This window comes from Sphingomonas sp. (assembly GCF_029239295.1).
In the GTDB taxonomy this organism is placed as follows: Bacteria; Pseudomonadota; Alphaproteobacteria; order Sphingomonadales; family Sphingomonadaceae; genus Sphingomonas.
Genome location: NZ_JAQZBC010000010.1, coordinates 1 through 56,024, shown reverse-complemented (window position 1 = coordinate 56,024; position 56,024 = coordinate 1). Strand labels below are relative to the sequence as shown.

General features: G+C 65.1%; 57 protein-coding genes (1 of these 57 running past the window's edge). 38 read left to right on the top strand and 19 right to left on the bottom strand.

Annotated elements, in window-relative coordinates; genetic code table 11:
• Positions 1–856, top strand: the 3' portion of a protein-coding gene (locus K0S66_RS11125; RefSeq protein ID WP_301075462.1) for a replicative DNA helicase. Its footprint begins 635 nt before the window's first position; 856 of the gene's 1,491 nt are visible here — the last part of the coding sequence; its start codon lies beyond the left edge, outside the window; the stop codon is at positions 854–856.
• 46 nt (positions 857–902) lie between these two features.
• Here the strand turns inward: K0S66_RS11125 and K0S66_RS11120 are convergent, their stop codons facing one another.
• From K0S66_RS11120 to K0S66_RS11085, 8 genes are all read right to left on the bottom strand, one after another.
• Complete coding sequence (locus tag K0S66_RS11120; protein ID WP_301075461.1) at positions 903–1,661, bottom strand: phosphoadenylyl-sulfate reductase; 759 nt, start codon at positions 1,659–1,661, stop codon at positions 903–905.
• Positions 1,654–2,082, bottom strand: a complete 429-nt coding sequence (locus tag K0S66_RS11115; RefSeq protein ID WP_301075460.1) for a DUF934 domain-containing protein — start codon at positions 2,080–2,082, stop codon at positions 1,654–1,656. Before K0S66_RS11115 ends, K0S66_RS11120 begins: the two co-directional genes overlap by 8 nt.
• Entirely contained in the window at positions 2,075–3,706 is a 1,632-nt protein-coding gene (locus K0S66_RS11110; RefSeq protein ID WP_301075459.1) for a nitrite/sulfite reductase, read from the bottom strand. The genes K0S66_RS11115 and K0S66_RS11110 overlap by 8 nt, the downstream gene beginning before the upstream one ends.
• Before the next feature lie 42 nt (positions 3,707–3,748).
• The gene (locus tag K0S66_RS11105) at positions 3,749–4,045 is read right to left on the bottom strand and encodes a DUF2849 domain-containing protein (protein ID WP_046411012.1); all 297 of its coding nucleotides are present in this window, start codon (positions 4,043–4,045) and stop codon (positions 3,749–3,751) included.
• Complete coding sequence (gene cobA, locus K0S66_RS11100) at positions 4,042–4,833, bottom strand: uroporphyrinogen-III C-methyltransferase (RefSeq protein ID WP_301075458.1); 792 nt, start codon at positions 4,831–4,833, stop codon at positions 4,042–4,044. Before cobA ends, K0S66_RS11105 begins: the two co-directional genes overlap by 4 nt.
• 93 nt (positions 4,834–4,926) lie before the next feature.
• A complete protein-coding gene (locus tag K0S66_RS11095) occupies positions 4,927–5,583 on the bottom strand; it encodes a hypothetical protein (protein WP_301075457.1) in 657 nt (218 codons plus the stop codon).
• A 39-nt stretch (positions 5,584–5,622) separates the two neighbouring features.
• Complete coding sequence (astD, locus tag K0S66_RS11090; protein ID WP_301075456.1) at positions 5,623–7,032, bottom strand: succinylglutamate-semialdehyde dehydrogenase; 1,410 nt, start codon at positions 7,030–7,032, stop codon at positions 5,623–5,625.
• Positions 7,033–7,091: 59 nt separating this feature from the next.
• Positions 7,092–8,450: a protein adenylyltransferase SelO family protein gene (locus K0S66_RS11085; RefSeq protein WP_301075455.1), complete on the bottom strand. Its 1,359-nt coding sequence runs from the start codon at positions 8,448–8,450 to the stop codon at positions 7,092–7,094.
• Between the two features lie 37 nt (positions 8,451–8,487).
• Between K0S66_RS11085 and K0S66_RS11080 the strand changes: the two genes are divergently transcribed.
• From K0S66_RS11080 to K0S66_RS11070, 3 genes are read left to right on the top strand one after another with little or no spacing between them, the layout of a single operon-like run.
• A complete protein-coding gene (locus tag K0S66_RS11080; protein WP_301075454.1) occupies positions 8,488–9,363 on the top strand; it encodes an alpha/beta hydrolase in 876 nt (291 codons plus the stop codon).
• 34 nt (positions 9,364–9,397) lie between these two features.
• Complete coding sequence (locus tag K0S66_RS11075) at positions 9,398–10,171, top strand: SDR family oxidoreductase (protein WP_301075452.1); 774 nt, start codon at positions 9,398–9,400, stop codon at positions 10,169–10,171.
• On the top strand, positions 10,168–11,289 hold the full coding sequence (locus K0S66_RS11070) for a glycosidase (RefSeq protein ID WP_301075451.1): 1,122 nt from the start codon (positions 10,168–10,170) through the stop codon (positions 11,287–11,289). The genes K0S66_RS11075 and K0S66_RS11070 overlap by 4 nt, the downstream gene beginning before the upstream one ends.
• An 18-nt stretch (positions 11,290–11,307) precedes the next feature.
• Here the strand turns inward: K0S66_RS11070 and glsA are convergent, their stop codons facing one another.
• Positions 11,308–12,249, bottom strand: a complete 942-nt coding sequence (gene glsA / locus K0S66_RS11065; RefSeq protein WP_301075450.1) for a glutaminase A — start codon at positions 12,247–12,249, stop codon at positions 11,308–11,310.
• A gap of 119 nt (positions 12,250–12,368) precedes the next feature.
• Here glsA and K0S66_RS11060 point away from each other — a divergent pair, with 119 nt between their 5' ends.
• Positions 12,369–13,511 (top strand): glycosyltransferase, encoded by a 1,143-nt coding sequence (locus K0S66_RS11060; protein ID WP_301075449.1) that lies wholly within the window; start codon positions 12,369–12,371, stop codon positions 13,509–13,511.
• A gap of 80 nt (positions 13,512–13,591) precedes the next feature.
• Positions 13,592–14,995 (top strand): nitronate monooxygenase, encoded by a 1,404-nt coding sequence (locus K0S66_RS11055; RefSeq protein WP_301075447.1) that lies wholly within the window; start codon positions 13,592–13,594, stop codon positions 14,993–14,995.
• 110 nt (positions 14,996–15,105) lie between these two features.
• Here the strand turns inward: K0S66_RS11055 and K0S66_RS11050 are convergent, their stop codons facing one another.
• A complete protein-coding gene (locus K0S66_RS11050; RefSeq protein WP_301075446.1) occupies positions 15,106–15,297 on the bottom strand; it encodes a hypothetical protein in 192 nt (63 codons plus the stop codon).
• Positions 15,298–15,386: 89 nt separating this feature from the next.
• Positions 15,387–16,385, bottom strand: coding sequence for a D-glycerate dehydrogenase (locus K0S66_RS11045; RefSeq protein WP_301075445.1), 999 nt, complete (start codon positions 16,383–16,385; stop codon positions 15,387–15,389).
• Between the two features lie 150 nt (positions 16,386–16,535).
• On the opposite strand from K0S66_RS11045, the gene K0S66_RS11040 reads away from it, so the two are divergent.
• The 4 genes from K0S66_RS11040 to K0S66_RS11025 are packed head-to-tail and all read left to right on the top strand — an operon-like array spanning position 16,536 to position 18,972.
• On the top strand, positions 16,536–16,979 hold the full coding sequence (locus K0S66_RS11040) for an SH3 domain-containing protein (RefSeq protein ID WP_301075525.1): 444 nt from the start codon (positions 16,536–16,538) through the stop codon (positions 16,977–16,979).
• Complete coding sequence (nadC, locus tag K0S66_RS11035) at positions 16,946–17,812, top strand: carboxylating nicotinate-nucleotide diphosphorylase (protein WP_301075444.1); 867 nt, start codon at positions 16,946–16,948, stop codon at positions 17,810–17,812. The genes K0S66_RS11040 and nadC overlap by 34 nt, the downstream gene beginning before the upstream one ends.
• A 12-nt stretch (positions 17,813–17,824) precedes the next feature.
• Positions 17,825–18,265 carry a hypothetical protein gene (locus K0S66_RS11030; protein ID WP_301075443.1) on the top strand — a complete coding sequence of 147 codons (441 nt, stop codon included), beginning with the start codon at positions 17,825–17,827 and terminating at the stop codon, positions 18,263–18,265.
• Positions 18,262–18,972, top strand: coding sequence for a ribonuclease T2 (locus K0S66_RS11025; protein ID WP_301075442.1), 711 nt, complete (start codon positions 18,262–18,264; stop codon positions 18,970–18,972). Before K0S66_RS11030 ends, K0S66_RS11025 begins: the two co-directional genes overlap by 4 nt.
• A gap of 44 nt (positions 18,973–19,016) precedes the next feature.
• Here K0S66_RS11025 and K0S66_RS11020 read toward each other — a convergent pair whose 3' ends face one another.
• Entirely contained in the window at positions 19,017–20,195 is a 1,179-nt protein-coding gene (locus tag K0S66_RS11020; RefSeq protein ID WP_301075441.1) for a VWA domain-containing protein, read from the bottom strand.
• A 113-nt stretch (positions 20,196–20,308) separates the two neighbouring features.
• On the opposite strand from K0S66_RS11020, the gene otsB reads away from it, so the two are divergent.
• Genes otsB through K0S66_RS11000 form a run of 4 tightly spaced genes read left to right on the top strand, consistent with a single transcriptional unit; the run spans position 20,309 to position 26,341 of the window.
• The gene (otsB, locus tag K0S66_RS11015; protein WP_301075440.1) at positions 20,309–21,052 is read left to right on the top strand and encodes a trehalose-phosphatase; all 744 of its coding nucleotides are present in this window, start codon (positions 20,309–20,311) and stop codon (positions 21,050–21,052) included.
• On the top strand, positions 21,049–22,845 hold the full coding sequence (locus tag K0S66_RS11010) for a glycoside hydrolase family 15 protein (protein ID WP_301075439.1): 1,797 nt from the start codon (positions 21,049–21,051) through the stop codon (positions 22,843–22,845). Before otsB ends, K0S66_RS11010 begins: the two co-directional genes overlap by 4 nt.
• Complete coding sequence (locus tag K0S66_RS11005; RefSeq protein ID WP_301075438.1) at positions 22,842–24,239, top strand: trehalose-6-phosphate synthase; 1,398 nt, start codon at positions 22,842–22,844, stop codon at positions 24,237–24,239. The genes K0S66_RS11010 and K0S66_RS11005 overlap by 4 nt, the downstream gene beginning before the upstream one ends.
• Positions 24,240–24,292: 53 nt before the next feature.
• Positions 24,293–26,341 (top strand): TonB-dependent receptor, encoded by a 2,049-nt coding sequence (locus tag K0S66_RS11000; RefSeq protein ID WP_301075437.1) that lies wholly within the window; start codon positions 24,293–24,295, stop codon positions 26,339–26,341.
• Positions 26,342–26,354: 13 nt separating this feature from the next.
• Here K0S66_RS11000 and K0S66_RS10995 read toward each other — a convergent pair whose 3' ends face one another.
• Positions 26,355–26,954 (bottom strand): TetR/AcrR family transcriptional regulator, encoded by a 600-nt coding sequence (locus tag K0S66_RS10995; protein ID WP_301075436.1) that lies wholly within the window; start codon positions 26,952–26,954, stop codon positions 26,355–26,357.
• Positions 26,955–27,108: 154 nt separating this feature from the next.
• Here K0S66_RS10995 and K0S66_RS10990 point away from each other — a divergent pair, with 154 nt between their 5' ends.
• The 5 genes from K0S66_RS10990 (at position 27,109) to K0S66_RS10970 (ending at position 34,354) form a co-directional block, all read left to right on the top strand.
• On the top strand, positions 27,109–28,392 hold the full coding sequence (locus K0S66_RS10990) for an efflux RND transporter periplasmic adaptor subunit (RefSeq protein ID WP_301075435.1): 1,284 nt from the start codon (positions 27,109–27,111) through the stop codon (positions 28,390–28,392).
• A gap of 6 nt (positions 28,393–28,398) precedes the next feature.
• Positions 28,399–31,614, top strand: coding sequence for an efflux RND transporter permease subunit (locus tag K0S66_RS10985; protein WP_301075433.1), 3,216 nt, complete (start codon positions 28,399–28,401; stop codon positions 31,612–31,614).
• Positions 31,615–31,619: 5 nt separating this feature from the next.
• On the top strand, positions 31,620–33,197 hold the full coding sequence (locus K0S66_RS10980; protein WP_301075432.1) for an efflux transporter outer membrane subunit: 1,578 nt from the start codon (positions 31,620–31,622) through the stop codon (positions 33,195–33,197).
• A gap of 60 nt (positions 33,198–33,257) precedes the next feature.
• A complete protein-coding gene (locus K0S66_RS10975) occupies positions 33,258–33,512 on the top strand; it encodes a hypothetical protein (RefSeq protein ID WP_301075431.1) in 255 nt (84 codons plus the stop codon).
• A gap of 62 nt (positions 33,513–33,574) precedes the next feature.
• Positions 33,575–34,354, top strand: coding sequence for a metallophosphoesterase (locus tag K0S66_RS10970; protein WP_301075430.1), 780 nt, complete (start codon positions 33,575–33,577; stop codon positions 34,352–34,354).
• A gap of 106 nt (positions 34,355–34,460) precedes the next feature.
• Here the strand turns inward: K0S66_RS10970 and K0S66_RS10965 are convergent, their stop codons facing one another.
• On the bottom strand, positions 34,461–34,739 hold the full coding sequence (locus K0S66_RS10965) for a hypothetical protein (RefSeq protein ID WP_301075429.1): 279 nt from the start codon (positions 34,737–34,739) through the stop codon (positions 34,461–34,463).
• A 177-nt stretch (positions 34,740–34,916) separates the two neighbouring features.
• Between K0S66_RS10965 and argS the strand changes: the two genes are divergently transcribed.
• The 8 genes from argS to tatC all read left to right on the top strand — a co-directional run bounded on the left by argS (position 34,917) and on the right by tatC (position 41,242).
• A complete protein-coding gene (gene argS, locus K0S66_RS10960; protein ID WP_301075428.1) occupies positions 34,917–36,641 on the top strand; it encodes an arginine--tRNA ligase in 1,725 nt (574 codons plus the stop codon).
• Positions 36,642–36,644: 3 nt separating this feature from the next.
• Complete coding sequence (locus K0S66_RS10955; RefSeq protein ID WP_301075427.1) at positions 36,645–37,367, top strand: SPOR domain-containing protein; 723 nt, start codon at positions 36,645–36,647, stop codon at positions 37,365–37,367.
• Between the two features lie 76 nt (positions 37,368–37,443).
• Positions 37,444–38,448 (top strand): beta-N-acetylhexosaminidase, encoded by a 1,005-nt coding sequence (gene nagZ, locus K0S66_RS10950; RefSeq protein WP_301075426.1) that lies wholly within the window; start codon positions 37,444–37,446, stop codon positions 38,446–38,448.
• A complete protein-coding gene (locus K0S66_RS10945) occupies positions 38,445–39,170 on the top strand; it encodes a ScpA family protein (RefSeq protein WP_301075425.1) in 726 nt (241 codons plus the stop codon). Before nagZ ends, K0S66_RS10945 begins: the two co-directional genes overlap by 4 nt.
• Entirely contained in the window at positions 39,167–39,742 is a 576-nt protein-coding gene (gene scpB / locus K0S66_RS10940; protein ID WP_301075424.1) for an SMC-Scp complex subunit ScpB, read from the top strand. Before K0S66_RS10945 ends, scpB begins: the two co-directional genes overlap by 4 nt.
• A 26-nt stretch (positions 39,743–39,768) precedes the next feature.
• Positions 39,769–40,008 (top strand): twin-arginine translocase TatA/TatE family subunit, encoded by a 240-nt coding sequence (locus K0S66_RS10935; protein ID WP_301075423.1) that lies wholly within the window; start codon positions 39,769–39,771, stop codon positions 40,006–40,008.
• Positions 40,009–40,034: 26 nt separating this feature from the next.
• Positions 40,035–40,469 (top strand): Sec-independent protein translocase protein TatB, encoded by a 435-nt coding sequence (gene tatB, locus K0S66_RS10930; RefSeq protein WP_301075422.1) that lies wholly within the window; start codon positions 40,035–40,037, stop codon positions 40,467–40,469.
• Positions 40,466–41,242, top strand: a complete 777-nt coding sequence (tatC, locus tag K0S66_RS10925; RefSeq protein WP_301075421.1) for a twin-arginine translocase subunit TatC — start codon at positions 40,466–40,468, stop codon at positions 41,240–41,242. Before tatB ends, tatC begins: the two co-directional genes overlap by 4 nt.
• Before the next feature lie 55 nt (positions 41,243–41,297).
• Here tatC and K0S66_RS10920 read toward each other — a convergent pair whose 3' ends face one another.
• From K0S66_RS10920 to K0S66_RS10910, 3 genes are all read right to left on the bottom strand, one after another.
• Complete coding sequence (locus tag K0S66_RS10920; protein WP_301075420.1) at positions 41,298–41,432, bottom strand: entericidin A/B family lipoprotein; 135 nt, start codon at positions 41,430–41,432, stop codon at positions 41,298–41,300.
• Between the two features lie 291 nt (positions 41,433–41,723).
• On the bottom strand, positions 41,724–43,310 hold the full coding sequence (locus tag K0S66_RS10915; protein WP_301075419.1) for a sensor histidine kinase: 1,587 nt from the start codon (positions 43,308–43,310) through the stop codon (positions 41,724–41,726).
• Between the two features lie 8 nt (positions 43,311–43,318).
• The gene (locus tag K0S66_RS10910) at positions 43,319–43,486 is read right to left on the bottom strand and encodes a NepR family anti-sigma factor (protein ID WP_301075418.1); all 168 of its coding nucleotides are present in this window, start codon (positions 43,484–43,486) and stop codon (positions 43,319–43,321) included.
• Between the two features lie 245 nt (positions 43,487–43,731).
• Here K0S66_RS10910 and K0S66_RS10905 point away from each other — a divergent pair, with 245 nt between their 5' ends.
• The 10 genes from K0S66_RS10905 (at position 43,732) to K0S66_RS10860 (ending at position 52,630) form a co-directional block, all read left to right on the top strand.
• On the top strand, positions 43,732–44,532 hold the full coding sequence (locus tag K0S66_RS10905; RefSeq protein ID WP_301075417.1) for a response regulator: 801 nt from the start codon (positions 43,732–43,734) through the stop codon (positions 44,530–44,532).
• 43 nt (positions 44,533–44,575) lie between these two features.
• Positions 44,576–44,719: a hypothetical protein gene (locus K0S66_RS10900; protein WP_301075416.1), complete on the top strand. Its 144-nt coding sequence runs from the start codon at positions 44,576–44,578 to the stop codon at positions 44,717–44,719.
• 104 nt (positions 44,720–44,823) lie between these two features.
• Complete coding sequence (locus K0S66_RS10895) at positions 44,824–45,465, top strand: sigma-70 family RNA polymerase sigma factor (protein WP_301075414.1); 642 nt, start codon at positions 44,824–44,826, stop codon at positions 45,463–45,465.
• A gap of 265 nt (positions 45,466–45,730) precedes the next feature.
• Positions 45,731–48,439 carry a bifunctional [glutamine synthetase] adenylyltransferase/[glutamine synthetase]-adenylyl-L-tyrosine phosphorylase gene (locus K0S66_RS10890; RefSeq protein ID WP_301075413.1) on the top strand — a complete coding sequence of 903 codons (2,709 nt, stop codon included), beginning with the start codon at positions 45,731–45,733 and terminating at the stop codon, positions 48,437–48,439.
• Positions 48,402–48,848, top strand: a complete 447-nt coding sequence (locus K0S66_RS10885; protein WP_301075412.1) for a peroxiredoxin — start codon at positions 48,402–48,404, stop codon at positions 48,846–48,848. The genes K0S66_RS10890 and K0S66_RS10885 overlap by 38 nt, the downstream gene beginning before the upstream one ends.
• Positions 48,845–49,636, top strand: coding sequence for a ferritin-like domain-containing protein (locus tag K0S66_RS10880; protein ID WP_301075411.1), 792 nt, complete (start codon positions 48,845–48,847; stop codon positions 49,634–49,636). Before K0S66_RS10885 ends, K0S66_RS10880 begins: the two co-directional genes overlap by 4 nt.
• Before the next feature lie 128 nt (positions 49,637–49,764).
• Positions 49,765–50,955, top strand: coding sequence for a peptidoglycan DD-metalloendopeptidase family protein (locus K0S66_RS10875; RefSeq protein ID WP_301075409.1), 1,191 nt, complete (start codon positions 49,765–49,767; stop codon positions 50,953–50,955).
• Between the two features lie 40 nt (positions 50,956–50,995).
• On the top strand, positions 50,996–51,334 hold the full coding sequence (locus tag K0S66_RS10870) for an iron-sulfur cluster assembly accessory protein (protein ID WP_301075408.1): 339 nt from the start codon (positions 50,996–50,998) through the stop codon (positions 51,332–51,334).
• A gap of 9 nt (positions 51,335–51,343) precedes the next feature.
• Positions 51,344–52,117, top strand: coding sequence for an exodeoxyribonuclease III (gene xth, locus K0S66_RS10865; protein ID WP_301075407.1), 774 nt, complete (start codon positions 51,344–51,346; stop codon positions 52,115–52,117).
• 264 nt (positions 52,118–52,381) lie between these two features.
• A complete protein-coding gene (locus K0S66_RS10860) occupies positions 52,382–52,630 on the top strand; it encodes a hypothetical protein (protein ID WP_301075406.1) in 249 nt (82 codons plus the stop codon).
• A gap of 158 nt (positions 52,631–52,788) precedes the next feature.
• On the opposite strand, the gene K0S66_RS10855 is transcribed toward K0S66_RS10860, so the two are convergent.
• Positions 52,789–53,943 carry an N-acetyltransferase gene (locus K0S66_RS10855; protein ID WP_301075405.1) on the bottom strand — a complete coding sequence of 385 codons (1,155 nt, stop codon included), beginning with the start codon at positions 53,941–53,943 and terminating at the stop codon, positions 52,789–52,791.
• Positions 53,944–54,045: 102 nt separating this feature from the next.
• Here K0S66_RS10855 and K0S66_RS10850 point away from each other — a divergent pair, with 102 nt between their 5' ends.
• Positions 54,046–55,128, top strand: coding sequence for a fatty acid desaturase (locus tag K0S66_RS10850; protein WP_301075524.1), 1,083 nt, complete (start codon positions 54,046–54,048; stop codon positions 55,126–55,128).
• A 101-nt stretch (positions 55,129–55,229) separates the two neighbouring features.
• On the opposite strand, the gene K0S66_RS10845 is transcribed toward K0S66_RS10850, so the two are convergent.
• On the bottom strand, positions 55,230–56,024 hold a 795-nt coding region (locus tag K0S66_RS10845; protein WP_301075404.1), incomplete at its 5' end, for an LptF/LptG family permease.

Here is a 56,024-nt window from a genome sequence, read left to right as displayed (position 1 = left end):
GTCCGACTTGATGATCCTCGCCGGCCGTCCGGGCATGGGCAAGACGTCGCTGGCGACCAACATCGCCTTCAACGCCGCCCAGCGTTGGATGATGGACATGAAAGCCGGCATCGCGCCTAGCGAGTCGATCGGCGCAAAGGTCGCGTTCTTCAGCCTGGAAATGTCCGCCGACCAGCTGGCCACGCGTATCCTGGCCGAACAAGCGCGCATCACTTCTGAAAAGCTGCGCCGCGGCGACATCAGCCGCGCCGAGTTCCACCAGCTTGCCGCCGCCGCCGCCGATCTCGAAACGCTGCCGCTGTTCATCGACGACACTGGCGGCCTGTCGATCAGCGCGCTTCACACGCGCGTCCGCCGGCTGCAGCGCCGCCACAACAACGAGATCGGCCTTGTCATCGTCGATTACCTTCAGCTCCTTTCGGGCAGCGGCAAGGCGAGCGACGGCAACCGCGTGCAGGAAATCTCGGAAATCAGCCGCGGCCTGAAGACGCTGGCGAAGGATCTCCACGTCCCCGTGCTCGCATTGTCGCAGCTCAGCCGTGCGGTCGAACAGCGCGAGGACAAGCGCCCGCAGCTTTCCGACCTTCGCGAATCCGGCTCGATCGAGCAGGACGCCGACATGGTGTGGTTCGTGTTCCGTGAGGATTATTACGTCGCGGCGAAGGAGCCCAAGCGCCCTAGCGAGGGCGACGCGACGAAGATCTTCGAGGATCACGCGCAATGGGCAAGCGACATGGAGCGCGTGTACGGCCTTGCCGAACTGATCATCGCCAAGCAGCGTCACGGCGCAACCGGCAAGGTGACGATGAAGTTTGACCCCAGCGTCACCCGCTTCAGCGACTACGCCGGCTATTGATCGCGCGGAGGGGGAGGGCGGCGACGTTTGTCCGCCCTGTCGCCGATCAGAAGGCTGGTTCTTCGCCCGGCGTTTCGGGCACGTGGATGCCGCATTCCACCTTGTCCCAGCCGCGCCAGCGGCCGGCGCGCGGATCCTCGCCCGGCTGCACCTTGGACGTGCACGGCTTGCACCCGATCGAGGGATAGCCGTTCGCCTCCAGCGGATGGCGCGGCAATTCATGCTCGTCGAAATACGCCTCCAGCCGGGTGCGATCCCAGTCGGCCAGTGGGTTCAGCTTCAGCCGCCCATCGTCCACCTCGAACCGCGGCAGCGCGGTACGCGTCGCCGACTGGAAGCCCTTGCGCCCCGATATCCAGGCGTCGAACGGCAGCAGCGCACGGCGCAGCGGCTCCACCTTGCGCAGGTCGCAGCAGCCGTCGGGGTCGTAGGACCAGCGCAGCCCGTTTGCATCCTTAGCGGCGAGCAGCCACGGATCGGGGCGGAAAACGCGCAGATCGGTCAGCCCCAGCCGCTCCGATAGCTCGTCACGATATTCCAGCGTCTCGCCGAACATCTTCTGGGTATTGGTGAACACGACCGGTACGTCGCGATCAACCTGCGCCACCATGTGGAGCAGCACCGCAGATTCGGTTCCGAACGACGAAACCGCCGCGATGCGGCCCTTCAGCTCGCCGCCGAGCAGATCGCGCAGCATGTCCTGGGTGGACACGCCGACAAAGCGCGCCTCCATCGCCGCCGCGTCCTCGGCGGTGAAGGCGGGCGCGACATCGATCATGTCGAGGCAACGAGCAGCACTAGCCATGGCGTAACTTCCAAACGGGCACCGCCTGGTCGGCGGCGCGCTGATAAGGGTGGTCGTAGCGAGCGAGGCTGCGCTTCAGCGTCTCGGCATCGACGGGGGCCTCAGGCGCGAAGCTGTCGAAGCCGCAGCGGCGCATGTGCGGGATCTGGTCGACCAGCACGTCGCCGGCGGCGCGCAATTCCCCGGTATAGCCCGCCTCGCGAAGGATCCGCGCCGCTGAATAGCCGCGCCCGTCGCGGAACGTGGGGAAGCTCACCTCGACCAGCGCAAGCTGGCCCAGCGAGGGCAGCAGCGCGCGCGCATCGTCGCCCGCCTCCAGCCGGACCGCACCGGCATTGGTTTGGCCATCAAGGAACGAATCCAGCGTGATCGCCGGCTCGTCATGTGCCTCGTCGTCGCGGAAGCGGAGCAGATTATCCATAGATCGCCTCCTTGAACGTCTCGAAGCCGACGCGGCGATAGGTGTCGAGGAAACGTTCGCCCGGCTCACGCACCTGCACGAAGCGGTCCGTCACGCGCTCGATCGCGTCGACCACGCCGTCCTCGTCGAATCCTGGCCCGGTGATCTTGGCGAGGCTGACGTCCTCCGCGCCCGATCCGCCAAGCGAGAGCTGGTAGTTTTCCTTGCCCTTCTTATCGACGCCCAGAATGCCGATGTGGCCGGCATGGTGGTGGCCGCAGGCGTTGATGCAGCCGGAGATCTTCAGCTTCAGCTCGCCCAGGTCGCGCTGCCGGTCGAGATCGCTGAAGCGCTGCGCGATCTTCTGCGCCAGCGGGATCGACCGCGCATTGGCGAGGCTGCAATAATCAAGGCCGGGGCAGGCGATGATGTCGCTGATGAGGTCCAGGTTCGCCTCGGCCAGCCCGGCCTCGGTCAACTTCTGCCACACCGCATACAGGTCAGCCTTGCGCACATGCGGCAGGACGATGTTCTGCGCATGGGTCACGCGCAGCTCGTCGAACGAATAACGCTCGCCCAGATCCGCCATCACGTCGATCTGGTCGGCGGAGGCATCGCCGGGGATCCCCCCGACAGGCTTCAGCGACACGTTCACGATCGCATAGCCCGGCTGCTTGTGCGCCTTCACATTCTGGTCGAGCCAGACGGCGAAATCGGGATCGCTGCGATCCACGTCCTCCGACAGGCCGCTCTCGAACGCCGGCGGTGCGAAGAAGGCGCTGATCCGCTCCAGCTCCGCCACTGGCGGATCGATGCCCAGCGTCTTCACATGCGCGAATTCTTCCTCAACCTGGCGACGATATTCGTTGGGGCCCAGTTCGTGGAGCAGGATCTTGATCCGCGCCTTGTAGATATTGTCGCGCCGGCCGTAGCGATTGTAGACCCGCAGGCACGCCTCGAGGTAGCTCAGCAGCTCGTCGGCGGTCACGAAGTCGCGGATCTCGTGCGCGATCATCGGGGTGCGGCCCATGCCGCCACCGACGAAGATCTTGGCGCCGAGCACGCCGTCCTTCTTCAGCAGCTCGATCCCGATATCGTGCAGCCGCATCGCCGCGCGATCCTCCGCCGCGGCGATCACCGCGATCTTGAACTTGCGCGGCAGGTAAGTGAATTCGGGGTGGAACGTCGACCACTGACGCAGCAGCTCGGCCCAGGGACGAGGGTCGGTCACTTCGTCCGCGGCGGCGCCGGCAAACTGATCCGAACTGATGTTGCGGATGCAATTGCCGCTAGTCTGGATGGCGTGCATCTCGACGGTCGCCAGCTCGGCGAGGATGTCGGGTGCGTCCTCCAGCTTGATCCAGTTGAACTGGATGTTCTGCCGCGTCGTGAAATGGCCATAGCCGCGGTCGTATTTGCGCGCGACATGCCCCAGCATCCGCATCTGCCGGCTGCTCAGCGTGCCATAGGGTACCGCGACGCGCAGCATATAGGCGTGCAATTGCAGGTAGAGGCCGTTCATCAGCCGCAGCGGCTTGAACTGGTCCTCCGTCATCTGACCCGCGAGGCGCCGCTTCACCTGATCGCGGAATTCCTCCACCCGGGCGTCGACGATCGACTGGTCATACTGGTCATATTGATACATCGTGTCTTCCTGGTCCCCGCCCCAATCGGGCGGGATCGCGGGTCAAATTACCCAGCTGCCCGCATCGGGATCAGCCGGCTTCAGCGTCAGGTCGGGCCGAACGGTCGGGCCGAGCGCGCGGATACGATCCTTGATGTGCGCGGGTCGCGGCCCCTCCGGCGTCGCCACTGCATCGATCACATAGGGCACGTTGACCCGGCGGGCGCCTTCCTCCGCCTTGGCGATCGCTTCGCCGCGATCGCCAACGTCGACGGCATCCTCTACATGGCGCGACCAGCCTTCGCCGGTCCACCATGTGACGTCGCCGGTCACCAGATCATTTCCCGTCAGCAATTTCATCCGTTCATGCTCTCCGCAGCACGTGCCCAGGATACCAATTTGTCCTCCGCATCCGACAATTCGACCACTTCGCCGACGACGATGATCGCCGGGCTGGCCACCTTCTCGCGGGTCACCATCGCGCCCAGATCCGCCAGCAGTGTCTTCAGCGCGCGGTGGCCGGGGCAGGTGCCCTTTTCCAGCACCGCGACAGGCATGTCGGGCGCCACGCCATCGGCGATCAATTTGTCCGCGATCGCATCCGCGGTCGCCACACCCATGTAGATCACCAGCGTGCGTCCCTGGCCGGCGAGACCCGACCAGTCCTGCTCGGTCAGCCCCTTGCACTGGCCCGCAACGAAGCTGACCGCGCTGGAATGGTCGCGATGCGTCAGCGGCAGCATCGCCTCGGCGGCGCAGCCCAGCGCTGCCGACACGCCCGGGATCACTTCGACCGGGAGGCCGGCGGCGCGCACCGCCTCCACTTCCTCGCCGCCCCGGCCAAAGATGAAGGGGTCGCCGCCCTTCAGCCGGACGACCTGGCTGCCCGCGCGCACATGCGCCACGATCAGCGCATTGATCGCCTCCTGTGGCAGGGTGTGGCGCGCGCGCCGCTTCGCCACCGAGATGCGGTGGGCGGTCGCCGGCGCGATGTCGAGCACGCGCGGGTCGATCAACCCGTCGTGCACCACCACGTCCGCGGCTTTCAGCGCCTCCACGGCGCGTACGGTCAACAGGCCCGGATCGCCCGGGCCGGCACCGACAAGGATCACGCGTCCGCGTGCATCAGGATCAAGAAGGCTCGCCATCGTAACGTGAACATGGCGCTGCGGCGGCAGGGCAGCAACCGAGCGATCCTTGGCGATGCCGTAGGTCAGCTATTCCCGACCCGATCGGTAGTGTCAGGCGCATCCTTCGACATAGCCGAGCACCGGCATGGTGCCGACATGGATCAGGCTGACCTTGCCGTCCTGACCGATTTCGAAACGAAGCGCCGGTCCGCCGCTCGCCGCATTGGGCGCGGTCAGATATTTGGCCGGACGGTCCTCATATTTATGCGGTTCTGCGCGGAAGCCGCCGAACCACTCGCGCACCGCACGTTCGGGCGATCCGACGCCGACGCCTTCGACCAGCTTCACGTCCGACCGCTGGCCCACGGTGATGCGACGCACCTTGCCATCGGTAACGATCGCATAGACGCCGGGATAGGCGGGCGAGCTGACGGTACGGCAGCCCTCGTCGATCTGAGCGCCGCGTTCCGCCCAGCCGCTGCCGCGCGGGACAGCCTGGCCGATGCGCAGTGCGCCAAGCCCCTCCAGTGCCAGCGTCTTGCCCGGCGGCGGCGCTTGGGTGGGGGGCGTATCGGGCGATGCTGCGGCGGTGGGACTGGCCAGCGGAGTCGGGCTGCTCGCGGGAGACGGGGGGGCGACCGGCGTCGCGGCGGTGTTCGTCGTGGCGGGCGGCACGTCGATCGTGGCGGTCGCATTGGGGCTGTCGGGTTCGGACGAGCAGGCGGCGAGCGCGACGGCAAGGATCAACGCCGGGGAAAGGTTTCGCATCCGTGCTGAACGGCCGATCAGCCGTCCGGTTGCGCGTCGCTATCCGTCGCGCAGCCCGATGCCGATCGATGCGCGCGCTGCATCCGCCTCGTTCGAGACGACCGGATAGGCACAATAATCGGCGGCATAATAAGCGCTGGGGCGGTGGTTGCCCGACCATCCGATGCCGCCGAAGGGCGCCGATGATGAGGCACCGTTGGTGGGCCGGTTCCAGTTGACGATGCCAGCGCGCGCGCCCGACCAGAAACGATCGTACAGGCTGGGCGTCTGGCTGATCAGCGACGCCGACAGGCCGTAACGGGTGTTGTTCGCCTCCGCGATCGCCTGGTCGAAGGTCTCGGTGCGTACGACCTGAAGGATTGGTCCGAACAATTCCATGTCCGGCCGCTCGCCCGCCTCGGTCATGTCGATGATGCCGGGTAGCAGGAACGGGCGATCGGGCTCCGACCTCTGCAGGTGGCGGATCGGCCGACCGCCGCGCATCAGCAGCGCCAGGAAGCTTTCCGTCAGCTGGTCGGCCGCCTCATTGTCGATCACCGGGCCCATGTACGGCGCCGGATCATCATGCGGCGCGCCCACGATCAGCCGCGCGATCAGCCGCTCCAGCTGTTCCATCAGCGGATCGAACAGCTTCTGGTCGACGATCAGCCGGCGCGCCGCGGTGCACCGCTGCCCCGCCGTGGTGAACGCGGACTGGATGATGATGATTGACGCGGCATACAGGTCCGGCGTGTCCCACACGACGATGGGGTTGTTGCCGCCCATTTCCAGCGCCAGGATCTTTTCCGGCTTCTCGGCAAAGGCGCGGTTCAGCGCCAGGCCGGTGCGCGCCGATCCGGTGAACAGCAGGCCATCGATCCCCTCGTGCCCGGCCAGCGTGCGGCCCTCGTCAGGGCCGCCGATCACCAGCCGGATGCAATCCTCCGGCACGCCTGCCGCGCGATAGCAGTCGACCAGGAACGCGCCCGATGCGGGCGCCTTTTCCGATGGCTTGAACACCACCGCATTGCCGGCGATCAGCGCCGGGACGATGTGGCCGTTGGGCAGATGCGCCGGGAAATTATACGGCCCCAGTACCGCCAGCACGCCATGCGGCTTGTGGCGCACCGCCATGCGCGATCCCATCGGCGCGTCCAGCCGGCGCTGCGCGGTGCGATCGGCATAAGCGGACACCGAAATGTCCACCTTGGCCATGACGGTGTCGACTTCGCTACGCGCCTCCCACAGCGGCTTGCCGGTTTCGCGCGCGATCACATCGGCAAACGCCTCATGCCGCGATCGCACCACATTGGCGAAGCGGCGCAGCGTCTCGATCCGGAACGTCAGCGGGCGCGCGGCCCAGGTTGCCCAGCCCGATCGCGCCGCCGCGACTTCTGCGTCGACGTCTCCCACCTGGCCGCGCCACAATTCGGCGCCGGTCGCTGGTTCGAAGGAGATGATCTCGTTCACGGATGGCCCTTTTACGTCACGTAACTTGCTTTAGGATAGGAACGGTCGGTGTCACAAGGTCAGCGAAGCGCCTCGCCCATGGTGCGGATCGCGTCGACCTTGGCATGGAACGTCGCCCAGTCGTCGCGCTCGGCAATCGGCTGCCAGATCGCTTCCACTTCCTCGATCAGCATCGAACACGGTTGGCCCTGCCAATAAGGATGCGTGCGCTCGGCGCGCAACGGCGCTGCGTCCAGCAGCGCGCGAACCTCATCCCATGGCGCGCCATAGCCGGGCGGCAGCGGCTGGGCGAAGGCATCGAAGAAGAACTGGTCGATCCCGGTGGCGGTTTCGCGCAGCGCTCGCTCCGTCGCCTGTACCAGCGCGCGATCGGCCTCGTCGCCGGAGGCGCGGCGGCCCATCCGCCAGAGGAAGGCGTCGACCACCGCATGCTGGTAGGCCGGGGCGAACCGGTCCAGCGCGGCAATCAGCGGCTCCGCTTCGCTCAGCAGCCGCAGCGACGCGGCCAATTGCATCACGTCCCAGTGGATTGCCTCGGGCTGCCGGCCAAATGCGTACAGGCCCGCGTGGTCGAAATAGGCCGCGGTGAAGCCCGGCTCCCACGTCGGCGCGAACCGCCACGGACCATAGTCAAAGCTTTCGGCGGTGACGTTAATATTGTCCGAATTCAGCACGCCATGGACGAAGCCTGCCGCCATATAGCTCGCGGCCAGTCGCGCCGTGCCGTCCACTACCAGGTTCAGCAGACGGACCGGATCGTCGCTGTCCTCGCCATACAAATTGGTCAGGACATAGCGCACGAGCCGGCGCATCGATTCCTCGTCGCGCTCATAGGCGAGCCGCTGGAACGATCCGATGCGGGCATGGCCATGGCTCAGCCGCACCAGCACCGCGGCGCGGGTGGGGGAGGGTTCGTCGTTGCGTTCCAGCGCCTCGCCCGTCTCGATCAGCGAAAAGGTTCGCGACGTGCGCACGCCCAGCGCCTCCAGCATCTCGGTCGCCAGCACTTCGCGCATCCCGCCCTTCAGCGTCAGCCGCCCGTCGCCCGCGCGGCTCCATGGCGTCTGGCCCGATCCCTTGGTGCCCAGGTCCATCAGCCGGCCATTCTGGTCGCGAAGCTGGGCAAAGGTGAAGCCGCGCCCGTCGCCCAGATCGGGATTGTACACGCGAAACTGATGGCCATGATACCGCAGCGCGAGTGGCTGTGGCAGTGAGGCCGAAAGCGGCTGGAAACGGCCAAAATGCGCCAGCCATTCCCCGTCGTCGAGCGTGTCGAGGCCGACCTCGGCTGCCGCGCGATCGTTGCGGAAACGCAGGATGGTCTGCGGGAAATCGGCGGCCTCCACCGGATCGTAGAAGGCGTCGCCGAGTGACAGGAGCAGGGTCTCTGGCTGATAAGCTTGCGGGTGCGAAGGCATGCGTGGATATGGGGCCCGCGCGACGAAAGGTGCAAGGATGGCCGCCTGGCAGGACATATTTTGGTGGTCGAACGATGGATTGCGGCTCCACGCTCGCGACTATCCGGGCGACGAGGATGCACTGCCGGTCGTCTGCCTGCCGGGGCTGACGCGCAACGCGCGCGATTATGATGCGCTCGCACGGCGGATAGCGGGCGAGCGGCGAGTCTTCGCGCTGGATCTGCGCGGCCGGGGCGAGAGCGCCCATGCCAAGGATCCGATGAGCTACGTGCCGATGACCTACGCCCATGATGTCGCGGCGTTTCTGTCGGAGCACCGGATCGATCGCTTCATTGCCGTCGGCACGGCGCTCGGCGGGATCGTGACCATGCTGCTCGCCGGGCTGGTGCCCGGTCGTATCGCCGGCGCCCTGCTCAATGATGTAGGGCCGGAGATTGAGCCGGCCGGGCTGGCGCGCATTCGCGGCTATGTCGGCCGGTCCAGCACATGGCCCACCTGGATGCATGCCGCCCGTGCGACCCGCGAGGCCAATGCCGATGCCTACCCCGATTTCGGGATCGAGGATTGGCTGGCGATGGCCAAGCGCTTGTACCGGCTGACCAGCAATGGCCGTATCGTGCTCGATTACGATCTGCGCATTGCCGAGCCATTTCGCGTGCCGGGCAACGAGGCAGGTCCAGACATGTGGGGCGCGCTCCACGCGCTCGCGTCGGTACCGGTGCTGATCGTGCGCGGCGGCCGATCGGACGTGCTCAGCGCAAGCGTCGCTGAGCGGATGGTCGCCAGCCTGCCATATGCCGAACTGGTGACGGTGCCCGGCGTCGGCCATGCGCCGCTGCTTATCGAACCGGCCGTGCAGGGGGCGATTGACCGGTGGCTTGCGCGGGCGGCCGTGGAACCCGCAAGCGCCTGAAACGTCGAGATTGCTCCCGCGAACAGGAGCTTTCATGGTCGATACGTTTGATGCCCATACCGCCAGCACGCCCATCGCCGGACGCCGCGTTCTGGTCACTGGCGGCACCACCGGGATCGGCCGCGCGATCGCCGTCCTGCTGGCCAGCGAGGGCGCCAAGGTATTCGTCTGCGGCCGCGACGAAACCCATCTCAGCGATGCGCTGAAGCGAATCCGCGAAGTGGGCGAGGGCGACGGAATGAGCATCGACCTCGCCGAAGAGGACAATGTCGCTCGCCTGTTCAAGGCCGCGTCAGACTATCTCGGCGGGATCGACGTGGCGGTGATCAATGCCGCGCGCGGCGCCGAGGGGCTGACCGACATGAGCGAGGCGGAGCTTCGCTATACGATCGGCAGCAATTTCACCGCTTATCTGCTGTCGGCGCAGGCCGCCGCCAAGGCGATGGGCGCGCATGGCGAGGATGCGAAAGGCAGGGGCGATATCGTCCTGATCGGCTCGATGAGCGCGTACGTGCTCGGCAAAGGTTCGACCGTCTATGCGGGGATCAAATACGGCATCCAGGGCTTTGCCATCGCGCTACGCCGCGAACTTGGGCGGAAGGGCGTGCGCGTGTCGCTGGTCGAGCCGGGGCTGACAGGCAGCGACATGGTGGCCGGTACGCCCGAGGAGCAGGCGGAGCGGATCGCCAAAGAGGAAATGCTGCGGGCCGAGGATATCGCGGTAGGCGTGCATTATCTGCTCACCCAGCCGCGCCGCGCCGTTGTTCAGCAAGTCACCATTTCCCCGCGCATGCAGGACGAAGAATGACCTTCCCGCTCGATCACCTGGTCTTCACCCCGCACGATGTCGATCTGTCGCGCTCGCCGCTGGCCGGGCATATCGACGAGGAAACCTATGTGCTGGGGGCCTTTAACCCCGGCATGACCCGGCTGCCCAACGGCAACCTGCTGATGATGGTGCGCGTGGCGGAAGCGCTGCGCACCCCCATCCGTGACGGCCATGTCCGCGCAATCCGCTGGGACGACGGGCGCTATCACCTCGACAACTGGCCATTGCAGCTTGTCGACACCGCCGATCCACGCAAGTTCATGATGCGCGGCGGCGGGTGGAAGGTGATGGCGCTGACGTCGCTGTCCTGGCTGCTGCCGGTCGAGTTGGATGCCGCCGGCCGCCGCGTCGAGGCGGTTCACTATGATCAGGCGATCGCGCCGCGCGCGAGCTACCAGAATTACGGCGTGGAGGACGCGCGGATCAGCCGCGTCGACGGCCGTTATCTGATGACGACCTGCTCGGTCAGTCCCGAGCGGCATTCCACCACGCTCTACACCAGCGACGATGCGCGCCACTGGCAGCTCGAGGGGATCGTCCTTGATCACCAGAACAAGGACATGCTGATTTTCGAAGGCCGCATCGGCGACAAATTCTGGGCGCAGACGCGGCCCCTCGGCGACCTCTATTTCGCCTATCCCCCCGACAGCGAATGGCGCGCGGGGCCGTCGATCAACCTCGCGTCCTCGCCGGATGCGCTGCATTGGAAGCCGAGCGACCACCCCGGCATCCGTCCCCATGCTGCCACCGTCGCCACGGCGCGAATGGGCGGCGGGGCGCAGCCGGTGCCGACCGACGATGGCTGGCTGACCTTGTGGCACGGCGTGGAGCCATCGGGCGTGGTCGGGATCTATCGCACCTATTGGACCCTGCTCGATCGTGACGAGCCCTGGCGAACGATCGCGACCGACCATCAGCCGCTGCTGGAGCCGAACCCGGCGCTGACCGAGCCGCTGAAGGATCTGATGTATCTGGACGATGTCGTGTTCACCACCGGGCTCGTCGACGCAGGCGATCACTGGATCGTGGCCAGTGGTGAGGCGGATCTGGCGTGCCGCATCACGCATGTGCCGAAGACGGCGATCGCGCGCAGCTAGCGCGATCGCCATCTTCGCTTACCCGTGAAGCGGCGGGCCGAAGACCGACCAGCCGGTCCGGTCGGCGAACATCTCCAGCGCACGAACCCCCAGCATCGAATTGCCATTCTGGTCGAGGTTGGGTGACCACACCGCGATCGCGCCCTGTTCCGGCGCCACCGCTAGGATGCCGCCGCCGACGCCGCTCTTGGCTGGCAGGCCGACGCGCATCGCGAAATCGCCCGATCCGTCATAATGGCCGCAGGTCATCATCAGCGCGAGCAGCTTGCGCATCCGCACCGCCACCGCATCGGCATCCTCATCGTCCGGTTTGCGCCGGGTATGCGCCAGGAACAGCCCGGTACGCGCCAGGCCGCGGCAATCGAGCATGATCGCGCATTGCTTGACATAGGCTTCCATCACCTCGTCCGGATCGCTGTGCAGATTGCCGTGATGCCGCATGAAGCTCATCATCGCGCGGTTCAGATCGCCGCCCTTATGCTCTGAATCCAGCACGTCCTGATTGAGCTCGACCGCGTCGATACAGGCATGGTGACGCACGAAATCCACAACGGCGCTGGCCTGCTTGTCGTCGCCCAACTCCTCAACCAGCATATCGACGATGGCGAGCGCGCCGGCATTGATGAAGGGATTGCGCGGGATCCCGCACGTCCGCTCCAGATCGATGATCGAATTGAATGGGTCGCCCGACGGCTCGCGCCCGACGCGCTTGAACACATCGTCGCCCAGCGCGCACAGCGCCAGTTCCAGGGCGAAAACCTTGGCGATGCTCTGCAGGGGGAAGGGGGTGGTTGCTGTCCCGCCGGTGACCAGTTTTTCGTCCATCGTCACCACGGCCATGCCGAAATCGCCCGGTGCCTTGCCCTCTTCCTTGGCATCCGCCGCCGCTTCGATCTTCACCGCCTTTGCCGTGATCTCCTCGGCGATGTCCTGGACGATCCGCTCCAGTGAATGATCCACATTGTTCTCCGCTTGATGTGACGCTTCAAACTGGCGGCGGCTGCCAAGTGTCCCGCCGACACGACCGAACGCGCAGCATGGCTCAACATTCGCGTCGTTCGGGGTTAAAGGCGCATTCGATGCCCCAGCCGATCAACATCCTGCACCTGCACTCCACCTTCGATCTCGGTGGCAAGGAGGCGCGTGCCGTGCGGCTGATGAACGCCTTTGGCGATCGCGCGCGCCACACGATCGTGTCCGGGATGGACGGCCGCTATGGCGCTCGTGAACGGATCGCAAAGGGCATCCGCTACGAAATCGCGCAGAATCCGCCGCCGTTGCAGGGCAAGCCGTCGGTCGGTCGCTACGATGCGATCGCGCGTTACATGCGCCGGTTCGATCTGGTGCTCACCTACAATTGGGGCGCGATCGACGGCGTCATGGCGCGGCGCGTGTTCGGGCGCGGCGTGCCGCCGGTCGTCCACCATGAGGACGGCTTCAACGAGGATGAGGCCGGCGGACTGAAGCGGGAGCGGAACCTCTATCGGCGGCTAGCGCTGTCGGCCGCGCATGGCCTGGCGGTGCCATCGACCACGCTGGAGCGGATCGCGCTGGAAACGTGGAAGCAGCCGCGGACGAAGGTCCACCGGATCGTCAACGGTATCGCGACCGAGCTGTATTCGCAGCGCCCCGGGCCGAAGGCGATCCCCGGCTTCGTGCGCAAGCCCAAGGAAGTCGTGATCGGCACCGTTGCGGGGTTGCGCGCGGTGAAGGATCTGCCGGCGCTCGTCCGCGCCGCGGGCGGCCTGTCCAACCGCTTCCGCCTGGTGATCGTGGGCGAGGGGCCAGAGCGCGCGGCGATCGAACAGGCGGCATTGGCAATGGGGATTGAGGATCAGCTGGTGATGCCCGGCTTCCTCGACCGGCCATATCGCTTCTTGGGGCATTTCGACCTGCTCGCGCTGTCGTCACGCTCCGAGCAATTCCCCATTTCTGTCGTGGAGGCGATGGCGGCCGGCCTGCCGATCGTCGCGCCGCCGGTCGGTGATGTGCCGACGATGGTCGCGGCGGAGAACGCACCCTTCATCACCGACTATCCCGGTGAAGTCAGGCTGCGCGACGCGATGCAGGCGTTGATCGCCGATCCGGACCTGCGCCGGACGGTGGGCGAAGCGAACCGGCGAAAGGCGCAGGCGGAATATGACGAACGTCACATGATCGCGCGCTATGCCGCATTGTACGAATCTGCGCTGGGGAGGGCGGGGGCACTGACACGGGCGTAAATTGCTCGCGCGGTGCAACCTTTCTCGCTAGGGCGCCTTATTGATTTCTCGAGAGGTGATTTGAGGCCGTGGCGACTGCCGTGTTTAAGGGGCTTAAGCCCATCGTCTACAATGGCCGTGAGGTTTGGCCGCTGGTTGAGGGCGGCAAGGGTGTTGCGGCGACGAATCATGCGTCGGCCGGCGCGTGGGCCGCTGCTGGCGGGATCGGGACGGTGAGCGCCGTCAACGCCGACAGCTATGATCCCGAGGGGAAGATCGTCCCCCAGGTCTATCGTGCGCTGACGCGGCGTGATCGCCACGAGGAACTGATCGAATACGCCATCGAAGGCGCCGTGCAGCAGGTGGAACGCGCCTGGGAGATCGCCGGCGGCAAGGGCGCGATCAACATCAACGTGCTGTGGGAAATGGGCGGCGCGCAACGCGTGCTGCAAGGCGTCCTGGAGCGGACCCGCGGTATGGTCGCCGGTGTCACCTGCGGCGCGGGCATGCCGTACAAGCTGAGCGAGATCGCCGCTTCGTACAACGTCAATTACCTGCCGATCGTCTCCTCGGGCCGCGCGTTCCGCGCGCTGTGGAAGCGTGCGTATTCCAAGGTGTCCGAGCTGCTGGCGGCGGTAGTCTATGAGGATCCGTGGCTCGCCGGCGGCCACAATGGCCTGTCCAATGCCGAAGATCCGCTGAAGCCGGAGGATCCCTATCCCCGTGTGAAGGCGCTGCGCGAAACGATGCGCGAAGGCGGCATTCCCGATACGACGCCGATCATCATGGCCGGTGGCGTCTGGTATCTGCGCGACTGGAACGACTGGATTGACAATCCCGAACTGGGGACCATCGCTTTCCAGTACGGCACCCGTCCGCTGCTGACGCAGGAAAGCCCCATCCCGCAGGCGTGGAAAGAACGGCTGATGACGATCGACGAGGGCGATGTCCTTCTGCATCGTTTCTCGCCGACCGGCTTCTATTCGTCCGCGGTGCGCAATCCGTTCCTGCGCAGCCTTGAGGCGCGCTCGGAGCGCCAGATCGCCTTCTCTACGCAGGAGGCCGGCGATCACGTCTTCCAGCTCGACGTCGGGGTGAAGGGCAAGAATTTCTGGGTCACGAAGGGTGATCTGCTGCGCGCGCGCGAGTGGTTCGGCCACGGCTTCACCGATGCGCTGAAGACGCCGGACAATACGCTGGTGTTCGTCACGCCGCAGGAGAAGGCGGAAATCCGCAAGGATCAGGCTGATTGCATGGGCTGCCTCAGCCAGTGCCTGTTCTCCAGCTGGGCCGATACCGAAACCAACTCCACTGGTCGGCTCGCCGATCCGCGCAGCTTCTGCATCCAGAAGACGCTGCAGGACATTGCGCACGGCGGCGATACGGAGGCGAACCTGATGTTCGCCGGCCATTCGGCCTATAATTTCAAGCGTGACCCGTTCTATTCCAACGGCTTCGTGCCGACTGTGAAGCAGCTGGTCGATCGCATCCTGACCGGCGACTGATCCGCTTCAGGAATGGTCTGCCCGCACGGGCGCCCGCCATCCATCCTCGTCGCGCCGCCGAACGCGGCCCGACGGGGATGGTGGCAGGTTCGCTGATCAGCCGCAGCGGATCAATTATCGATCGTGCCGACCACGGCACCGGCCGCGCCGCCGACGGCCGCACCCTTCTCCACGCTGCCGCCCGTCGCTGCCGCGACACCTGCGCCGCCAGCGCCGCCGATCGCTGCACCGCGCAGCGTCGAACAGGCCGACGTGCTGATCGCGGTGGCGCCAAGCATCAGCAGAAGAAACGTCTTCTTCATCACATTCTCTCCGATCGTTTGAACGACCGGATAATGCGGCTAACATAGGTTGCGTTCCGGAAAGACACGCAACCTTACATTGCGGGATTTTAGACCCAGCCTTCCAGCACCTGGTCTGGCGGTCGATGACCATCGGCCCACATGCGGATGTTCGCCATCACCTTTTCGCCGGTGGCGAGCCGACCTTCGAAGGTCGCCGATCCCATGTGCGGGGTCATCACGACATTGGGGAGGGCAAGCAGCCGGGGGTCGATCGTCGGTTCATGCTTCCACACGTCCAGCCCCGCGCCGGCCAGTCGCCCCGCCTCCAGCGCATCGATCATCGCATCCTCATCGACGATCCCGCCGCGGCTGGCGTTGATCAGATAGACGTGCGGGCGGAGCAGCGCGATCCGGTCAGCACTGATCAGATTCTCGCTATCGGCGTTGCGCGGCGTGTGGATCGTCAGAATGTCGATGTTGGACAGCATCTCGTCCAGGTTCGGGTGCCATTGCGCCTGCAACTCGGCCTCGACCACCTTCGGTAACCGGTGACGGTTGTGGTAATGGATCGACAGGCCGAACGCGCGCGCACGGCGCGCGACCGCCTGGCCAATCCGCCCCATGCCGACGATGCCCAGCGCCTTGCCGCCGATGCGATGGCCCAGCATTCCGCCCGGGCTCCAGCCCTTCCACTCGCCCGACCGCACAAGTTTCTCGCCCTCCGCGAGCCGCCGGGGCACGGAGACGATCAGCGCCATCGTCATGTCGGCGGTGTCTTCGGTGAGAACGCCGGGCGTGTTGGTGACGATGATGCCGCGGCGGCGGGCGGCCTTCAGATCGATATGGTTCACGCCAGCGCCGAAGTTCGCGATCAGCTTCAGCCGCTCTCCCGCGCCTTCGATCAGCGCCGCGTCGATCGTGTCCACCACTGTCGGCACCAGCACGTCACAATCGGCCATAGCGGCGGCCAGCTGTTCGCGCGTCATCGCCTGATCACCGCGATTGTTGACGGTGTCGAACAGGGCTTCCAGCCGGTCCATGGTGATGTCGGGCAATTCGCGGGTAACGATCACCCGGGGATTGGCGCAGCGGCGAGTATCGACCATGGCAATGGATTGGCGAAGCGCACGGCGGGCGTCAACGATCGGTTGATGCGGCAGGCGTGCGGGCGCTACAGGGGCGGCTTGGTCGACAGGGGTGTATCGATGCGGCGATGGACGGCGGGATGGGTGGCGCTTGCCGCGCTGTTCGGGCTGATGGCCAATGATGTTGCCGCGCAGGCCAAGGACAGGCCGAAACCACCCTATTTCGCCTCGATCGGGGCCGGAAAGGCCCGGATGCGCTCCGGTCCTGGGCGCAGCTATCCGGCCACCTGGCTCTATGTCCGTCCCGATCTGCCGGTGCGCGTCGTCGATATCTTCAAGGAATGGCGCAAGGTGGAGGACCCCGGCGGCACGCAGGGGTGGATGCTGGGATCGCTCGTCAGCAGCACCCGCACTGCGATCGTGCAGGGTTCGGTCGCCGAATTGCGTGACAAGCCCGCCTATGGCGCCCGCATCCTGTGGCGCGCCGAGCCAGGCGTGGTGGGCCGCATCAGCCAGTGCGCGCGCGGCTGGTGCCGGCTCGACGTACGCGGGCAGGCGGGCTTCGTGGAAATCAGCCGCCTATGGGGCGTCGGACAAGAGGAAGTGCTGCCGTGATCGAGGGTTTTGATACCGACGCCTTCGTTACTGCGACGCTGGCGGAGGATCTGGGAGTCGGCCACGACGTCACGTCGGAAGCGGTGATCCCGGCCGACGCGCGCTTCGACGGCGTGATGGCCACAAGGGACGCGATCGCTGTCGCGGGGCTTCCGATCGCCGCAGCCTTCTTCAAGCGTCTCGATCCGGACGCAAGCATCGAAATGCTGGTCAGCGATGGGGCGCAGGTGCCCGCCGGTACGCCGATCATGCGTATCGCCGGCCTGGCCCGCGCGCTGCTGACGGCAGAGCGGTCGGCGCTGAACACGGTTCAGCACCTGTCCGGCATCGCAACGCTGTCCGCGCAATATGTCGATCAGATCCGCGGTACCGGCGCCATCCTTCTGGATACGCGAAAGACGATCCCGGGCCTTCGCCTCCTGGAGAAATACGCCACGCGCATGGGCGGTGCGCAGAACCATCGCATGGGCCTGTGGGATGCGGCGATGATCAAGGATAACCACATTGCGGTGGCCGGCAGCGTTGAAGAGGCCGTGCGTCGCGCGCGCGACGCCGGCGTCGCCGACATCATTGTGGAGGTCGACCGGGTCGAACAGATCGAACCGGCGCTTGCCGCCGGGGCCACGCGGCTGCTGCTCGACAATATGCCGCCCGCCATCCTGCGGGGTGCGGTGACCTTGGTCGGGGGCCGCGTTCCGACCGAAGCGTCGGGCGGAGTCACGCTGCAGACGATCCGTGCGATCGCCGAAACCGGGGTCACCTTTGTCAGCGTCGGACGTCTTACTCAGTCTGCGCCGGCGGCCGACATCGGCCTCGATTTCGCGCTGGCCTGAGGAACGCTGCAGATGATCCGTCCCCTGTCGATCAGCCGCTATGAGCGCCTGTATTTCGCAGCGCTTGCGCTCGGCCTGTTGAGCACGATGCTGGATTGGCCGCAGCGCGTTGCCAGTTTTGCGACTAATCCCGCGCTGGCGGAGATGGGCTGGATCCTGCCCGCATCCGTCATCTTCAACATCGCGCTTCGCCTGCTGCTTTGGTTTTTCACCGCGCGTCAGCCGAGCCTTGCCGCCAAATGGTTTGTCGTCGTTCTGGCGGCGATCGCGTTCGCTATCCTGCTCTTCGGGCTTGTCGCAGTGATCGTTGGCGCGACGCCGTCGATCGCCTCAGCGCTCACCGGGATCGTGTCGGGCGTGCTGTACATCGTGTCCGCGGCCTATCTCTTTCGCCCTGACGCCCGCGAATGGTTCGGCGAACATGCCGTTGAAGAACAGGAGTTTACCGAATGATCCGTGGCTTGGCTCTGGCATTGGCGATGATGCCCGGCGTGGCCGCTGCTCAGGCATATCAATGCTCCGTTCCCGCGGGCGCGGACCTGCGCGTGCGCCCGGACCTGCCGAGCGATAGCGAGCCGCGGCGGCTGCTCCCGATCGGCCATTACACGCTGGCGATCAGCTGGTCGCCGCAGCATTGCCGCACGCCCGAACGCGCGGCGCGCTCCAGCTTCCAGTGCGGCTCGGGTAACCGCTTCGGCTTCGTTCTCCATGGCTTGTGGCCCGACGGGATCGGCAAGGAGTGGCCGCAATATTGCAAGGCGACGCCGCTGATTTCGGAGAGAACGGTGCGTGCCAATCTCTGCGCAACGCCCTCCGCCCAGCTGCTGCAGCATGAATGGGCGAAGCACGGCACCTGCATGCCGGGCGAAAGCCCGGACAGCTATTTCGGCAAGGCAACGTCGCTGTACCGTGAGCTGCGATATCCCAACATGGCCGCGCTTTCGCGGCAGAGCCTGACCGCAGGCAAGCTCGCCACGGCAATCGCGCGGGTGAATCCCGGAATGCGTGCGGACATGATGAAGATCACCACCGATCGGCAGGGTTGGCTGAACGAGGTGTGGATCTGCATGGACAAGAAGTTTCGTTACGCGCGGTGCCCCGCCCATCAGGGCGGCGTGAAGCCCAATGCCCGCGTCCGGATCTGGACCGGCCGCCGCTGACCATCTGATCGCGTCCGCCCCCGGCCACCCCGGGGGCGGGCTCGTTATCGCTTACGTGTCAGCTCGCGCATGGCGTCGTCAAGGCCGGTCAGCGTCAGCGGGTACATTCGGTCATTCATTAACTCACGAATGACCTTCACCGACTGTGAATAGCCCCATTGCGCCTGGGCGATCGGGTTCAGCCAGACGGCGGCGGGATAGGTGGTGGTCAGGCGCTGCATCCACACCGCGCCCGATTCCTCGTTGAAATGTTCAACGGAGCCGCCGGGATGGGTGATCTCGTAGGGGCTCATCGACGCATCGCCGACGAAGACCAGCTTATAATCGTGCGGGAATTTGTGAAGCACGTCCCACATTGGCGTCCGCTCGGAGAAGCGGCGCTTGTTGTCCTTCCACACGCCTTCGTACGGACAGTTGTGGAAGTAGAAGAACTCCAGGTTCTTGAACTCGCTGGTGGCGGCGGAGAACAGTTCCTCGCACAGCTTTACGAACGGATCCATCGATCCACCCACGTCCAGGAACAGCAGCAGCTTCACCGCATTGCGCCGCTCGGCGCGCATGCGGATGTCGAGCCATCCCTGCCGCGCGGTGCCATCGATCGTGCCGTCGATGTCGAGCTCGTCCTGCGCTCCTTCGCGCGCGAACTTGCGCAACCTGCGTAGCGCGATCTTGATGTTGCGGGTGCCGAGTTCCTTGGTGTTGTCGAGGTTCTTGAACTCGCGTTGATCCCAGACCTTCAGCGCGCGCTTCTGCTTGGATTCGCCGCCGACACGGACGCCCTCTGGGTTGTAGCCGGAATTACCAAACGGGCTGGTGCCGCCGGTCCCGACCCACTTGTTGCCGCCTTGATGGCGCTTCTGCTGCTCCTCCAGACGCTTCTTCAGCGTCTCCATGATCTCTTCCCAGGAGCCGAGCGACTTGATCGCTTCCATTTCCTCCGGCGTCAGGAATTTTTCGGAGACGGCCTTCAGCCAATCTTCCGGAATCTGCGCGCCTTCCTGGATGAAGCTGTTTTCGATGCCCTTGAAGACCTTGGCGAACACCTGGTCGAACTTGTCGAGTAGGCCTTCGTCCTTCACGTACACCGAGCGGGAGAGATAGTAGAAATCCTCCGGGGTACGATCAATCACCTCTGCGTCGAGCGCTTCCAGCAGGAGCAGGTGCTCCTTCAGGCTCGCCGGTATCCCCGCGACGCGCAACTCATCGAGGAAGTTGAGGAACATCGGTCATCCGCCCCATCGTTTATCTGCTCTTTCGAACGCTGATGACAGACTTGGCGGCGTGGCGCCAGCATCGGGCGCTGACGAACGGGGTTGTGCACGCTAGAGCGGCCGCCATGCCGACCGTCGCTCCGCTTCCGCCGCCGCCGCCCCTCCGCGCGACCGGCCACTGTCTTCTCTTGGATTTCGATGGCACGCTGGTCGAACTGGTCGACCGACCCGATGGGGTCGTGGTCGATTCAGCCCTGATCGCGCTTCTTCGTCAGCTTGCTGGAACTTTTGCCGGGCGTTTCGCCTTAGTCAGTGGAAGATCGGTGGCGCAGATCGACGGCTTCCTGGGGGATGCTGGCCGCGGGATTGCGGTGGTCGGCAGCCATGGTGCCGAACTGCGGCTCGAGGGTGAGAACATCGCGCCCGATCGTCCGCCCGCTCTGGTCGAGGCGGAGCAGGCGTTCTGCGCGGCTTTCGCGGGCGAAGAGGGGGTTGTGATCGAAGTGAAATCGCTGGGCGTGGCCGTCCATTATCGCATGTCACCGGAGCATGGCGCGGCCGCGCAGCGGCTGGCGGAACGCTATGTCGGGCGCGACGGGCTTGTCCTGCAAACCGGCAAGATGATGGTCGAACTGCGCATCGGAGGCCATGACAAGGGCACCGGGATCGATGCGCTGCTGCGTCATGCGCCGTTCGCCGGGTATGCGCCGGTGTTTGCCGGTGACGATGTCACCGACGAGGCCGGTCTGGCGCTGGTCGCGCAACGCGGCGGGATTGGCGTGCTGGTCGGGTCGCCGCGCGACACCGCGGCGCAGTTTCGATTGAATGACGTGGCGGCCGTACGCTCTTGGTTGGAGAAGGCGGCATGACCGCAACGATGGATTTGTGGCCGATCGGCAATTGCCAAGTTTCCGCGCTGGTTGACCGCGCCGGGCGCTTTGTCTGGGGATGTACCCCGCGTGTGGACGGCGATCCGGCATTCTGCTCGCTGCTTGATGACAAGCCCAAGGCGGGAGACGATGCGTTCGGCTTTTGGGAGATCGATATCGATCGCTGCCGGACGACGACCCAATCGTATCTGCGCAACACCCCGATCCTCGTCACCCGACACGAGGACGAGAGCGGCAATGCGATCGAAGTGATCGATTTCTGCCCGCGCTTTACCCGTAACGGACGGCGCTACCGCCCCGTTGCGTTCGCGCGCATCGTTCGTCCGGTGGCGGGCAGTCCGCGTGTACGCGTGCGGTTGCGACCAGCCGTTACGTGGGGCGCCGCTCGCGCGCAGACCACACGCGGATCGAACCATATCCGCTATCTCCTTGATGACAGCGTGCTTCGGCTGTCGACGACCGCCCCGGTCGGCTGGATCGAGGACGAGCGCATGTTCCGCGTCGAGCGTCCGCTTCATTTCTTCCTCGGCCCGGACGAAAGCTTCGCCGAAGATCTTCACTCCTCGCTCGACAACATGCTGGAGCGGACGATCGAGGAATGGCGCCACTGGGTTCGTGGCCTCGCCACGCCCTATGAATGGCAGGAAGCGGTGATCCGCTCCGCCATCACGCTGAAGCTGTGCCAGCATGAGGAAACGGGTGCGATCGTTGCCGCGCTGACCACCTCCATCCCCGAACACGCCGATTCGCAGCGCAACTGGGACTATCGGTACTGCTGGGTTCGCGACGCTTATTACACGGTTCAGGCGCTCAACCGGCTCGGCGCGCTCGACGTGCTCGAAAGCTATCTCGAATATCTCCGCAACATCGTCGACAATGCGAAGGACGGTCATATCCAGCCGCTCTATGGCGTTGGTGGAGAGGCGACGCTGATCGAGTGGGAGGCGCCGTCACTCTCCGGGTATCGCGGAATGGGGCCCGTCCGCGTCGGCAATTTGGCCTATGAGCAGGTCCAGCACGACGCCTATGGTCAGATCGTCCTGTCCAATGCGCAGGCCTTCTTCGATCATCGCCTGTTGCGTGTCGCCGGGCGCGAGGATTTCGAGGCGCTGGAGCCGATCGGCGAGCGCGCGTGGCAGAAGTACGATCAGCCTGATGCAGGGCTGTGGGAGCTGCGTACCAAAAGCCATGTGCACACCTATTCAGCCGCGATGTGCTGGGCCGCGTGCGATCGCCTGGCCAATGCGGCGTCGGCGCTGGGCTTGGACGAGCGCGCGGACTTCTGGCGCCGGCGGGCGGAAACGATGCGCACACGGATCGAGGAGGCCGCGTGGCGCCCGGATACCGAGCGCATGTCCGCAACGTTCGGTGGCGATGACCTCGACGCCAGCCTGTTGCAGTTGCTGGACCTGCGCTTCCTCTCGCCGGAAGACCCCCGCTTCCGCTCGACGCTTGAGGCGGTGGAGGGCGGCCTACGCCGCGGATCGTACATGTTGCGCTATGCCACCGAGGATGATTTTGGCCTGCCGCACACCGCCTTCAACGTCTGCACCTTTTGGCTGATCGAGGCGCTGCATTTCACCGGGCGTGACGCTGATGCGCGTGAATTGTTTGAAGAGATGCTGGCGCGGTGCACCCCCGCCGGCCTGTTGTCGGAGGATATCGACCCCATTTCGGGCGAACTGTGGGGCAATTATCCCCAGACCTACTCGCTTGTCGGCGTGATCAATTGCGCCGTCCTGCTCAGTAAACCCTGGAGTGCCATACGTTGAGCCGACTGATCGTCATCTCCAACCGAGTTTCTGCGCCAACGCCGCAACAGCCAAGTGCACAAGGGGGGTTGGCGGTCGCGCTGACCGCCGCGCTGCGCGAGGGGGATGGCATATGGTTCGGCTGGTCGGGCGAGACGGGCGAGACGGGTGATCTGAAGTTCGAGACGTTCGACGGCGTCACCTCTGCCACGATCGACCTGCCCGAACAGGACGTCGATGAATATTACGACGGCTACGCCAACCGTACCCTTTGGCCGCTGTTCCACTACCGGCTTGGCCTGACCGAATTCGAGCGAGACTTTCAGGGCGGCTATGAACGGGTGAACCGCCTGTTCGCGGAGGTGATCAGCCCGCATATCGAGCCTGACGATCTGATCTGGGTCCACGATTATCACATGATCCCGCTGGGCTGGCTTCTACGCCAGCAAGGCGTCACCAATCGCCTGGGCTTCTTTCTCCACATCCCCTGGCCGCCAACGGATCTGCTTCACGCCCTGCCGGAACATCGCCGCCTGGTGGAGGCGCTGTTCGCCTATGACGTGATCGGCTTCCACACGCGCGAGTGGCTTGAAACCTTCCACGATTATGTGATGCGCGAGATGGGCGGCACGATCGAGGAGGATGATCGGGTCACGGTGGGTGGCCGCACGATTCGGGCGATCGCCTGCCCAATCGGGATCGATGCGCGGGAATTCATCGCCAGCGCGCAGAGCAGCGATGCGGTGGTGACCCAGGATCGTGTCATAGACAGCCTGAGTGGACGGCGTCTGATCGTCGGTGTCGACCGGCTCGATTATTCCAAGGGGCTGGAGGAGCGGTTCAACGGCTATCTGCGGTTCCTCGATACCCGGCCCGACGCTCATGCGAAGGTCACCATGCTTCAAATCGCGCCGCCGTCGCGCGCCAGCGTGCAGAGCTATCAGGACATTCGCGCCACGCTTGATGCACTGTCGGGTCGGATCAACGGCGCGCATGCGGAGATCGACTGGGTGCCGCTTCGCTACGTGAACCGCGGCCTGCCGCGTAGCGTGCTTGCCGGTGTCTACCGCGCGGCAAAGATCGGGCTGGTGACGCCGCTGCGCGACGGCATGAACCTGGTCGCGAAGGAGTTTGTCGCGGCGCAGGACCCGGCTGATCCGGGTGTGCTGATCCTGTCGCGCTTCGCAGGGGCGGCCGCGCAGCTGACCGGCGCGCTCATCATCAACCCGTACAGCCCGGATGAGATGGCGGATGCGATCGAGCAGGCGCTGAACATGCCACTCGACGAACGGATCGCGCGCTGGCGGCCGATGTTCGACAATGTCGTCAATGAAGACGTCATCTGGTGGCGCAAGCGGTTCACCGACGTGCTAGCGGCCGTCGAGCCGGCGAAGGAAGTCCCCACGCCGCTGTGACGGTGCGTTCTCGCCGCTTGCGCGCAGGGTAGGCGCCGACCCATAGGCGGGCGATGAACCGTTGCGCCGGCACTGCCCTTTGCCTGATCCTGCTGCCCACCGCTGCGCACGCGCAGTCGCTCCCTGATATCGTCGTGACAGGCCGTGGTCTCGACGATCGGCCGGGCGATCGCACCGCCGACGTGGTCACGATCGACGCCGCGCGGATCAGCGCCAATGCCAGCGATCGGCTGGAAAGCGTCCTCGCCGACGTCGCGGGGCTTCAGCAGTTTCGCCGATCCGACTCGCGGTCGGCCAATCCGACCAGTCAGGGTATCTCGCTTCGCGGCATCGGCGGCAACGCATCAAGCCGCGCATTGCTGGTGCTGGACGGCGTACCGCAAGCCGATCCGTTCGGCGGCTGGGTGCCGTTTCCTGCCTATGCGACGGATCGGATCGGCCGCATTCGGGTGACGCGCGGGGGCGGAAGTGGCTATTTCGGACCCGGCGCGCTTGCCGGCACGGTTGAGCTTGAAAGTGCCGATCCGCGCGACCAGCCGGGACTGCTCGGCAGCCTGGCCTATGGCAGCCGCGACTCGCTGGACGCGCAGGCCTCTGGCACCTTCGTGTCTGGGCCCGGCTTCGCCACGGTGTCTGCCGCTTACGCCCGCGGTGACGGGTTCATCCCGGTCATCGCCTCTGCGCGCGGTCCGGCCGACCGCGCCGCTCCCTATGAGCAGGCATCGGCAGCGATCCGCGGCGTCATCAGGGTCGCGCCCGACACGGAACTTCAGGCGAATGTCAGCGGCTTCACCGATCAGCGCGAACGCGGCACTGCCTTCACCGCCAACCGGAGCGAGGGCGCTGACGCCAGCCTGCGCCTGGTAGGGCGCGGCGCGTGGGGATATTCGGCGCTCGCTTATCTCCAGACACGGGCCTTCGCGTCGCAATTTGCCAGCGTTGCGGCAGGGCGGGTGAGCGCGAGCCAGACGCTCGACCAATATAACACCCCCGCCACGGGTATTGGCGCCCGGTTCGAGATCGTTCCACCCGTTGGCAGTGGCCGCGATCTGCGGCTGGGGATCGACGTCCGCGACGTCAGCGGTCAGACGCAGGAAAACTATACCTATGTCGCTGGCGTGCCGACCCGCCGCCGGATCGCGGGCGGCAGCAGCAGGACCGCCGGCATTTTCGCTGACGGCAGCGTGGAGGCCGGAGCGTGGACATTGACGCTCGGTGGTCGTGTCGATCGCTGGCGGATCGCCGACGGGCAGCTGGACGAATATACGCTGGCAACGGGCGTGCCGCTGACTGCCGCTCGCTTTGCTGATCGCAGCGGTACCGAATGGACCGGCCGCGCCGGGCTTGCCTTCGCGCCGGTCGACGCCGTCACGCTGCGCGTAAGCGGTTATCGTGGGTGGCGACTGCCGACCCTGAACGAGCTGTACCGCCCATTCCGTGTCGGCGCCGATGCGACCGCCGCCAATCCGGAACTTGCGCCCGAACGGCTCAGCGGTGTGGATGGTGGCGTCACGATTACCCCAGTCACCAATCTCTCGCTGACGGCCACGGTGTTCTGGAACCGGCTGTCGAACGCCATTGCCAATGTGACGGCGGGGCAGGGGCCTGGCACCTTCCCGGGCGTCGGGTTCGTCAACGGCGCCTATCGCGTGCGGCAGAACCTCGACGCGATCCGGTCGACCGGATTGGAGTTGGATGCCCGGTGGCAGACCGGGCCATTGTTCGCCATCGCCTCATGGAGCCACGTCAATCCGCGGGTCGAAGCATCTGGTCCGGCGGCGGCGCTCGATGGATTGCGCCCCGCGCAGACACCACGCGATCAGCTATCCGGCACGCTCGGGCTGCGGCAGGGACAATGGACTGCCTCCGCCACCGTGCGACACGTCTCCGACCAGTTCGAGGACGATCAGAACGCGCGCGTTCTGGCGCCAGCGACGACCCTCGACGCCTATCTTGCGGTGCCCATCACGACTAGCCTCGCGATCGAGGCACGGGGCGAAAACCTGTTCGACGAACTGGTCGAAGCCGGGATCAGCGGCGCCAACGTGATCGAGCGAGCGACGCCGCGAACGCTGTGGATCGGCTTGCGCTTCCGGCGCTAGCGGCGCCACGCGGTCAGGAGCATTGCGCGGAAACGCTGTCGCGGTCGGCGTCTTCCGCCGTTTCGTGCTGAAGCCCGTCGATCGCGGCGTTGATGCAGTTCATCAGCGATCGGATCACATCGGCGCTTGGCTGATCCTGCTCTGTGACACGACGTTGAAACACGCCGGCGGAGATCGTCTGGATCATCTGTGCCACGCATGCAAAGCGACTCGGTGACACCGTCGCCGGCACCAACAGGCGCAGGGCCGACGTCAGTTCGCCACGCATGCGTTCCTGCACCGTCCGGACGATCTCGGCGGTGCGCTCGTTACGCGACGCCTCGGCCATGATCTCGGCAACGAGCCGCCCGCCCTCCGGATTTTCACAGGCGACGAACTGCTCGATCCACTCGCGCACAGCGGCTGGATCACCGGTCGCACCCGCCGCGCACAGGCCGCGCTCGGACAGGAAATTCTCAAGATCGCGCGCGACGATCTCCGCCACAATCGCTTCCTTGTTGGCAAAATCGCGATAGATCTGCCCCACGGCAATGCCCGACGTCTGCGCAATCTGCGCCATGCCGGTGCCATGGAAGCCGTTCGCCGCAAACGCTTCGCGTGCAGCTTGGATCAATTTCTCCCGTCGTGCGTTTGCCCGCCCGATGCGCAAGCCGGGAAGGGCTGCGCGACACTGTTCGATGATCTCTCTCCTCGACTTGACGCGTTTTCTAGTTCGCAGTAGCAGCAAACGTGAGTGAACGATCACTCACTTTATTTCAGAGAACTATATGGCATTCAAGAGGGTCGCGCTATCAGCCCTGCTGCTGGCGTCGGTGTCCGCCTGCGGTGGGCAGAACGATCAGGGTCAGCAGCAGCAGCAGGCTGGGCCGCCTCAAGTCTCGGTCATCACCGTTCAGCCGCAGGCTGTGACGCTGACCACGACGTTGCCGGGTCGTACAGCCGCGTTTGAAACCTCTGAGGTGCGTCCGCAGGTCAATGGCCTGATCGTCGAGCGCCTGTTCACGGAGGGCGACGCCGTTCGTCGCGGGCAGCCGCTGTTCCGGATCGACCAGCAGCCCTATGTCGCGGCCGTCGCCAGCGCGCGAGCATCGCTGGCGCGCGCCCGCGCTGCCATTGCGTCCAGCGCAGCGCTCCAGCGTCGCTATGGCGAACTGGTGAAGATCAACGCGATCGCGCGGCAGGAATATGAAAACGCGATCACGTCGGCGCAGCAGGCGCAGGCGGATGTCGCGGCGCAACAGGCCGCCTTGCGTTCGGCGCAAATCGATCTTGAGCGCACCACCGTTCGCGCGCCGATCTCGGGCCGCATCGGACGCGCCCTGTCGACGACGGGCGCCCTGGCGACGTCCGGCCAGACCAACCCGCTGACGACCATCCAGCGCCTCGATCCGATCTACGTCGATGTGCCGCAGTCGAGCGCCGACCTGCTGCGGTTGCGGCAGTCGATCGCGGCGGGCGAATTGTCTCGCGGTGGTGGCGCTGCGCGCGTTCGCCTGCGGCTGGACGATGGCTCGCTTTACCCCATCGAGGGCAAGTTGCAGTTCACTGACGTCACGGTTGATCCGACGACGGGCACGCAGACGATCCGCGCCATCTTCCAGAACCCCCGCAGCTTGCTGCTGCCCGGCATGTACGTCCGCGCAGAGCTGGTCGAGGGCACCGAGCCAAATGGCATTCTGGTGCCCCAGCGCGCCGTACAGCGCAACGAAAGTGGTCAGGCAACGGCCATGGTGGTCGGGAAGGACAACAAGGTTGAGCCGCGCATCCTGGTCACCGACCGCACGATCGGCGAGGATTGGCTGGTCACCGGCGGGCTGAAAGCCGGCGATCGCGTTATCGTCGAAGGCGGCGGCGGCATGTTGCGCCCGGGAATGCCGGTAGCGCCCAAGCCGTGGAACCCCAATGCGGCTCCGGCCGGCGTGGGCGCGCCGGGTGGCCGGCCAGGCGGGGCGCCGGGCGCTCAGCCGCAACCCCAAGGCAAGGGGCAGGGTCAGCCACAGCAGGCTGGCCAGCCCGAAGGGCAGCAGAACGCCCCGGCTCAGGCGAAGTAAGCTTACATGGCACGCTATTTCATCGATCGACCCATCTTCGCATGGGTGATCGCGATCGTCCTGATGCTGGCTGGCGTTATCGCCATCCGCAGTCTCCCGGTTGCACAGTTTCCGCAGATCGCGCCGCCCACGGTGTCGATCACCGCGACCTACCCGGGCGCGGACGCCACGACCCTGGAACGCACCACCACGCAGATAATCGAGCAGCAGCTTCGCGGCATCGATAATCTGCGGTATTTTTCGTCATCCTCATCGTCGTCCGGCGTCCTCACCATCACGCTGACGTTCGAACAAGGGACCGATCCTGACATTGCGCAGGTTCAGGTTCAGAACAAATTGCAGGCGGCCACGCCGCTGCTGCCGCAGGAAGTGCAGCAGCAGGGCATCCAGGTTCAGAAATCAGCCGCCAGCTTCCTCGTCATTGTTGGCGTGTATTCGGAAGACGGCTCGCACTCGATCACCGATCTATCGGACATGGTCGTGTCGCGAATGCAGGATCCCGTCAGCCGCCTGAACGGCGTTGGCGAGCTCCAGATCTTCGGCTCGCAATATGCAATGCGGATCTGGGTCGATCCGCTGAAGCTGAACAATTACCAGCTCACGATTGCCGACGTGACGAACGCTATCCGCGCGCAGAATGCGCAGGTTTCGGCCGGTCAGATCGGTGCGCAGCCCGCTCCCAAGGAGCAGATGCTGAACGCGACGGTATCGGTACAGTCACGCCTGCAGACCCCGGAGCAGTTCGGAAAGATTCGGCTGAAGACCGCCGAGAGTGGCGCTGTCGTTCGCCTGGCCGATGTGGCTCGGATCGAGATTGGCGCGGAAAACTACGGCTTCGATACGAAGTTCAACGGCAAGCCGGCGGCAGGTTTCGGCGTTCGTCTGGCGGCAGGTGCCAACGCGCTTGATACCGTCGAGGCGGTGAAGGCCCAGGTGCAGACGATCGCCAAGGACTTCCCGGCCGATGTGAAGGTGGCGTACCCGTTCGACACCACGCCCTTCGTCCGCCTCTCGGTCGAACAGGTGATCCACACGCTCGTCGAGGCGGTCGTCCTCGTGTTCCTGGTGATGTTCCTGTTCCTGCAGAACTGGCGCGCGACGTTGATCCCGACGATCGCCGTGCCGGTCGTTCTGCTGGGCACCTTCGCAATCATGCAGGCGGCGGGCTTCTCCATCAACACGCTGACCTTGTTCGGCATGGTGCTAGCCATCGGTCTATTGGTCGATGACGCCATCGTCGTGGTGGAAAACGTCGAGCGTCTGATCGTGGACGAGGGGCTCAGCCCCAAGGACGCAGCGCGCAAGTCGATGGACGAAATCTCCGGCGCGCTGATCGGCATCGGCATGGTGCTGTCGGCGGTGTTCCTGCCGATGGCGTTCTTCGGCGGATCCACCGGCGTCATTTATCGCCAGTTCTCGATCACCATCGTTTCGGCGATGATCCTGTCGGTGCTGGTGGCGTTGATCCTGACGCCAGCGTTGTGCGCCACGATCCTGAAGCCGCACGATCCGACCAAGCATGAAGGCAACGGGATTTTTGCCCGCTTCTTCCGCTGGTTCAATCGCACCTTTGAAAAGGGCACGATCAAGTACGAGAAGGGCGTGAAGCGGACGGCGCGCAGCTGGAAGCGGTCTATGCTCGTCTATCTGCTGATCGTCGGCGGCATGGTGTTCCTGTTCGCTCGCCTGCCCAGCGCCTTCCTCCCCGATGAAGATCAGGGAACGGTCATTGCCCTCGTGCAGGGGCCGGCGGGTGCCACCACGGCGCGGACCGACAAGGGTCTGGACCTCGTTCGCAATTATTTCCTGGAGCAGCCGGGCGTCCAGTCCGTGTTCACCATCAACGGCTTCAGCTTCGCGGGGCAGGGGCAGAACGCTGGTCTCGCCTTCATCAGCCTGAAGCCGTGGGATGAGCGTCCCGGGATCGACAACAAGGCGCAGACGATCGCGGCCAAGTCGATGGCGGTATTCTCGCAATATCAGGACGGCATGATCTTCGCCCTGGTGCCGCCGGCCGTGCAGGAACTGGGCAATGCGACCGGCTTTGACCTTCAGCTCGTCGACACGGGCGGGATCGGTCATGAAAAGCTGACCCAGCTGCGCAACATGGTGCTTGGCATGGCCATGCAGGACAAGCTGATCGCCCAGGTCCGCCCTCTCAGCCTGGAGGATGCGCCGCAGCTGAAGGTCGATATCGATCAGGACAAGGCGCGTGCGCTTGGACTGGACCTGGCGACGGTGAACTCGACGCTGGCGACCGCGTGGGGCGGATCGTACGTCAACGACTTCATCGATCGCGGTCGCGTGAAGCGGGTCTATGTCCAGGCGGACACGCCCTATCGTGTGCGGCCGGAGGACATCGCGTCCTTCTATGTTCGCAACGATCAGGGGCAGATGGTGCCGTTCACCTCCTTCTCCACGATGAGCTGGACCAACGCGCCAGTGTCGCTGACGCGCTACAATGGCCAGCCGGCGATGCAGTTGCAGGGTGCACCGGCGCCTGGCGTCAGCACCGGCGCCGCGATGAAGGCGATGGAGGAGATCCAGGCGAAACTGCCGCCAGGCACCGCGCTGGAGTGGACCGGGCTGTCGTTCGAGGAACGTCTGTCGGGCGGCCAGGCACCGGCGTTGTACGCCCTGTCGCTGCTCATCGTCTTCCTGTGCCTTGCCGCACTCTATGAGAGCTGGTCAGTGCCGATTGCGGTGATGCTGGTGGTGCCGCTGGGCGTCATCGGAGCGCTGTTGGCCGCGACGCTGACTGGGCTGAACAACGACATCTACCTTCAGGTCGGTCTGATCACCACGATAGGTGTGGCGGCGAAGAACGCGATCCTGATCGTGGAATTTGCGGAAGAACGCATCGCGGAAGGCATGAAGCCGTTCGACGCGGCGGTGGAGGCAGCACGCCTGCGCCTGCGCCCGATCCTCATGACCAGTCTCGCCTTCATCTTTGGCGTGCTGCCGCTGGCACTTTCGACCGGCGCAGGCGCTGGTGGTCAGAATGCGATCGGGCGTTCGGTGGTGGGCGGCATGCTGTCGGCAACGGTGCTGGCGATCTTCCTGGTTCCGACCTTCTTCGTCGTCGTCTCGCGGCTGTTCGGCCACGGGAAGGGCGACGAGGGGGATCAGAACGTCAACAACTACGAACCGTTGCGTGACGAAGGCGACGATGGCGATGCAGATTCAGATCGCGATCGTGGGCCGGCGCCGCAGGGAGCATGATTGAAATGAAGTCCCGTTCCCTCCTGGCGGCGCTCGCCGTCGCCACCGCCCTGTCCGGCTGCAACCTGGCACCGAAATATGTGCGCCCCGTCGGCGCGGCCCCGGCCACCTTGCCCGAAGGCGGTGTGTATCCGCGCGCCGCGACCGACGCGCCGGACATCACGCAGATCGGCTGGCGGGACTTCTTCCTCGATCCCCGCCTTCAGCAAGTGATCGAAGCCGGGCTGGCCAATAATCGTGACCTGCGGATTGCCGCGGGCAACGTGCTCCAGGCACGCGCGCAATATGGTATTCAGCGCGCCAGCCAGGTGCCGAACACGACCATTTCCGGCTCGGGCACCTATACCAACAACGCCTTCGGTGCGGCCGGTGGCGGCATGGGCGCTGGTGGCGCGGCTGGCGGGATAGGCGCTGGGACCGGCACAGGCACTGGCACCGGGACTGGAACCGGTACTGGCACTGGCACTGGAACCGGCGGTGTCGGGGGCGGTACGGGCGTTGGTGCAGGAGCTGGCGCTGGCGCCGTTGGTGGCGGCATCGGGTCCGCTTCTTCCAATCTGGAATTCTATTCGGTCAACGCCGGGTTCTCGCAGTTTGAGCTCGACCTGTTCGGGCGGGTGCAAAATCTGTCACGCGCGGCGCTGGAGCAGTATTTCGCCTCGGAGGAGGCGCAGCGTGCCGCGCGGATCAGCCTGATTGCCGAAATCGCCAACGCCTGGCTGCGCATGGCGGCGGATCAGGAACAGCTGCGGATCAGTCGCGAAACGCTGAAGGCGTTCGAGCAATCGCTGGAACTCACCCGGGCGCAGTTCCGGATCGGTGTCGCTTCCGAACTTGAGGCGCGGCAGGCAGAAACCAATTATCAGGCGGCGCGGAACGATATTGCGACGCTGCAGACTCAGGTGGCGCGTGATCAGAACGCGCTGAACCTGCTGGTTGGGGCTACCGTTCCGGCCGATCAGCTGCCGACCAATCTCGGCAGCGGCCCTGTCACGCGCGATGCCCTGCCGGGTGATTTGTCATCTGAGGTTCTGCTGCGGCGTCCCGACGTGCTTCAGGCGGAACATCAGCTGATCGCGCAGAATGCCAATATCGGTGCGGCGCGCGCAGCGTTCTTCCCGCGCATCTCGCTGACCGCCACGATCGGGACGATCTCGACCGCGCTGTCGGGTTTGTTCGGCGGCGGCAGCTTCACCTATAATGCGGCGCCGTCGGTGGCGTTGCCGCTGTTCGACGGCGGGCGCAACGCGGCGAATCTCGATTATGCCAAGGCGTCGCAGCAAGTGGCGGTGGCGACCTATGAGCGGGCAATCCAGTCGGCCTTCCGCGAGGTGTCCGACGCGCTCGCGCAGCGTGGCACGATCGAGGAGCAGGTCTCGGCGCAAACGGCGCGGGCAGAGGCTGCATCGGTCGCAGCGCGGCTGTCCGACGCCCGCTACCGCGCCGGGGTGGATTCGTTCCTCGTTGCGCTGGATGCGCAGCGCACCGCTTATGCTGCACAACAGCAACTTGTGACAACGCGGCTGGCGCGTGGAAGCAATCTTGTGGAACTCTATCGCGCTCTGGGTGGTGGATTAAACTAAGAGCTTTGCCTCTTGGAACGTTTTTGTTACTCTCCCGTACTTAGGATGAGGAGAGAGCCAATGACGCCACAAGAGCGCGCGGGCGACGAATCCCTGGTGATCTTGCAAAGCCTGCTTTGCTTGCTCCGGGAAAAAAACGTTCTGACCCGAGCAGATATAGAAACCCTGACCGATAGAGTGTCGATGCGCGCGAGCCAGGCAGAGCGCGATCCGATCCCCTGCTGTGCAGAGGCGGCGCGCAATGCGGCGCAGGAGATGGCGAAGATCTCCAGCTACATCGGCCCGCATTACGGCGGGAAGCACCGGCGGAGCTGATTAGTCGATTGCCATAGTCGCTTGCCCGCGAACCGAATCGCGGGCAGCACGTTAGCATGTCGATGAAGCTTTTCCACGTAAGCGATGTGCACTTCGGCGCGGAGGATCCCGCCGCGCTCGGCTGGTTCGCGCAGTGCGTTGCCGACGAGTCGCCCGATGCGGTGATCATGACCGGCGACCTCACGATGCGCGCCCGTCGCCATGAATTCGACGCCGGTGGCAAATGGCTGATGTCGCTGGGCGTTCCGGTGACGATCGAGGTCGGCAACCACGATCTACCCTATTATTGGGATCCGCTCCGCCGGCTGTTCAGCCCCTATAAGCGCTATGGCGCGGCCGAACGGCTGATCGAAAAGACGCTCGATCTGCCCGGGGTGACGATCGTCCCGCTCAAGACCACCGCGCGCGCGCAGTTGCGGCTGAATTGGTCGAAGGGTCACGTCAGCCGCGGATCGTTGCAGAGCACGCTGGATCTGATCGCGGCCGCCCCGCGCGACAATCTCATCTTCGTCGCTGGCCATCACCCGCTGATCGAGGGTGGCACTCGCGGCACGGCCAAGACTCGCAATGGTGATCAGGCGCTCAAGGCGTTGGCGGAGGCGGGCGCCCACGCTGTCCTGTCGGGCCATGTCCACGACCCGTTCGACAAACCAGTGACGGTGGGTGACTGGACGGTGCGGATGATTGGCGCGGGCACGCTGTCCAAGAGGCTGCGATCATCCCCACCGGCCTTCAACGAAATCCGGATCGACAACGGCCGTTTCGAAACGCTCGCGCGCACGTTGTCGCCAGAGCCCAAGCATCCGATCAGCGCCACTTCGGAGAGCGGCCCCACTGCTTAGCTTGATCCTCGCGCGCCTGGCATGCGCGCCATGAAAAAGGCCGCTGGCGCCCGGGGGAGCCAGCGGCCTTTCGTCTGATCGCGAGGGCCGTGAAGCCCTCAAGCGATTAGTTGGCGGTCACCACCGAGACCGAGCCACCCTGTGGCGCGCGGAAGGCGACCGGGGCGCCGCCCACGTTGCCACGAACCTTCTCACCGTCGATCACGAGGCGGAAGCGATCACCACCGATGCGGCGGCCAGTGATCACAGTGGCGCCCTCGCGGCCTTCGCTCGTCTTGTAGACGTAGGTCTGGTTCTCGTGCTGGAAGGTCTTTTCGTCCTCTGCCAGCGCAGCAAGCGGCGCCATGGCGGTCAGGAAAGCGGCGGTCATGATGAGCTTGCGCATGGTCAAATTCCTCGGTTCAAAACCAAATCTGTTCGCAAGTGCACAATAATTGCCGCAACGCACCATCGAAAGCGCAAAGAATGATAACGCGATTGCAGCCCACGCAATCGTTCGGCGATTTGTCCGCGTGGCCGCATTGGTCTATCGCGCGCGTCTTCACGAACACGATTGGTTGTCATGACGCTCTACTCCCGTTTCGCCGCTTACGTTGACGCTGCGCTCGACACGCTGGAGGCTGCTGGTGATCTGCCCGCGGGCATCGATCGTCGCGCCGTGACGGTCGAGCCGCCGCGCGACAGCAGTCATGGTGATCTTGCTACCAACGCCGCGATGGTTCTGGCAAAGGCAGCCAAGACGAACCCGCGCGCGCTGGCGGAGAAAATCGCCGCTGCGTTGCAGCAGCTGGATGAGGTGGCTGCGGTAGAGATCGCCGGCCCCGGCTTCATCAACCTTCGCCTGATCGACGACAGCTGGCGTTCCGAGCTTTCCGCCATCCATGATCGCGGCGCTGACTATGGCCGCTCGACCGCGGGGCAGGGCACCACCGTCAATATCGAATATGTGTCCGCCAACCCCACCGGGCCGATGCACATGGGGCATTGCCGTGGCGCGGTGGTCGGCGACGCTCTGGCCGCGCTGTTGGAGTTCGCGGGAAATCGCGTCATCCGCGAATATTACGTCAACGATGCCGGCGGCCAGGTCGACGTGCTCGCCCGCTCGGCGCATCTGCGGTACCGCGAGGCGCTGGGTCAGGACATCGGCGCTATTCCGGAGGGGCTGTACCCCGGCGACTATCTGGTGCCCGTCGGTCAGCAGCTCGCCCAGGAGTTCGGCGATCGCTACGCCGCCGCGCCCGAGGCAGAATGGCTTGCCCTGTTCCGTACGCGCACCGTCGATGCGATGCTGGTGCTGATCAAGGCTGACCTGGCACTGCTCGGTATCCACCACGACGTCTTCTCGTCCGAGGCGGAGCTTCAGGCGGCGGGGAAGCCCGAGGCTGCGGAGGCATGGTTGCGTGCGCGTGATCTGGTGTACGATGGCACGCTTGAAGCACCAAAGGGGGAAACCCCCGACGATTGGGAGCCGGTCGAACTGCCGCTGTTCCGCTCGACGCGCTTTGGTGACGATCAGGATCGCCCGATCAAGAAGTCGAACGGCCAGTGGACCTATTTCGGCGCCGATCTCGCCTATCACTTCCAGAAAGCGCAGACCGCGGACGCGTTGATCGACATCTGGGGCGCTGATCACGCCGGCACCGTGAAGCGGATCCAGGCCGCAGTCGCCGCGCTGACCGAGGGGCGCACCCGCTTCGACGTGAAGCTGGTGCAGATGGTTCGCCTTCTGCGCGGCGGTGAGCCGGTGAAGATGTCGAAGCGCGCCGGCAATTTCGTCACGCTGGCTGATGTGGTGCGCGAAGTTGGCAAGGACGTCGTCCGCTTCACCATGCTGACGCGCCGCTCGGACGCGCAGATGGATTTCGACTTCGCCAAGGTGGTCGAGGCGTCGAAGGACAATCCCGTCTTCTACGTTCAATATGCCCATGCGCGCGTTGCGTCGCTCCGCCGGCGCGCGGTTGAGGCAGGCATTGACCTGTCCAATCCCGACGTGTCCCGGCTTGATACGGAGGAGCTCGCGCTGGTGCAGCTCGCAGCGCAGTTCCCGCGGGTTGTGGAAACGGCGGCGGCGGCCCGGGAGCCGCACCGAATTGCTTTCTATCTGTATGACTTGGCAGCTGCCTTTCACGCCTTGTGGAATGTTGGTAATGATCGGCCGGATCGGCGCTTCCTGGTGCCGGACGATGCGGGCATCACGGCCGCGCGTCTGTTCTTGGCGGAAGGCGTCGGACAAATTATCCGCAACGGTCTCTCCATCATGGGCGTGGAGGCGGTCTCGGAGATGTAATTCATGGCGAGCGAGGAATTCGATCTCAGGAATGAGGACCGGCTTCCGTGGCTTGAAACGGTCGAGCCGGACGAGCCTGAGGGGCCGGGGGTCCTGCGCGTCCTGCTGCTTGTCGCCGTGGGGCTGGTGCTCCTCGCCGCCATCGTCTTTGCCGTGTTCAGCTTTCAGACGCGCACGCCTGATGGCCAGGGCGAGCTGATCGCTGCCCAGCCCGGCGACTATAAGATCCGGCCGGACGATCCCGGCGGGCTGAAGGTCGACGGGGAGGGCGATTCGGCGATTGCCGCCAGCGCCGGTGCCAGCGCGACCGCGGCAATTGACCTGAAGGCTGTTCCGGAAGCACCGATCGCTGGCCGTGTGGCCAATGCACCGGCGCCGGCCGTTGACGGAAGCGCGCGTACCGTCGCTGAAGTGCCGGGCTCGGGTGGCCGTCTGGTCGCCGCAGCGCCGATGGCGACTCCGAAAAAGGCCATCCCGGGCGCCAACTCCGGCGGCTCCCTGGTTCAGTTGGGCGCTTTTCCGAGCGAGGCTGCGGCGAACGCGGCCTGGAGCGCGATCGCCAAGCGCTTCGCCTATGTCGCGACGCTGGGGAAGACCGTTCAGCCCGCCGAAGTGAATGGCAAGAAGGTGTACCGGCTGAAGGTGAATGCCGGCAGTGCCGACGCCGCCGGCGATCTGTGTGGCCGTCTGACGGTTGCCGGGGAAAAGTGCTTCGTCACCAGCTGACGGACGCGGTTCTGCCAGCGTTACATCGCGTAGTCGCCGGGGTGTAAAGCCCCGGCGAACCGGCTAATACCCTCTCATGAAGCCAGTGATCTTTGGCCTGTCCGGGCCGAGCCTTACCGCAGACGAACGAGCCTTTTTTCAGGAGGCTCAGCCGGCCGGCTACATATTGTTCAAGCGCAACTGCATTGATCGTCAGCAGCTGCGCGCACTCACCGATGAACTGCGCGCGCTTGAGGGGCGATCGGACGTCGCGATCCTGGTCGATCAGGAGGGTGGTCGTGTTGCGCGGCTTGGCCCACCCGAATGGCCCGCCTTCCCGGCCGGCCCCGAGTTTGACATGCTCTATGATGTGGCGCCGATGTCAGCGATCGAAGCGGCGCGCGCCAACGCACAGGCGCTCGGGCTGATGATGGCGGAGGTCGGCATAACGGTCGATTGCCACCCGATCCTCGACGTGATCCGCCCCGAGACGACCGAGGTGATCACGATCCGCGCGTTCGGCAGCGAGCCGATGCGCGTTGCGGCGCTCGGTCGCGCGACGCTCGAGGGGCTGGCGGCTGGCGGCATCGTTGGCGTGGTCAAGCACATGCCCGGGCATGGCCGCGCGAAGGTGGACTCGCATCATTTGCTCCCGACGGTGACGGCAACTGAGGCGGAGCTGGAGGACGATCTCGCGCCGTTCCGCGCGCTCGCCCATGCCCCCATGGGCATGACCAGCCACATCGTGTTCGAGGCATGGGATGCCGAGCGGCCGGCAACCATGTCGCCGGTCGTGATCGATGAGGTGATCCGCGGCCGGATCGGCTTTGATGGCCTGTTGATGACTGATGATATCGACATGAAGGCCCTCTCCGGCACGCCGGCCGACAAGGCCGCAGGCGCGATCGCCGCCGGGTGCGACATCGTGCTCGATTGCTGGGCCCGCTTGCCGGAAATGACCGCGATCGCCGACCGCCTCGATGATATCGCGCCGCGATCACGCGATCGGCTCGACCGCGCCATGTCCAGCGTCACTCAGGCGGACGGCACGTTCGAGGCGCTGGTGGCAAAGCGCGACGAATTGCTTGCGATCGGCGCGTGATCGGGGAGCAGCTGACGCTTGATCTCGACGGGTGGGAAGGCCCGCTCGATTTGCTGCTCAATCTCGCACGCTCGCAAAAGGTCGACCTGAAGCAGATTTCGATCCTCTCGCTGGTCGAGCAGTATCTGGCCTATGTCGAACGCGCGCGAACGCTTCAGCTGGAACTGGCGGCCGATTACCTCGTGATGGCCGCGTGGCTGGCCTATCTGAAATCGGCGCTGCTTCTGCCGCGCGATCCGGGGGTTGAGCCCGATCCGGAGGAGCTGGCGCTACGGCTGCAGCTTCGGCTTGAGCGGCTGTCCGCGATGCGCGAGGCGGGCGCGCGGCTGATGGCACGCGATCGGCTGGGCCGCGACGTGTTTCGCCGGCCCGCCCCTGGCGGACTGCGCACCGTCAGGAAATCGCGCTGGTCGGCGGAAATCTACGATCTGATTGCCTCCTACGGGCGGATCAGCGCGCGTACCCGCCCGGTGATGCACGTGGTTCAGGACCGTGAGGTCATGACGCTGGAGGCCGCAATGGCGCGGATCTCCGCCTTGCTCGGCACGGCGATAGACTGGTCGATGCTCGATCGCTTCCTTCCTGATGGCGCCAAGGGTGCGTTTCTTCGGTCGGCGGTGGCGTCCAGCTTCCTTGCCGCGCTTGAACTCGCGCGGCAGGGCAGGGTGGAGCTGCGGCAGGAGGCGGCCTTTGCGCCCTTGTACTTGCGGGTGCCCGCGTGACACCCGGCAATGACGTGGTTCGCGCGGTTGAGGCGGTGTTGTTTGCCGCCGCTGATCCGATGACGATCGATTCGATCCGGGCATATGTCGGCGGCGGGGACGTGCGCGCCGCGGTGGAGCAACTCGCGCAGGATTACGCCGGGCGCGGAGTCAATCTGGTGCGGCGCGGCGATGCCTGGCACTTCCAGACCGCGGCCGACATGGCGCACGTGCTTCGGCGGGATCGCGAAGAGGTCCGCCGGCTCAGTCGCGCCGGGATAGAGACGCTCGCCATCATCGCCTATCACGAACCGGTCACCCGCGCCGAGATAGAGGCGATTCGCGGCGTGCAGATCTCCAAGGGGACGCTGGACGTGTTGATGGAGGCGGGCTGGGTCCGGCCTGCAGGCCGTCGTGAAGTTCCCGGTCGACCGCTCACCTTCGTGACGACGCCAGCGTTTCTGGCGCATTTCGGGCTGCAGTCGCGGCGTGACCTCCCGGGGATCGATGATTTACGGGCTGCAGGCCTGCTCGACCCCGTCGATCTCGCCGTGGAGCAACTCGCGGTAGAAAAGCCCGACGATGAGCACTAGATGGTCAGGACTTCAGGAGAATCCCCATGGGTAGCTTCAGCCTCCCGCACATTCTTATTCTCGCGATCGTTGCCGTCCTCCTGCTGGGTGGCGGCCGCTTCTCGAGCATGATGAGCGACGTCGCCAAAGGCGTAAAGAACTTCAAGAAGGGCATGTCGGAAGAGGACGAAGAAGCCAATGCCAAGCCCGCGCAGCGGATCGAGGCACAGCAGACTGCGCGTCCGGCATCCGAGACGATCGTGGAGGAAGACAAGGTCGCGCGCTGAGCTGACGCGCATCATCGTCGCCCGACATGCTTGATTTCAACATTTCCGAAATGGCCGTCGTGGCCGTTGTGGCGTTGCTCGTCATCGGGCCCAAGGATTTGCCCAAGGCGCTGCGCGTCATGGGTTATTGGGTCGGCAAGGCGCGCGGCGTGGCGCGCCAGTTCCGCGCCGGTTTCGACGAGATGGTGCGCGAAGCCGAACTCGCGGAGATGGAAAAGAAGTGGAAGGCCGAAAATGAGCGGATCATGCGCGAGCACCCAATGCTCTCGCCTGTCGAGCCAACGGCCGAACAGCCCGCCGGTACCGCAGACGTTCCGGCCATCGCTGGCGACGCACCGCCTGCGGGGGCCGATGGTGGCGGCGCGCAGCAGCAAGACGGGCCAGTGATGGTTGAACAGCCTAGCTTGTGGCCCGCGACGCCGCCGGTGAACCCCGACGCGAACGGCAAGGCGCCGTCATGAGCGCTGGCGACGAACTCGACGACACGCGTGCGCCGTTGCTCGATCACCTGATCGAGCTTCGCCGCCGTCTGCTTTACTGCATCGGTGCGCTCCTGCTCGCCTTTGCCGTTTGCTATTATTTTGCGGAAACGATCTTCGCCTTCCTGGTTCAGCCGCTCCTCGCGGCCGGGCAGAAGCGGCTGATTTACACGCAGATTTTCGAAGCCTTCTTTGTTCAGATCAAGGTGGCCTTCTTCGCCGCGATGATGATCTCCTTCCCGGTGATCGCCAACCAATTATGGCAATTCATCGCGCCGGGCCTGTATCGCAATGAGCGGCGCGCGCTTCTGCCGTTCCTGCTGGCAACGCCGATCCTGTTTCTGACGGGGGCGTCGATGGCCTATTATGTGGCGGTGCCCGTCGCGCTGCATTTCCTTTTGGGGTTCCAGGGGGAGATCGGCGGCGTGACGCAGGACGCGTTGCCGTCGATCGGCAACTACCTGTCCTTCATCATGCAATTCCTGTTCGGGTTCGGCCTGTCCTTCCTGCTGCCGGTGCTGCTGATGCTGCTTGAGCGGGGCGGGATTGTTACGCGCCAGCAACTGGTAGCGGCGCGGCGCTACGCGATCGTCGGCGCATTCGCGATTGCCGCGGTGTTGACGCCGCCCGACGTTGGCTCACAGCTGCTGCTCGCGATCCCCTTGTGCATTCTGTACGAGCTGGCGCTGATCGGCATCTGGTTCACCGAACGGCGCCGCGCGCGAGAGACGGCAGCCACTACCGCCAGCGAATAAGAAAAAGGCGGCGCCAACTGATGCTGGCGCCGCCTTTTTGTTGCCTGAGGCGTCCTTACTTGGCGCCGTCGGCCGTCTTGGCGACAGTGTTACCGGCCGACGAGACGTCACGTCCGACACCTTCCACCGTGTTGCAAGCCGAGATCAGCAGGGCGCCCGCCACTGCAACCATTCCGAACAACTTCTTCATTTAGCCCTCCTGCGCGCAGTCATCTGCACCGTGCCAATGCGCCATGAGGAACTTCGTTCCTTGGCGCGGCCGGGCATCAAGTGGCGGGAAGAAATAAGGCCCGGAAGCGTCACCGGGGGGGGGGAGGGTTGACGCTTCCGGGCCTATGTCGTGGATAGCGAGAGCGGGGGGGCATAAGGTCGCTATCCGAAGTGTAAAACGTCGATGGGAGAAGACGGTTCCTCTAATTTTCGGGCCGCCGCTCAAAAAAATGGGTCCATCCTTGACTGGGCCCCGCCGATCTGCCGCCGCTCAGTCGCGACCAAGGACCGCAATCGAAATCTCATAGGCGCCCGCCAGCGGATCGTGGTGGAGCGGCGCGCGCAGCTGGCGTGACAGGCCCTCGATCACGCGGCCGAAGCGGGTGGCGAGACCTTCTCGCAATTCCGGCCCTTCGATCAACGCGCGGGAGGATACGCGCAGCGTCGCGCGGTCGGGGGCCGGTGATTCCTTGACCGACACGCGAAGCTGCGCCGCTGGATCACACGTCACGGCCAGCTCGATCAGCTCGGTGGTCAGGAAGGCGACCGCCACGGCCACATCCTGCGAGACGAGATAGGGATCGATGTCCAGCTGGATCCGGAGGTTGGTTCCCTCGGCGGCCGTCGCACGGATGTTTGACGCCAGTTCGCCCAGCATCGGACGCAGCGAAAGCCCGCGGTTCTCTTCCATTTCCGCGAAGTGGTTGCGGTGCACCACCGCCAGTGCATCAACGCGCCGTTGGATCGACGCATAGGCCTGTGCCGCTTCGGGCGACTTGGCGCCGCGCGCGTGAAAATTGATCAGCGAGGAAATCACCTGGAGGTTGTTCTTCACGCGATGGTGGACTTCGCGCGTCAGCTTCGTCTGGCGCACCAGCCCCTCGGCCAACCCTGCTTCATGGATCGCCACCGTACGGGTGAGGGCGCGGAAAGTGTCGCCCAACTCGCGCAATTCCTGTGCCGGCAACGCACGTATGGCGAGCGAGTCAGTTTCTTCGCCGGGCGTGAACGCCGCCACGCGCGCGCGTAGCTGGCGCATCGGCCGGATCAGCAGCCGATCGACCACGAACCAGGCGATGCCCGCCGCCGCCGCCCACATCATGAGCGGCAGCAGTAGTGCGATGACCAGCGGAGAGGTGATCGGCGCAGTCCGCACCTCCATCGCCAGCTTGAGATCGCCGATCCCAAGGTCCGTCAGATTATTCTCTCGCCGCTCGAACGCATTCTCACGCGCCAAAGACTTAAGCACCAGTTCGTTGGAGCCATGGATCAGCGTGGCGGAATAGGCCGGGGTGAACCCGCTCGGCCGGCTCAATTCCGCGAGGAAGTCGGTCGGGAAGTAAGCTGCTGCGGTTACCTGCCCGGATCGGCCGACAACTCCCAGCAGCAGCCCACTGGTGGGCAGAATCTGCGCCGCTACCGCGGCATCGCGCGCCGTCTGGGCGACGCCCAGCGCGCCCGGAAAGCTACTGCCGCACAGCAATCGGCCGCGCGGGCCGAAAACCGCGAAGCGTGCACCGTTGAATGCCTGTTGCGCGAAAACACCCTGCACGCGCGCGCAGCTCGGCGTGTCACCGGGGTCGGTTTCCAATGCATCGACCGCCGCGCGAAGCGCGGTCATGTCGCCGATCAGTTCGATCGCGATCGCGCGGCTGCTTTCGGCCGCGGCCACCCGCAACCCGGCGCGCGCCTCGGTATCGGCGATCTGAGTGATTCGCAGCGTGGCGAAGACGGCAATGATCGCGAGCGGAAGCAGCGCGATCGACAGGATCACGAGAAGCTTGGCGCCCGTGGGCCATCGCATCATGAACGTCGGCGCCGTCGCGCCAACGCGCGAATCGTCCGCCGTCGTTGCCATGGCTGTGCTTAGTCTAGCTTGCCAAGGAGGGAAACGAACTCGTCGGGTATCTGCTCATCGATCGTTTTCTGATAAATCGATCGCAGCGCCGCACCCATGTCGCGGTCCTTGGACTGCACCGCAGTGCTGCCCTTCTTGCTGACCGGCTTTTTTGGCGCTTCCTTGTCCGAAACCAACGCTTACCCCCCGAAACACCTGTCTCGCATGCTGTGACGATTCCTTGGCCGGTTACGGGCCTTGGCACCAGCCTGTTCATCAAGGCTCGCGATGGTGGAAACAAAATAGCTGTTCGTTGGTTCCATGGCCCGACGACGAATTGCGTCGTTGGGCGCTGTGCGTCCGCGGGGGTTTGTCGAAGTTGATCAATCCGGGTTTGGCGCGCAAAGCCGAACCCTATTTCATTTGGGAGTCGTTCCGCCTCATGTCGCTTGGACAACAGCTCGCCCCACATCTGCCCTTCCTGCGTCGTTATGGGCGGGCGCTCACCGGCAGCCAGTCGCACGGCGACAAATACGTTCGCGCCACGCTTGAGGCGATCGTCGCCGCGCCGGAGGAGTTCCCGCGCCATGTTGATCCGCGGCTCGGCCTTTACCGTACGTTCCAGGCGATCTGGGGTTCGACGAACAACGACGACCATCTGTCCGATCCGGGTGACGTGGACGATCAGGAAGCGGTTGCCCGCGCCCGTCTTGCGCGGATGACCCCGCTGTCGCGGCAGGCGCTGCTGCTCACCGCGATGGAGGGCTTCACCGTCGAGGACACGGCCTATCTCATCGACGTGTCGCCAAGCGAGGTCGAGGCACTGGTTGCCGATGCACTGTCGGAAATCGAAAACCAGACCCGTGCCCGCGTCCTGATCATCGAGGACGAGCCGATCATCGCGATGGATATCGAGACGATCGTTCGCGATCTCGGCCATGAAGTGACCGGCGTTGCCGTGACCCGCGACGAAGCGGTTGCGCTGGCAATGGACGACCGCCCCGGACTGGTGCTCGCCGACATTCAGCTGGCCGACGATTCCTCGGGCATCGACGCGGTGAAGGACATCCTCAGCGAGTTCCAGGTGCCGGTGATCTTCATCACCGCCTTCCCTGAGCGTCTGCTGACTGGCGAGCGTCCGGAGCCGACCTTCCTCATCACCAAGCCGTTCCAGCGGTCGACGGTGAAGGCAGCGATCAGCCAGGCATTGTTCTTCGATCAATCGACCGCACCCGTTTCCTAAAAAACGATACGGACCCAAAACGGTGTAGGATTGTTTAGGCTATATGGCTGACGAACATGACAAGGTCGAGTTGAGCACTGACGAGGCTCGCGCTGGCACCACGCCGCATATGACTCGGTACATCCTGCCCGTTTCCATGGTCTTGGTGATCGTGGTGTTCGCGTTCTTGCTGTTCACGCGGCTGTAGACGCGAACGCCATGTTGACCGGACGGGTGGAAAACAACGCCGGTGCTGTCTATCTTACGGAGAGGATGCCGGTTCATTCCGGTGCGGGGACCGAACGACAAATTATGACCGAAGCTGAACCGCGTGATGACGCCGCGGCCGATGTGGCATCGGTCGAGCACGTCTCTCTATCCGATCCCGAATTCAAGAAGCAGCTGGCGCAGGTAATTCCGCATCTGCGCGCCTTCGGGCGATCGCTGTCGGGTAACCGCGATCTGGCGGACGATCTGGTGCAGGAAACGCTGCTGAAGGCCTGGGCGGCGCGCAAGCGCTTCCAAGCGGGCACCAACATGCGTGCCTGGACCTTCATCATCCTGCGCAATCTTTACCTCTCCCAGATGCGTCGTGCGCGCTTCAAAGGGGAGTGGGACGATCTGGTCGCCGATCGGCTGCTCGCCGCACCGGCCAGCCAGGACAAGCATGTCGAGCTTGCCGACATGCAGCGTGCACTCCTCCATCTGCCGCAGCCACAGCGCGAGGCACTGATCCTCGTGGGCGCAGGTGGCTTTGCCTATGAAGAAGCCGCCGAGATCTGCGGCGTCGCCGTCGGCACTATCAAGAGCCGCGTGGCGCGTGGGCGCGTCGCGCTGGAGGCGCTGATGAGCGGCAGCGACATGACTTCGCGCACTGATCACACGATCGCCAGCGTGAAGCCGACGCTGGACGAGATCATGGACGAAGTGGACGAACTGAGCCGCGATCGCTGATCGCCGGCTTGGCTCGGCCCGTTCGCCGGACACGCACGTTACCCGATCAGGCGTTAATTCCTGGGCACTCGGTACAGCGCGGCAACCAGTGACTTCAAATCGTCAGGCGTGCTGCGTGCGTCGTTGAACGCATAGCGTAGCGATTCACCGATTGCGTCGGTGTCGCGTGGATAACGCACGAAATAGCCTTCTGCGCCTCCGTCGTGTTGATGATGTTCATGTGCGGTCATGCGCGATAAAACGGATCAGGAGACACGTTGGTTTCATGGTCCAGGCTACGGATTTTCCCTTGTCAAGCAAAAAAGATGCAGCCGCCCTCGTGGCGGATGCCATCGAGCGCGCACATGATTTCTCCCCATTTCTCGCGAACTTGATCGATCGGGAGCCGGCGTTTTCGGTCGAGACGCTTCAGCGTCCCATCGCGCTCGATCGCGATTTTGCGACGGGCAAGGCGCTTCGTCTCGCACGGCGTCAGTTGGCGCTTCAGGTCGCGATCGGTGATCTCGCCGGCATCTTCGACCTGACGGATGTGACACACCGGCTGACCAACTTTGCCGATTTCGCGCTGAACGAGGCGATCCGGACGGCTTTGCTCGAGCGGTGCCCCGACGAGGAACCCACCGGCTTTGTCGCGCTGGCGCTTGGCAAGCAGGGCAGCCGTGAGCTGAACTATTCGTCTGACATCGATCCGATCTTCCTGTTCGATCCTCGAACGTTGCCCACGCGCCGCAACGAGGAGCCAGTCGACGCCGCCGTCCGGATCGGCCGGCGGGTTATCGAACTGCTCCAGGCGCGTGATGCCGACGGCTATGTGCTGCGGGTCGACATGCGGCTGCGCCCCACGCCCGAGGTGACGCCGATTGCGCTGCCGATCGACGCCGCTGTCACTTATTATGAATCACAGGCGCTGCCGTGGGAGCGCGCCGCCTTCATTCGCGCGCGTCCGGCGGCGGGTGACATGGCACTGGGCCAGGCATTTCTGGACACGATCCGTCCCTTCATCTGGCGCCGGAGCCTCGATTTCGGCGCGGTGGGCGAAATCCTGGAAATCAGCCGGCGGATCAGGGATCACCATTCGCAGGGGCAGACCTTTGGCCCCGGCTACGATCTGAAACGCGGCCGGGGCGGCATTCGTGAGATCGAATTCTTCGCACAGATCCACCAGCTCATCCACGGCGGGCGTGATCCCGCCCTTCGAACCGGCGACACACGTGCCGCGCTCGCCGCGCTCGCCGCGGCCGGCCGGATCGATCCGGAGGACGCGCGGGCGCTGTCGGAGGCTTATGTCGCGCTGCGAACGGCCGAACATCGCGTCCAGATGATCGACGATCGCCAGACTCATTCGCTGCCGACCGGAGAGGCGCTGGAGAATGTCGCGAAGCTGGATGGTCGCGCAAACGGTGCCGCGTTGCTCGCGCATCTGGAGCCCCACGTTACCCGCGTCGCGACCACCTTTGGCAAGCTTGCGCCATCGACCGGCGATACGCTGTCGGCCAACGGTGACGCCCTGACCGCGCAACTGCTGTCGGCAGGGTTCGCCCAGCCGGAGGTGGCGGCGGCACGGATCAGTTCGTGGCGAGCGGCACGCTATCCCGCGCTGCGCAGCGCTGCGGCGCAGGCCGCGTTGGAAGCGGTCCTGCCGGGCTTGGTGACGGCGCTCGGCGAGGCGCCGGCGCCGGAGGCTGCGCTGAACCGGCTCGATCGGCTGTTCGAGCGCTTGCCGAGCGCGGTGAACATATTCCGCCTGCTGGAGGCGCGGCCCGCGCTGATCGCGCTGCTCGTGCGGTTGCTCAGCCACACGCCGACCCTTGCCGAGGAACTGGCGCGGCGGCCCGATCTTCTCGATGGGTTGATCGACGCCTCCGCATTCGATCCGGTGCCCGACGTCGCCGGGATCGCTGCGATGATGCGCAGCAATGAACGCCGCGCGGATTTTCAGGCGAAGCTCGATCACGTCCGGCGCGTGGTCAATGAACACCGCTTCGCATTGGGCGCTCAGATCATCTCCGCGGTCGCCGATCCGCTTGACGTCGCCGCCGGCTATTCACGGGTCGCGGAGGCAGCGATCGAGGTGCTGGCCGGGGATACCGTCGCTGAGTTCGCGCAGGCCCACGGCCGCGTGCCCGACAGCGAGTTCGTCATTCTTGCGCTTGGCCGGCTGGGGGGAGGGGCCCTGACGCACGCCTCCGACCTCGATCTCATCTACCTCTTCACCGGTGACTTCGCGGCGGAATCCGATGGCCCCAAGCCGCTGGGCGCCACGCTATACTATAACCGTCTGGCACAGCGCGTGACTGCCGCTCTGTCGGTCCCGACCGCCGCTGGCCCGCTTTACCCAATCGATACGCGGCTCCGTCCGTCCGGAACGCAGGGGCCGCTGGTGGTCAATCTGGAATCGTTTGCCCGCTACCAGCGGGAGAGCGCCTGGACATGGGAGCATATGGCGCTCACCCGCGCGCGTCCCGTCTTCGGGTCGCCGGCGGCGCGCGCGCAGCTGCAATCGATCATCGACGATGTGCTGAATGGCGATCGGCCGCAGCGCGACGTGGTGGCCGATGCCGTGGCGATGCGCGCGGAGATGGCGGCGCACAAGCCGCCGATGGGCCCGCTCGATGCCAAGCTGTTGCCGGGTGGGTTGGTCGATCTGGAATTCACCGTTCACGTCGCGCAACTGACGCGGCGGCAGGGGTTCGACGCCAATCTCGGCCGTGCGATCGACAAGCTGGGGTTCGGTCCTGAGCTTCGCAAAGCACATGATCTGCTGACCCGACTGATCGTCACACTGCGCCTGGTGGCGCCCGACGCCACGGAGCCGGCGTCGCCTGCCACCCGCGCGCTGGTGGCGCAGGTGTTTCATCTGGCGGACTGGGATGCCGTGATCGCTGACTTGGACGCCGCGCGGCAGCACGTTACGGCGGCCTGGAAAGGATTGATCGATGGACACACTGCCGGACGTGACGCTCACGGCGATTGATGGCCGGCCGCTGCCCCTGAAGGATCAGCCGCTGCCGCTCGTCGTCTATTTTTATCCCAAGGATGACACGGCTGGGTGCACGCGCGAGGCGCAGGACTTTTCCGCGCTCGCCACCGACTTCGCCGCAGCCGGCACGGCTGTGATCGGTGTGTCGAAGGATCCGCCGGCCAAGCACGAGAAGTTCGTGTCCAAGTACGATCTGCTGGTGACGCTCGCCAGCGATGAGGATGGATCTGCCTGCGAGGCGTTCGGCACCTGGGTGCAGAAATCCATGTATGGGCGGCAGTATATGGGCATCGAGCGCGCCACCTTCCTGTTCGGCCGCGACGGGCGGCTCGTGCGCGCATGGCGCAAGGTGAAGGTTCCCGGTCACGCGGCTGAGGTGCTGGCCGCGGCGCGCGCACTTTGACGACGACAATCGCCTCGGCCGCGCGACTGGTGCTCGCCACCGCCGAACCGGCTGCCAAGGTGAGGGCCGCTCGGCAGGCGGCGCGCGCCTGGCGGGCGGGGCGCCTTGAGCATCGCTTCGACGTGTCGATGCCCGATGCGCCGGCGCGACCGGACCAGCCCGAGCTCTTGCCGCCGGCACGAATGCCCAAGCGCGGCAAGGGCGGATCGGAACGTGGGCGGATCGCCTTGCTCCACGCGCTGGCGCATATCGAATTTGCCGCCATTGATCTGGCGTTCGACATGGCCGGCCGCTTCGGCGCGGCGTTTCCACGCTCCTTCGTCGATGATTGGATTTCGGTAGGGGCGGACGAAGCGATGCACTTCGCGCTGCTCGATCGGCGGTTGCGCGCGCTCGGCAGCCACTATGGCGCGTTGCCCGCACACGCCGGGCTCTGGGAGGCCGCAGAGGCGACTGCCGGGGACGTTCTGGCGCGTCTCGCGGTCGTTCCGATGGCGTTGGAAGCGCGCGGGCTGGACGTGACGCCTGCCACTGTGGACCGTTTCCAGGCGGCCGGGGATTCGACCAGCGCGCGCATCCTGCACCGCATCTACACCGACGAAATCCGGCATGTCGCGATCGGTGCGCGCTGGTTCAAAACGAGCTGTGCAACCGCCAATCTGGACCCTGCCAGTCACTGGAAATCCCTGATTGGCACGCGTTTTCGCGGCATTGTGAAAGGTCCGTTCAACGACTCAGCGCGGGAGTCAGCCGGCCTGACGCGAGATTACTACGGCGCTATTGCTTAACTGCTGAAAAGAAGGGCAGTTGACGGTGTCCGGTGAGCGGGGGGCCGCAATCCAGACCAGTTTTGAACATGCGACGTGCGATGGCTTTTGCTGATCGTGCGCGCGTCAACAATCTTGCTCGGGGTTCGATGTCCAAGATTTCTCTCGCGCCGGCTAACCGCATCGCTGCTGGCGCCCGCCTGCTCTTTTCCCCACGCAACGTGATCTTCCATGATGGCCGCGCGGTCCGCCGTGTACGCCTCGGCCGCTTGTCGCAGAGCGCGATGGCGGGGACGGCCGCTGTCGTGGTGGCGTTCGCCGGTTACGGAGCAGCGGCAGCAGCAGGGCAGACCGCCGGTGTTGCGCCGCAGGCCGAACGGCTCGAGACGATGGAGCGCAAGCTCGTCCACATGCATGAGCGTGTGGCAAACGTCCGCAAGGCTGCTGAGGAGCGTGCCGCACAGCTGGAAAATCGCCAGGCGCTGCTTGCCGCGGCGCTGACCGGTGTGGGCGATGAGAAGAAGCTTGCTCTCGCCACGCTGAAGATTGATCCGGCTGGCGATCGCCTCGCCGCCTTCGCGGTCGCTCCCTTCGCCAAGATCGAGCGGCGCCAGACCATTCTGGCCGAACTCGCGCTCGACCATCTGAACGAGCGTTATCAGAGCGCCGCGCAGGAACTGCGCGCGCGCGGCCTCCGCCCGGAGCGTGTGGCAAAGGCTGGCAAGAACACTGGCATGGGTGGTCCTCTGATCCCCGCCGCCAGCGCCGAGGCGACTGCTGATCTGAACGCCGATGCGCAGTTCCGCTCGCTGTTCATGACCTGGAAGAAGCTCGACAAGCTTGAGCAGGGCGTGATTTCGATCCCGTCGGTTCAGCCGGTCCAGCACCTTACCTTCACCAGCAACTTCGGCGTCCGCAGCGATCCGTTCCGCGGCACCGCTGCGATGCACGCCGGCGTCGATATCCCCGGTCCGACGGGCACGCCGATCTATGCGACTGCCGATGGCGTCGTGAACCACGCGGCGCGTCAGGGTGGCTATGGTAACCTGGTCGAACTCAATCACGGCAAGGGGATCACCACCCGCTACGGCCATTTGTCGAAGATCCTGATCAGCGACAATGCGCGCGTGCGCCGCGGCCAGATGATCGGCCTGATGGGCTCGACCGGCCGCTCGACCGGCCCGCACCTTCACTATGAAGTGCGCATCGACGGTCGCGCCGTGAACCCGATCCCCTTCCTGACCACCGCGGATTATCTGCTCGCGGCACAGGATCGCTCGGTCGGCCAGATCCCGGTTTCGACTAGCGGCCCGGCAGCGCAGGACGCGCTCGGTCACTGATCCGGTTGCGGGCGAGCCGGCGCAGTCCTATCTCGATCCTATGGCAACGCTCGCACCCGAAATCGCCTTGACGCCCTCCGCTGCCGCCCGTGTGGCGGCCATCGCGGAGAAGCAGCAAAAGCCTGCCATTCTGCGCCTGTCGGTAGAGGGTGGCGGCTGCTCCGGCTTCCAGTATCGGTTCGGTCTGGCTGATGCGCCGGAACCTGGCGATCGTATCGCCGAAACCGATGGCGTTCAGCTGCTGGTGGACGAGGTCAGCCTCGATCTCGTGCGCGGCGCATCGGTGGATTTCGTGGAGTCGCTCGGCGGCGCGGCGTTCAAGGTCGACAATCCCGTTGCGGCATCAGGATGCGGTTGCGGCACCAGCTTCTCGGTGTAAGCCGGCTCCGTGAAAATCGTCACCTACAACGTCAATGGCATCAAGGCGCGACTGCCGCGATTGCTGGAGTATCTCCATGAGCAGCAGCCGGACGTCGTCTGCCTGCAGGAACTCAAGACGGCGGATGACACTTTCCCGATCGATGACATCCGCGACGCCGGCTATGGCGCCGTGTGGCATGGTCAGAAGGGCTTCAACGGCGTCGCGGTTCTTGCCAAGGGCATTGATCCGGTCGAGCAACAGCGCGGCCTGGATGGGGAGCCCGAGGACGAGCACAGCCGATATCTGGAATGCGACGTCAACGGCCTGACGGTCGCCTCGATCTACCTTCCCAATGGCAACCCGCAGCCGGGGCCCAAATTCGATTACAAGCTGCGCTGGATGGACCGCCTGGCTGCTCGTGCACGCGCGCTGCTCGCCGCGGAGACGCCTGCCGTCCTCGCGGGTGATTATAATGTCATCCCGAATGACGACGACACCTTCTCCACCCGCGCAATGGCTGACGATGCCCTGATGCAGCCGGAAAGCCGCGCCGCGTACCGCGCCTTGCTGGCGCAGGGCTGGACCGATGCGCTCCGTGTGCGTCACCCCAGCGGTCGGGTCTGGACGTTCTGGGATTATCAGGCCGGCGCGTGGCGCCGCGATGCCGGATTCCGCATCGATCACCTGCTGCTCTCGCCCGCCGTGGCTGACCGTCTCGTCGAGGCTGGCGTCGACAAGGATTATCGTGGTCGCGAGAAGGCGAGCGACCACGCGCCGACCTGGGCGCGCTTGCGCGACTGATCGGCCGCGGCGCACCGTCGCGGAAGCGCTCATGTTCCGAAAAAATGTTCATTGCCGGACAAGTGATCGCACCTCGTTCGCGATCGCACGGCAGCAACATGGTGAAAGCTGCCGGCACTTGGCGTTCTCCGCTGAAGATCGGTGAGCGGTGCATGGGGTGCATCAGCTAAGTCATTGAAACGACGTCTCGGATGGAATTGGCACGGCGGATGCAACGCTCTTGGGGACAGCGCGAAGGACGCTGTGAACCTGAGAGGACACACCATGACCATCATCGCAATCGCCACGGCCGCCCTCCTGCTGGGCGCTGCTCCGGAACCCGCACCGGCTCCTGCACCCGCGCCGACCGCGCCCGCCGAACGCTTCGCTGAGCGGTCGTTCGAGCCTGCAACCGATCAGCGCCGCGTGTGCGTGATCGATACCATCGGCGGCCCGGGCATGGCCCGTCGCTACTGCCAGTCGCGCGCTGACTGGGTCGCGCAGGGCACCGACCCGCTCGCCATCCGCCAGTAAGTGCCGATCATCGGGCTCGCGCACGGCCCCAGCGGCCGCTGCGCGAGACCCTGCGGGGATGCTGAAAGCCGCCGCAACCGCAGCAGCTCCCAATCGGCTCCCTCCCAATCGCGTCAGGTTCGCGGGCGCACCGACAACCGGTACCGCGCGCGCAGCGCTCAAAGCGCCTTTTCGTACACCTGATAGACCTTGTTGACGTGGCTCTCGATCGTTTCCGCGATCGATCGCATCCCCTGATTGTCATCGAGGATCCAGCCGATCTCACCGCGCGAGGCGCCGTAATCCTGCACCGCCGCCCGGCGGATGTATTCGATCATCATGAACGCCAATTGGCTGGCCATGCGCGAGGATTGCAGGCTCTTCACCACGCCCATCAACGGCACGCGCATCGTGCGCACCTGCGGCTTGCGCAGCCACAGCAGCAGCTTTGCCCAGCCGAACGGTAGCAGCGATCCCTTCAGGCCCTTCAGCGGCTCGTTCAGATCGGGCAGGGTGATCATGAACGCCACCGGCGCGCCGTCCACCTCGGCGATCCGGATCAGGTCGTTGAACACGATCGGCTTCAGCTTGACGCCCACGTCGCGGATTTCGGGCGGGGTGAGGGGCACGAAGCCCCAATTGTCGCTCCACGCATCGTTCAGGATGCCCAGGATAATCGCTGCCTCCTCGTCGAAGCGCGATTTGTCGACCGGGCGCACGTTGATGCGCGGGTTCTTCTCGCCAGACTTGATGATGCGCTGGACGATCGGCGGGAATTCCTGCGTGATATCCAGCTCATAGGTCATGAGCTGCTTGACCGGGGCATAGCCTGCCGCCTCGATCCACTGGCGGTATTCGGGCTTCGCATGACCCATCATCACCGACGGCGGGTGGTCATAGCCCTTGATCAGCAGACCTGGGTCTTCCCAGATCGACTGCGAGATCGGGCCTAGCACCCGCGTCATCCCTTCGCCGCGCAGCCATTGCTCCGCGCGCTCGACCACTGCCGGAAAGACGGTCTCGTCCTCCGCCTCCATCAGCCCCCATTGGCCGGTGCCGGGGCCAAAGCCCTGGGCGGCAGGCATCTCGAGTGCCAGAAGATCGATATGGGCGGAGATGCGCCCCACCACCTGGCCGCCGCGCTCCGCTACAAACAGCTGCGCCTTGGCGTGGCTGTACCAGCCGTTCTTGGCCGGATCGATCAGCCCCATCGCCTCGCTTTTCAGCGGCGGGACCCAGTTCGGATCATCCTTGTACAGGCGGAACGGCAGGTCGATGAATGCTTTGCGATCGCGCTTGCCCGTCACGGGGCGGATAGTGAGAGAGCCGGTCATGCTGCTTCGTGTAATCGCGAGAAGCGATCATGGCGAGCGGCCTTTCCACAGATGGCAAGCCTGTTGCAGCCACCGTATCGCCACTATCTTAGGCCAATGGACATGCCCATGACGACCACCATCCTTTCGCGAACAACGCCGGGTTCGGCCGCGCGCGTTCCTGTCGCTGATGACCGCGCCATGCTGAAGGCGGCGGCGGAATTGACGCGCGATCTCAATGCCCCGCGTCCGGCGGTGTACTGGGCTGACTTTCTTGGCTCGGTCGCGGTCGGCTACGGCGCGCTGGCGGTCGCTATCGTGGCCACGCCGCTCTGGCTGACGCTGGTGGCCGGCGTCATCGCCATGTTCGCGCTGTATCGCGGCATGAGCTTCATCCATGAGCTTACCCATGTGAAGCATGCGTCGCTGCCGCATTTCCGGCTCGCCTATAACATCTTCATCGGTGTCCCCATGCTGGTGCCGTCCTTCATGTATGAAGGGGTGCACAATCTGCATCACGCCCGCACGCGTTATGGCACGTCGGAGGATCCCGAATATCTGCCGCTCGCGCTGATGAAGCCGTGGTCGCTGCCGGTGTTCGTACTGGTCGCTGCGCTCGCGCCTGTTGCGCTGCTTTTCCGCTATGGCATTCTGGCCCCGCTCTCGCTCCTGTCGCCGGCACTGCGCCGCATGGTGGTTGAGCGTTTCTCTGCGCTCGCGATCAATCCGCAGTTCCGCCGTCGATTGCCGGAAGGCGACTTCCGTCGGCAGTGGGTTACGATTGAGGCATTCTGCGCGCTGTGGGCGATGTCGCTCATCGCACTCGTCGCCACCGGCACGGTGACGTTGCGTGCCTTTGCAATCGTGATGGCGGTCGCCTCGGGTGTCGCGGTGATCAACCAGCTGCGTACGCTGGTCGCGCACCTGTGGGAGAATGAGGGCGAGGTGATGACGGTCACCGCGCAGTACCTCGATTCGGTCAACGTACCGCCGCCGGCCACGCTGCCGGCGCTGTGGGCACCGGTTGGCTTGCGCTACCATGCCCTGCATCATCTGCTGCCGGGTCTGCCGTATCACGCGCTGGGCGAGGCTCACCGCCGTCTCAGCGCCGTGCTCGATCGCGAATCGCCTTATTACAAGGCGAACTACATCGGGATGCCGGGCCTAATCGGGAAGATTGCCCGCAGCACGATGCTGCCACGCTGATCGACGCGTGACTGATTGATGCAGCGCTGGCAGAACCAGCGCTGCTCGATCGATCTGTGGGGTAGGCGGTTTGGCGGCTCCCGACGAGGTCGGGGGGGAGGCTATTCCTCGGTGCGCAGAAGCACCGCTTCACCGATCAGCAGGAACAGCAGGAACGGCGCCCAGGCCGCGAGGAACGGCGGGTAAGCGCCGAGATTACCCATTGCGAGCGCGAAATTGTCGGCGACGAAATATGCGAAGCCAAGCCCCATGCCGATCACCGCGCGGATGAACAGCTTGCCCGACCGCGCGATCCCGAACGCCGCCACCGCACCCAGAAGCGGCATCAGCACCGACGACAGCGGCCCGGACAATTTATGCCACAGCGATCCCTCGAGCGCCGCCGTCGGACGTCCTGCGGCGGCGAGATCGTCGATCGCCTCGTTCAGCGCGCGGAACGACAGGCCGTCGGCATTCACCGATGACAGCGTGAACTGATCCGGCGTCACGCCGCGGGCGATCACGACCGTGCCGACATCGCTCAAGCGCCCGGTGTCGACGTCGAACCGCTTTGCCGGCCCGATCGCCCAGCCATCGCCGCTGCGGCGACCGGTAGGAGCCGTGATGATCGTGCGCAGCCGTCCACCGTCCCGCTCATACAGCGTGACCCCCCCCAGGATCGCATTATCGCCGCGCCCGCGGATCTGATCGACCTCGACCAGATCGTCGCCTGTTCGGACCCAGACGTTGGATCGATCGCCTCGATCGATCGGAAGCTTCCCGTAATTGACCTTTTGCCACTGGCTGAGCGTGGACGTTGCCCTCGACACGACCCGGTCGTTGAACACGAAGCTGATCACCGCAATCGCAATGCTGGCGGTGATGAGCGGCGCCAACACCTGATGCGCCGACATGCC

Bases quoted from the DNA above. Each gene is read 5' to 3' on its own strand.
- K0S66_RS11120 (WP_301075461.1), bottom strand. From the start codon at position 1,661: ATGGCTAGTGCTGCTCGTTGCCTCGACATGATCGATGTCGCGCCCGCC.
- K0S66_RS11115 (WP_301075460.1), bottom strand. From the start codon at position 2,082: ATGGATAATCTGCTCCGCTTCCGCGACGACGAGGCACATGACGAGCCG.
- K0S66_RS11110 (WP_301075459.1), bottom strand. From the start codon at position 3,706: ATGTATCAATATGACCAGTATGACCAGTCGATCGTCGACGCCCGGGTG.
- K0S66_RS11105 (WP_046411012.1), bottom strand. From the start codon at position 4,045: ATGAAATTGCTGACGGGAAATGATCTGGTGACCGGCGACGTCACATGG.
- cobA (WP_301075458.1), bottom strand. From the start codon at position 4,833: ATGGCGAGCCTTCTTGATCCTGATGCACGCGGACGCGTGATCCTTGTC.
- K0S66_RS11095 (WP_301075457.1), bottom strand. From the start codon at position 5,583: ATGCGAAACCTTTCCCCGGCGTTGATCCTTGCCGTCGCGCTCGCCGCC.
- K0S66_RS11085 (WP_301075455.1), bottom strand. From the start codon at position 8,450: ATGCCTTCGCACCCGCAAGCTTATCAGCCAGAGACCCTGCTCCTGTCA.
- K0S66_RS11080 (WP_301075454.1), top strand. From the start codon at position 8,488: ATGGCCGCCTGGCAGGACATATTTTGGTGGTCGAACGATGGATTGCGG.
- K0S66_RS11075 (WP_301075452.1), top strand. From the start codon at position 9,398: ATGGTCGATACGTTTGATGCCCATACCGCCAGCACGCCCATCGCCGGA.
- K0S66_RS11070 (WP_301075451.1), top strand. From the start codon at position 10,168: ATGACCTTCCCGCTCGATCACCTGGTCTTCACCCCGCACGATGTCGAT.
- K0S66_RS11060 (WP_301075449.1), top strand. From the start codon at position 12,369: ATGCCCCAGCCGATCAACATCCTGCACCTGCACTCCACCTTCGATCTC.
- K0S66_RS11050 (WP_301075446.1), bottom strand. From the start codon at position 15,297: ATGAAGAAGACGTTTCTTCTGCTGATGCTTGGCGCCACCGCGATCAGC.
- K0S66_RS11045 (WP_301075445.1), bottom strand. From the start codon at position 16,385: ATGGTCGATACTCGCCGCTGCGCCAATCCCCGGGTGATCGTTACCCGC.
- K0S66_RS11040 (WP_301075525.1), top strand. From the start codon at position 16,536: ATGGCCAATGATGTTGCCGCGCAGGCCAAGGACAGGCCGAAACCACCC.
- nadC (WP_301075444.1), top strand. From the start codon at position 16,946: ATGGGGCGTCGGACAAGAGGAAGTGCTGCCGTGATCGAGGGTTTTGAT.
- K0S66_RS11030 (WP_301075443.1), top strand. From the start codon at position 17,825: ATGATCCGTCCCCTGTCGATCAGCCGCTATGAGCGCCTGTATTTCGCA.
- K0S66_RS11025 (WP_301075442.1), top strand. From the start codon at position 18,262: ATGATCCGTGGCTTGGCTCTGGCATTGGCGATGATGCCCGGCGTGGCC.
- K0S66_RS11020 (WP_301075441.1), bottom strand. From the start codon at position 20,195: ATGTTCCTCAACTTCCTCGATGAGTTGCGCGTCGCGGGGATACCGGCG.
- otsB (WP_301075440.1), top strand. From the start codon at position 20,309: ATGCCGACCGTCGCTCCGCTTCCGCCGCCGCCGCCCCTCCGCGCGACC.
- K0S66_RS11010 (WP_301075439.1), top strand. From the start codon at position 21,049: ATGACCGCAACGATGGATTTGTGGCCGATCGGCAATTGCCAAGTTTCC.
- K0S66_RS11000 (WP_301075437.1), top strand. From the start codon at position 24,293: ATGAACCGTTGCGCCGGCACTGCCCTTTGCCTGATCCTGCTGCCCACC.
- K0S66_RS10990 (WP_301075435.1), top strand. From the start codon at position 27,109: ATGGCATTCAAGAGGGTCGCGCTATCAGCCCTGCTGCTGGCGTCGGTG.
- K0S66_RS10985 (WP_301075433.1), top strand. From the start codon at position 28,399: ATGGCACGCTATTTCATCGATCGACCCATCTTCGCATGGGTGATCGCG.
- K0S66_RS10980 (WP_301075432.1), top strand. From the start codon at position 31,620: ATGAAGTCCCGTTCCCTCCTGGCGGCGCTCGCCGTCGCCACCGCCCTG.
- K0S66_RS10975 (WP_301075431.1), top strand. From the start codon at position 33,258: ATGACGCCACAAGAGCGCGCGGGCGACGAATCCCTGGTGATCTTGCAA.
- K0S66_RS10970 (WP_301075430.1), top strand. From the start codon at position 33,575: ATGAAGCTTTTCCACGTAAGCGATGTGCACTTCGGCGCGGAGGATCCC.
- K0S66_RS10965 (WP_301075429.1), bottom strand. From the start codon at position 34,739: ATGCGCAAGCTCATCATGACCGCCGCTTTCCTGACCGCCATGGCGCCG.
- argS (WP_301075428.1), top strand. From the start codon at position 34,917: ATGACGCTCTACTCCCGTTTCGCCGCTTACGTTGACGCTGCGCTCGAC.
- K0S66_RS10955 (WP_301075427.1), top strand. From the start codon at position 36,645: ATGGCGAGCGAGGAATTCGATCTCAGGAATGAGGACCGGCTTCCGTGG.
- nagZ (WP_301075426.1), top strand. From the start codon at position 37,444: ATGAAGCCAGTGATCTTTGGCCTGTCCGGGCCGAGCCTTACCGCAGAC.
- K0S66_RS10935 (WP_301075423.1), top strand. From the start codon at position 39,769: ATGGGTAGCTTCAGCCTCCCGCACATTCTTATTCTCGCGATCGTTGCC.
- tatB (WP_301075422.1), top strand. From the start codon at position 40,035: ATGCTTGATTTCAACATTTCCGAAATGGCCGTCGTGGCCGTTGTGGCG.
- tatC (WP_301075421.1), top strand. From the start codon at position 40,466: ATGAGCGCTGGCGACGAACTCGACGACACGCGTGCGCCGTTGCTCGAT.
- K0S66_RS10920 (WP_301075420.1), bottom strand. From the start codon at position 41,432: ATGAAGAAGTTGTTCGGAATGGTTGCAGTGGCGGGCGCCCTGCTGATC.
- K0S66_RS10915 (WP_301075419.1), bottom strand. From the start codon at position 43,310: ATGGCAACGACGGCGGACGATTCGCGCGTTGGCGCGACGGCGCCGACG.
- K0S66_RS10905 (WP_301075417.1), top strand. From the start codon at position 43,732: ATGTCGCTTGGACAACAGCTCGCCCCACATCTGCCCTTCCTGCGTCGT.
- K0S66_RS10900 (WP_301075416.1), top strand. From the start codon at position 44,576: ATGGCTGACGAACATGACAAGGTCGAGTTGAGCACTGACGAGGCTCGC.
- K0S66_RS10895 (WP_301075414.1), top strand. From the start codon at position 44,824: ATGACCGAAGCTGAACCGCGTGATGACGCCGCGGCCGATGTGGCATCG.
- K0S66_RS10890 (WP_301075413.1), top strand. From the start codon at position 45,731: ATGGTCCAGGCTACGGATTTTCCCTTGTCAAGCAAAAAAGATGCAGCC.
- K0S66_RS10885 (WP_301075412.1), top strand. From the start codon at position 48,402: ATGGACACACTGCCGGACGTGACGCTCACGGCGATTGATGGCCGGCCG.
- K0S66_RS10875 (WP_301075409.1), top strand. From the start codon at position 49,765: ATGTCCAAGATTTCTCTCGCGCCGGCTAACCGCATCGCTGCTGGCGCC.
- K0S66_RS10870 (WP_301075408.1), top strand. From the start codon at position 50,996: ATGGCAACGCTCGCACCCGAAATCGCCTTGACGCCCTCCGCTGCCGCC.
- K0S66_RS10860 (WP_301075406.1), top strand. From the start codon at position 52,382: ATGACCATCATCGCAATCGCCACGGCCGCCCTCCTGCTGGGCGCTGCT.
- K0S66_RS10855 (WP_301075405.1), bottom strand. From the start codon at position 53,943: ATGACCGGCTCTCTCACTATCCGCCCCGTGACGGGCAAGCGCGATCGC.
- K0S66_RS10850 (WP_301075524.1), top strand. From the start codon at position 54,046: ATGCCCATGACGACCACCATCCTTTCGCGAACAACGCCGGGTTCGGCC.